Source organism: Nocardioides caeni, assembly GCF_004912195.1.
GTDB classification, from domain to species: domain Bacteria; phylum Actinomycetota; class Actinomycetes; order Propionibacteriales; family Nocardioidaceae; genus Nocardioides; species Nocardioides caeni.
On record NZ_STGW01000015.1, the window covers coordinates 25,928 to 73,755 of the forward strand.

53 protein-coding genes and 1 pseudogene are annotated in these 47,828 nt (G+C 70.2%); 33 read left to right on the forward strand and 21 right to left on the reverse strand.

Going from position 1 to position 47,828, the window contains the following annotated elements; genetic code table 11:
- Positions 1 to 234: 234 nt before the first annotated feature.
- From E9934_RS16735 to E9934_RS16750, 4 genes are all read right to left on the reverse strand, one after another.
- Positions 235 to 954 (reverse strand): sugar transferase, encoded by a 720-nt coding sequence (locus E9934_RS16735; protein WP_158295044.1) that lies wholly within the window; start codon positions 952 to 954, stop codon positions 235 to 237.
- 133 nt (positions 955 to 1,087) lie between these two features.
- Positions 1,088 to 2,290 (reverse strand): glycosyltransferase family 4 protein, encoded by a 1,203-nt coding sequence (locus E9934_RS16740; RefSeq protein WP_136564046.1) that lies wholly within the window; start codon positions 2,288 to 2,290, stop codon positions 1,088 to 1,090.
- Positions 2,291 to 2,337: 47 nt separating this feature from the next.
- Positions 2,338 to 3,321 carry an NAD-dependent epimerase/dehydratase family protein gene (locus tag E9934_RS16745; RefSeq protein WP_136564047.1) on the reverse strand — a complete coding sequence of 328 codons (984 nt, stop codon included), beginning with the start codon at positions 3,319 to 3,321 and terminating at the stop codon, positions 2,338 to 2,340.
- 126 nt (positions 3,322 to 3,447) lie between these two features.
- A complete protein-coding gene (locus E9934_RS16750) occupies positions 3,448 to 4,947 on the reverse strand; it encodes a tyrosine-protein kinase domain-containing protein (protein ID WP_136564048.1) in 1,500 nt (499 codons plus the stop codon).
- Between the two features lie 166 nt (positions 4,948 to 5,113).
- Here E9934_RS16750 and E9934_RS16755 point away from each other — a divergent pair, with 166 nt between their 5' ends.
- The 6 genes from E9934_RS16755 (at position 5,114) to E9934_RS16775 (ending at position 9,453) form a co-directional block, all read left to right on the forward strand.
- Positions 5,114 to 6,868 carry a DUF4012 domain-containing protein gene (locus E9934_RS16755; protein ID WP_158295046.1) on the forward strand — a complete coding sequence of 585 codons (1,755 nt, stop codon included), beginning with the start codon at positions 5,114 to 5,116 and terminating at the stop codon, positions 6,866 to 6,868.
- A 78-nt stretch (positions 6,869 to 6,946) separates the two neighbouring features.
- Complete coding sequence (locus E9934_RS20595) at positions 6,947 to 7,027, forward strand: putative leader peptide (RefSeq protein ID WP_372449664.1); 81 nt, start codon at positions 6,947 to 6,949, stop codon at positions 7,025 to 7,027.
- A 166-nt stretch (positions 7,028 to 7,193) separates the two neighbouring features.
- On the forward strand, positions 7,194 to 8,042 hold the full coding sequence (locus tag E9934_RS16760) for a sulfurtransferase (RefSeq protein WP_136564050.1): 849 nt from the start codon (positions 7,194 to 7,196) through the stop codon (positions 8,040 to 8,042).
- The gene (locus E9934_RS16765) at positions 8,042 to 8,350 is read left to right on the forward strand and encodes a DUF1416 domain-containing protein (RefSeq protein WP_136564051.1); all 309 of its coding nucleotides are present in this window, start codon (positions 8,042 to 8,044) and stop codon (positions 8,348 to 8,350) included. The genes E9934_RS16760 and E9934_RS16765 overlap by 1 nt, the downstream gene beginning before the upstream one ends.
- A 135-nt stretch (positions 8,351 to 8,485) precedes the next feature.
- The gene (locus tag E9934_RS16770) at positions 8,486 to 9,010 is read left to right on the forward strand and encodes a thioredoxin family protein (protein ID WP_136564052.1); all 525 of its coding nucleotides are present in this window, start codon (positions 8,486 to 8,488) and stop codon (positions 9,008 to 9,010) included.
- The gene (locus E9934_RS16775; RefSeq protein WP_136564053.1) at positions 9,007 to 9,453 is read left to right on the forward strand and encodes a DUF4395 domain-containing protein; all 447 of its coding nucleotides are present in this window, start codon (positions 9,007 to 9,009) and stop codon (positions 9,451 to 9,453) included. The genes E9934_RS16770 and E9934_RS16775 overlap by 4 nt, the downstream gene beginning before the upstream one ends.
- A 30-nt stretch (positions 9,454 to 9,483) precedes the next feature.
- Here the strand turns inward: E9934_RS16775 and E9934_RS16780 are convergent, their stop codons facing one another.
- The 4 genes from E9934_RS16780 to E9934_RS16795 form a co-directional block, all read right to left on the reverse strand.
- On the reverse strand, positions 9,484 to 10,527 hold the full coding sequence (locus E9934_RS16780; RefSeq protein ID WP_136564054.1) for a hypothetical protein: 1,044 nt from the start codon (positions 10,525 to 10,527) through the stop codon (positions 9,484 to 9,486).
- Positions 10,528 to 10,658: 131 nt separating this feature from the next.
- Positions 10,659 to 11,513, reverse strand: a complete 855-nt coding sequence (locus E9934_RS16785; protein ID WP_136564055.1) for an SGNH/GDSL hydrolase family protein — start codon at positions 11,511 to 11,513, stop codon at positions 10,659 to 10,661.
- A gap of 37 nt (positions 11,514 to 11,550) precedes the next feature.
- Entirely contained in the window at positions 11,551 to 11,985 is a 435-nt protein-coding gene (gene dtd, locus E9934_RS16790; protein WP_136564056.1) for a D-aminoacyl-tRNA deacylase, read from the reverse strand.
- A complete protein-coding gene (locus tag E9934_RS16795; RefSeq protein WP_136564057.1) occupies positions 11,985 to 12,347 on the reverse strand; it encodes a DsrE family protein in 363 nt (120 codons plus the stop codon). Before E9934_RS16795 ends, dtd begins: the two co-directional genes overlap by 1 nt.
- A 36-nt stretch (positions 12,348 to 12,383) precedes the next feature.
- Between E9934_RS16795 and E9934_RS16800 the strand changes: the two genes are divergently transcribed.
- From E9934_RS16800 to ygfZ, 4 genes are read left to right on the forward strand one after another with little or no spacing between them, the layout of a single operon-like run.
- Positions 12,384 to 12,878, forward strand: a complete 495-nt coding sequence (locus tag E9934_RS16800; protein ID WP_136564058.1) for a heme-binding beta-barrel domain-containing protein — start codon at positions 12,384 to 12,386, stop codon at positions 12,876 to 12,878.
- A complete protein-coding gene (locus tag E9934_RS16805; RefSeq protein ID WP_136564059.1) occupies positions 12,871 to 13,317 on the forward strand; it encodes a Fur family transcriptional regulator in 447 nt (148 codons plus the stop codon). The genes E9934_RS16800 and E9934_RS16805 overlap by 8 nt, the downstream gene beginning before the upstream one ends.
- Positions 13,310 to 13,804, forward strand: a complete 495-nt coding sequence (locus E9934_RS16810) for an adenylyltransferase/cytidyltransferase family protein (protein WP_136564060.1) — start codon at positions 13,310 to 13,312, stop codon at positions 13,802 to 13,804. Before E9934_RS16805 ends, E9934_RS16810 begins: the two co-directional genes overlap by 8 nt.
- Positions 13,801 to 14,832 carry a CAF17-like 4Fe-4S cluster assembly/insertion protein YgfZ gene (ygfZ, locus tag E9934_RS16815; RefSeq protein ID WP_136564061.1) on the forward strand — a complete coding sequence of 344 codons (1,032 nt, stop codon included), beginning with the start codon at positions 13,801 to 13,803 and terminating at the stop codon, positions 14,830 to 14,832. Before E9934_RS16810 ends, ygfZ begins: the two co-directional genes overlap by 4 nt.
- A 178-nt stretch (positions 14,833 to 15,010) precedes the next feature.
- Here ygfZ and E9934_RS16820 read toward each other — a convergent pair whose 3' ends face one another.
- The 5 genes and pseudogenes from E9934_RS16820 to cysD form a co-directional block, all read right to left on the reverse strand.
- Positions 15,011 to 16,453 (reverse strand): IS1380 family transposase, encoded by a 1,443-nt coding sequence (locus E9934_RS16820; protein WP_136564062.1) that lies wholly within the window; start codon positions 16,451 to 16,453, stop codon positions 15,011 to 15,013.
- Positions 16,454 to 17,086: 633 nt separating this feature from the next.
- A pseudogene (locus tag E9934_RS16825) lies at positions 17,087 to 17,511 on the reverse strand (elongation factor 1-alpha C-terminal domain-related protein).
- A gap of 496 nt (positions 17,512 to 18,007) precedes the next feature.
- Positions 18,008 to 18,346, reverse strand: coding sequence for a hypothetical protein (locus E9934_RS16830; RefSeq protein WP_136564063.1), 339 nt, complete (start codon positions 18,344 to 18,346; stop codon positions 18,008 to 18,010).
- A gap of 87 nt (positions 18,347 to 18,433) precedes the next feature.
- Positions 18,434 to 19,693, reverse strand: coding sequence for a sulfate adenylyltransferase subunit CysN (cysN, locus tag E9934_RS16835; RefSeq protein ID WP_136564064.1), 1,260 nt, complete (start codon positions 19,691 to 19,693; stop codon positions 18,434 to 18,436).
- 67 nt (positions 19,694 to 19,760) lie between these two features.
- Positions 19,761 to 20,675 (reverse strand): sulfate adenylyltransferase subunit CysD, encoded by a 915-nt coding sequence (cysD, locus tag E9934_RS16840; protein ID WP_136564065.1) that lies wholly within the window; start codon positions 20,673 to 20,675, stop codon positions 19,761 to 19,763.
- Between the two features lie 136 nt (positions 20,676 to 20,811).
- Here cysD and E9934_RS16845 point away from each other — a divergent pair, with 136 nt between their 5' ends.
- The 3 genes from E9934_RS16845 to E9934_RS16855 all read left to right on the forward strand — a co-directional run bounded on the left by E9934_RS16845 (position 20,812) and on the right by E9934_RS16855 (position 23,509).
- Positions 20,812 to 21,591: a DUF4143 domain-containing protein gene (locus E9934_RS16845; protein ID WP_136564066.1), complete on the forward strand. Its 780-nt coding sequence runs from the start codon at positions 20,812 to 20,814 to the stop codon at positions 21,589 to 21,591.
- Between the two features lie 99 nt (positions 21,592 to 21,690).
- Positions 21,691 to 22,857, forward strand: coding sequence for a nucleotide sugar dehydrogenase (locus E9934_RS16850; RefSeq protein WP_136564067.1), 1,167 nt, complete (start codon positions 21,691 to 21,693; stop codon positions 22,855 to 22,857).
- Positions 22,858 to 22,909: 52 nt separating this feature from the next.
- On the forward strand, positions 22,910 to 23,509 hold the full coding sequence (locus tag E9934_RS16855) for a hypothetical protein (RefSeq protein WP_136564068.1): 600 nt from the start codon (positions 22,910 to 22,912) through the stop codon (positions 23,507 to 23,509).
- A gap of 302 nt (positions 23,510 to 23,811) precedes the next feature.
- Here E9934_RS16855 and E9934_RS16860 read toward each other — a convergent pair whose 3' ends face one another.
- On the reverse strand, positions 23,812 to 24,723 hold the full coding sequence (locus E9934_RS16860) for an alpha/beta hydrolase (RefSeq protein ID WP_136564069.1): 912 nt from the start codon (positions 24,721 to 24,723) through the stop codon (positions 23,812 to 23,814).
- Positions 24,724 to 24,838: 115 nt separating this feature from the next.
- Here E9934_RS16860 and E9934_RS16865 point away from each other — a divergent pair, with 115 nt between their 5' ends.
- The 3 genes from E9934_RS16865 to E9934_RS20505 all read left to right on the forward strand — a co-directional run bounded on the left by E9934_RS16865 (position 24,839) and on the right by E9934_RS20505 (position 26,102).
- The gene (locus E9934_RS16865) at positions 24,839 to 25,384 is read left to right on the forward strand and encodes a TetR/AcrR family transcriptional regulator (RefSeq protein ID WP_202977366.1); all 546 of its coding nucleotides are present in this window, start codon (positions 24,839 to 24,841) and stop codon (positions 25,382 to 25,384) included.
- 132 nt (positions 25,385 to 25,516) lie between these two features.
- A complete protein-coding gene (locus tag E9934_RS16870) occupies positions 25,517 to 25,867 on the forward strand; it encodes a hypothetical protein (RefSeq protein WP_136564070.1) in 351 nt (116 codons plus the stop codon).
- Between the two features lie 109 nt (positions 25,868 to 25,976).
- Positions 25,977 to 26,102, forward strand: coding sequence for a hypothetical protein (locus tag E9934_RS20505; RefSeq protein ID WP_275106646.1), 126 nt, complete (start codon positions 25,977 to 25,979; stop codon positions 26,100 to 26,102).
- Between the two features lie 80 nt (positions 26,103 to 26,182).
- On the opposite strand, the gene E9934_RS16875 is transcribed toward E9934_RS20505, so the two are convergent.
- Complete coding sequence (locus E9934_RS16875; RefSeq protein ID WP_136564071.1) at positions 26,183 to 26,770, reverse strand: transglutaminase domain-containing protein; 588 nt, start codon at positions 26,768 to 26,770, stop codon at positions 26,183 to 26,185.
- A 76-nt stretch (positions 26,771 to 26,846) separates the two neighbouring features.
- Here E9934_RS16875 and E9934_RS16880 point away from each other — a divergent pair, with 76 nt between their 5' ends.
- Complete coding sequence (locus E9934_RS16880; protein ID WP_136564072.1) at positions 26,847 to 28,268, forward strand: HNH endonuclease signature motif containing protein; 1,422 nt, start codon at positions 26,847 to 26,849, stop codon at positions 28,266 to 28,268.
- 173 nt (positions 28,269 to 28,441) lie between these two features.
- On the opposite strand, the gene E9934_RS16885 is transcribed toward E9934_RS16880, so the two are convergent.
- Positions 28,442 to 29,452 carry a sulfite exporter TauE/SafE family protein gene (locus tag E9934_RS16885; protein WP_238695025.1) on the reverse strand — a complete coding sequence of 337 codons (1,011 nt, stop codon included), beginning with the start codon at positions 29,450 to 29,452 and terminating at the stop codon, positions 28,442 to 28,444.
- Entirely contained in the window at positions 29,452 to 31,338 is a 1,887-nt protein-coding gene (cysC, locus tag E9934_RS16890) for an adenylyl-sulfate kinase (protein WP_136564074.1), read from the reverse strand. Before cysC ends, E9934_RS16885 begins: the two co-directional genes overlap by 1 nt.
- Before the next feature lie 147 nt (positions 31,339 to 31,485).
- Here cysC and E9934_RS16895 point away from each other — a divergent pair, with 147 nt between their 5' ends.
- The 3 genes from E9934_RS16895 (at position 31,486) to E9934_RS16905 (ending at position 33,073) form a co-directional block, all read left to right on the forward strand.
- Positions 31,486 to 31,947, forward strand: a complete 462-nt coding sequence (locus E9934_RS16895; RefSeq protein WP_136564075.1) for a helix-turn-helix domain-containing protein — start codon at positions 31,486 to 31,488, stop codon at positions 31,945 to 31,947.
- A 5-nt stretch (positions 31,948 to 31,952) separates the two neighbouring features.
- Positions 31,953 to 32,549 (forward strand): hypothetical protein, encoded by a 597-nt coding sequence (locus E9934_RS16900; protein WP_136564076.1) that lies wholly within the window; start codon positions 31,953 to 31,955, stop codon positions 32,547 to 32,549.
- A 215-nt stretch (positions 32,550 to 32,764) separates the two neighbouring features.
- Positions 32,765 to 33,073 carry a DUF2516 family protein gene (locus tag E9934_RS16905; protein ID WP_136564077.1) on the forward strand — a complete coding sequence of 103 codons (309 nt, stop codon included), beginning with the start codon at positions 32,765 to 32,767 and terminating at the stop codon, positions 33,071 to 33,073.
- 53 nt (positions 33,074 to 33,126) lie between these two features.
- Here the strand turns inward: E9934_RS16905 and manA are convergent, their stop codons facing one another.
- A complete protein-coding gene (gene manA / locus E9934_RS16910) occupies positions 33,127 to 34,305 on the reverse strand; it encodes a mannose-6-phosphate isomerase, class I (RefSeq protein WP_136564078.1) in 1,179 nt (392 codons plus the stop codon).
- Between the two features lie 66 nt (positions 34,306 to 34,371).
- Positions 34,372 to 35,271: a sugar transferase gene (locus E9934_RS16915; protein ID WP_136564079.1), complete on the reverse strand. Its 900-nt coding sequence runs from the start codon at positions 35,269 to 35,271 to the stop codon at positions 34,372 to 34,374.
- A gap of 52 nt (positions 35,272 to 35,323) precedes the next feature.
- Here E9934_RS16915 and galE point away from each other — a divergent pair, with 52 nt between their 5' ends.
- From galE to E9934_RS16975, 12 genes are all read left to right on the forward strand, one after another.
- Positions 35,324 to 36,328 carry a UDP-glucose 4-epimerase GalE gene (gene galE, locus E9934_RS16920; RefSeq protein WP_136564080.1) on the forward strand — a complete coding sequence of 335 codons (1,005 nt, stop codon included), beginning with the start codon at positions 35,324 to 35,326 and terminating at the stop codon, positions 36,326 to 36,328.
- A gap of 92 nt (positions 36,329 to 36,420) precedes the next feature.
- Positions 36,421 to 37,269, forward strand: a complete 849-nt coding sequence (locus E9934_RS16925; RefSeq protein ID WP_238695026.1) for an N-acetylmuramoyl-L-alanine amidase family protein — start codon at positions 36,421 to 36,423, stop codon at positions 37,267 to 37,269.
- Between the two features lie 336 nt (positions 37,270 to 37,605).
- Positions 37,606 to 38,565 carry a glucosyl-3-phosphoglycerate synthase gene (locus E9934_RS16930; protein ID WP_136564081.1) on the forward strand — a complete coding sequence of 320 codons (960 nt, stop codon included), beginning with the start codon at positions 37,606 to 37,608 and terminating at the stop codon, positions 38,563 to 38,565.
- Positions 38,559 to 39,428, forward strand: coding sequence for a dihydropteroate synthase (folP, locus tag E9934_RS16935; RefSeq protein WP_238695027.1), 870 nt, complete (start codon positions 38,559 to 38,561; stop codon positions 39,426 to 39,428). The genes E9934_RS16930 and folP overlap by 7 nt, the downstream gene beginning before the upstream one ends.
- Entirely contained in the window at positions 39,425 to 39,883 is a 459-nt protein-coding gene (locus E9934_RS16940) for a class III extradiol ring-cleavage dioxygenase family protein (RefSeq protein WP_136564082.1), read from the forward strand. Before folP ends, E9934_RS16940 begins: the two co-directional genes overlap by 4 nt.
- A 214-nt stretch (positions 39,884 to 40,097) precedes the next feature.
- Complete coding sequence (locus E9934_RS16945; RefSeq protein WP_136564083.1) at positions 40,098 to 40,682, forward strand: rhomboid family intramembrane serine protease; 585 nt, start codon at positions 40,098 to 40,100, stop codon at positions 40,680 to 40,682.
- Complete coding sequence (locus E9934_RS16950; RefSeq protein ID WP_136564084.1) at positions 40,679 to 41,071, forward strand: VanZ family protein; 393 nt, start codon at positions 40,679 to 40,681, stop codon at positions 41,069 to 41,071. Before E9934_RS16945 ends, E9934_RS16950 begins: the two co-directional genes overlap by 4 nt.
- 73 nt (positions 41,072 to 41,144) lie before the next feature.
- Positions 41,145 to 41,801 carry a SatD family protein gene (locus E9934_RS16955; RefSeq protein ID WP_136564085.1) on the forward strand — a complete coding sequence of 219 codons (657 nt, stop codon included), beginning with the start codon at positions 41,145 to 41,147 and terminating at the stop codon, positions 41,799 to 41,801.
- Positions 41,798 to 42,538, forward strand: coding sequence for a hypothetical protein (locus tag E9934_RS16960; protein WP_202977367.1), 741 nt, complete (start codon positions 41,798 to 41,800; stop codon positions 42,536 to 42,538). The genes E9934_RS16955 and E9934_RS16960 overlap by 4 nt, the downstream gene beginning before the upstream one ends.
- A gap of 33 nt (positions 42,539 to 42,571) precedes the next feature.
- Positions 42,572 to 43,354: an enoyl-CoA hydratase-related protein gene (locus E9934_RS16965; protein WP_136564086.1), complete on the forward strand. Its 783-nt coding sequence runs from the start codon at positions 42,572 to 42,574 to the stop codon at positions 43,352 to 43,354.
- A 29-nt stretch (positions 43,355 to 43,383) separates the two neighbouring features.
- Positions 43,384 to 43,653 carry a DUF2277 domain-containing protein gene (locus E9934_RS16970; protein WP_136564087.1) on the forward strand — a complete coding sequence of 90 codons (270 nt, stop codon included), beginning with the start codon at positions 43,384 to 43,386 and terminating at the stop codon, positions 43,651 to 43,653.
- Positions 43,628 to 44,473, forward strand: coding sequence for a Sir2 family NAD-dependent protein deacetylase (locus E9934_RS16975; protein ID WP_193556921.1), 846 nt, complete (start codon positions 43,628 to 43,630; stop codon positions 44,471 to 44,473). The genes E9934_RS16970 and E9934_RS16975 overlap by 26 nt, the downstream gene beginning before the upstream one ends.
- A 174-nt stretch (positions 44,474 to 44,647) precedes the next feature.
- On the opposite strand, the gene E9934_RS16980 is transcribed toward E9934_RS16975, so the two are convergent.
- Both E9934_RS16980 and E9934_RS16985 read right to left on the reverse strand, forming a co-directional pair.
- On the reverse strand, positions 44,648 to 46,723 hold the full coding sequence (locus tag E9934_RS16980) for a beta-propeller domain-containing protein (protein ID WP_136564089.1): 2,076 nt from the start codon (positions 46,721 to 46,723) through the stop codon (positions 44,648 to 44,650).
- Positions 46,720 to 47,256 (reverse strand): SigE family RNA polymerase sigma factor, encoded by a 537-nt coding sequence (locus tag E9934_RS16985; RefSeq protein ID WP_202977368.1) that lies wholly within the window; start codon positions 47,254 to 47,256, stop codon positions 46,720 to 46,722. The genes E9934_RS16980 and E9934_RS16985 overlap by 4 nt, the downstream gene beginning before the upstream one ends.
- 441 nt (positions 47,257 to 47,697) lie before the next feature.
- On the opposite strand from E9934_RS16985, the gene E9934_RS16990 reads away from it, so the two are divergent.
- The coding region (locus E9934_RS16990; RefSeq protein ID WP_158295048.1) for a GIY-YIG nuclease family protein at positions 47,698 to 47,828 on the forward strand (131 nt) is incomplete at its 3' end.

The following is a 47,828-nucleotide window of genomic DNA, read 5'->3' on the forward strand; positions in this document are numbered from 1 at the left end:
CGGCGCCTGCGGCGCCTCTCGTGGCGTCCCCCGGCGGCGCAGAGCGGGGACCCCGCCCTCGGCCACTCATCTGCGCGGCTGACTCTGGTTGCCAGCCGAGGGCACCCCGATGCGCCGGCGGGGGGTCGCCCCGTCCGGCACCCCAGGCGCAGCCCCTCCGCTGGTTGAGGTGCCGCGAGCGCCAGCGAGTGGCCTCGAAACCTCTGTGCCTCTCAGGCGGGCTGTGGCGGCCTGTCAGGCGACGGCGTCGGTGTCGGCCGTCGCAGCGGCCGTGTAGCCGTGGGCCCGCGCGGTGCGCAGGGTCCGGACCCGGGTACGGCGTCCGCGGACCATGTCGAGCGCGGCCTCGGGGGCCAGCGGCTTCTTCACGCCGAAGGTGATGAGCACCGTGAAGAGCAGGATCTTGAAGTCGGTGCGGATGCTGTAGCCGTCGGCCACCATCCGGGCGTAGGCGGACTCGAGGTCCAGGCGCTGCTGGTCGGTGAGCGCGATGCGGCCGACGAGCTGCGGCAGGCCGGTGAGGCCGGCGGGGGTGCTGTCCCACCGCTCGTCGATCTGTCCGTGCTCCTCGAGGAGCGCGTCGCGCACCGCGTCGGTGAGCGGCCGGGGGCCGACGATGGTCATCTCGCCGCGCAGCACGTGGACGAACTGCGGGATCTCGTTGATCCCGAGCCGGTCCAGGATCCGGCCGACGCCGGTGTAGAGGGGCGAGTCGGGCGGGGTGTTGAGGAAGCGTCCGGCGTCGACGGACTCGAGCACCTTGTTGGCGTGGGGGACCATGACCCGCAGCTTGACCATCTCGATCGCCGCCTTGGGACCTACCCAACGGCGGGAGCGGTAGAAGATCGGCCGGCCGGAGAACACCAGCACGGCAAGGGCAGCCACGGCTACGACCGGCACCCAGGCCACAGCAGCGAGCACGATGACCACGACGTCGAACAAACGCTTGCGCAACTCGTACCTCCTCGCGATGACCAGCCGAGATCCGGTCCCCGGAATGCGGGTGGGGGGGACCCGCAATCACCCCAACGAGCGAGTTGCGAATGAGATACGGACTACTTGTAACCCTTCATTTCGTTGGAGGACATCAACGCCGGTGAGCGCTCAGGATGCCCTCGAACGAGGTCGCGCAGCCGGCCAGGGCGAACTCCTGCTCGGCCAGGTCCCGAGAGGCCTCACCGAGCTCGTCGCGCAGGTCGTCGTCGGCGAGGACCCGGGCCGCCCAGCGGCCGGCCTCGTCGATGGACACGTCGGCGGGCGGCAGGACGAGGCCGCCGGCGCGGTTGACCAGGGCGGCGGCGAGGTTCTCCCCGGGCATCAGGCCCAGGACCGGTCGCCCGGCGCAGAGGTAGGACAGCGTCTTGGACGGCACGGAGAAGGCACCTGCCGCCTGCTCGAGCAGGACGACGAGGACGTCGCCAGTGCCGAGGACCTCGGGGAGCCGCTCGTAGGGCTGGAAGGGGAGCAGCGTGAGCGGGACGTCGAGACGCTCCGCCTCCGCCCGGAGTACGTCGACCGCGGGCCCGGAGTTGACGACGACCAGCCGGACGGGCTGGCCGGCGTCGGCGGTGGCCTTCGCGAGGCGCACCAGCAGCTCGGGGTTGTGCTTGAGGCCCAGCGTGCCGGAGTAGAGGAGGGTGCGGGTGTCGTCGAGCCCGTTCTCGGTCGCCCAGTCGTTCTTGCGGGCGACCGGGACGATCTCGTCGAGCGGCGCCCAGTTGGGGATGACGGTGACCTTGTCCGCCGTACCCCACTTCTCGTGGACGGGCACGAAGGAGGGGGCGATGACCACGACGGCGGCCGCGCGACGTGAGCACCAGCGCTCGGAGATCTCGAAGATCGACGCGACGACGGCGAAGTGGCGGGGGAGCTTGTCGCCGACCATGGAGCGCACGGCGACGGCGTAGACGTCCTGGTGCCACAGCACCCAGGGGCGTCGCAGCACGGCCATCGCGAGCGCGAAGATCACCAGCGTCGGGATCTGCACGTTCGAGACGAGCACGATGTCGGGGTTGACCCGGCGCACGTGCTGGACGAACTCGAAGCCGCGCCGGACCTCGCGCACGAGGCGTCCGAGCAGCGCCTTGCCGCCGAGCTGCTTGTCGACGAGCTTGGCGCCGCCGATCCCCTCGAAGACGACGGTCTCGCCGGGCGCGGCTTCGAGCCGGCCCTTGCCGGAGACGTAGCCCTCCACGTAGGAGTGGGTGACGGTGTGGCCCCGGCGGGCGAGCTCGCGGCTGAGCTCTGCCTGGAAGGGATGGCCGCTGTGGTCGTGGACGAGGATCCGCACGTCAGCTGGTGATGGCGTTGTGAGTGGCGGTGTGGATGCGGGGCCGGTCAGCCCTGCGCACGCTTGACCTGGTCGTAGACCCAGGCGTAGGTCTTCGCGAGGCCGTCGGCGAGGCTGATCGACGGCTCCCAGCCGAAGACCTCGTTGATCATCGTGTTGTCGGAGTTGCGGCCCCGGACGCCCTGCGGCGCGCTGAGGTCGTACTTCCGCTCGCACTTGATCCCGGCGATCTCCTCGACGATCGAGTAGAGCTGGTTGATCGAGACGAGCTCGGCGGAGCCGAGGTTGATGGCGTCCTCGAAGTCGCTGGCGAGGATCATCTGGGATCCCTTGACGCAGTCGTCGATGTACATGAACGACCGGGTCTGCTCGCCGTCGCCCCAGATCTCGAGCTCGTGCTTGCCGGAGATGACCGCCTCGGCGATCTTGCGGCAGACGGCGGCGGGCGCCTTCTCGCGGCCACCGGTCCACGTGCCCTCGGGGCCATAGACGTTATGGTAGCGCGCCATGCGGGTGGTCAGGCCGAAGTCCTCACGGAAGTGGCGGGCCATCCGCTCGGTGAAGAGCTTCTCCCAGCCGTAGCCGTCCTCGGGCATGGCGGGGTAGGCGTCCGACTCCTTGAGCGCGGTCACGCCCGGGTCGGTCTGCTTGTCGGCGGCGTAGACGCACGCGGACGAGGAGTAGAAGTAGCGCTCGACGTCGTACTTCTGCGCGGCCTGGAGCATGTGGGTGCTGGTGAGCACCGTCAGCATGCACAGGGCCTTGTTGTTCTCGATGAAGCCCATGCCACCCATGTCGGCGGCGAGCATGTAGACCTCGCGCGCACCCTGGGTCGCGGCCTCGGCCTGGTCGAGCAGGGACAGGTCGCCCACGCTGTTCTGTGCGTCGGGGTGCACCTGGTACCACTCGTCCATCGGCTTGACGTCCACCGAGCGGACCGTCTTGCCCTGCGCCAGCAGGTCGGCCACGAGGTGGCCTCCGATGAAACCGCCGCCTCCGGCAACCAGAACGTCGACCGTGCCCGAACTCATGCTTCTCTCCTTGATGGCTTGGTGGCCCTGCCCCGATGCAGTGTCCCGATGCGCCCCCCAGCGTGAACCGACCAACGACCATCGGGCCCGGGGGTCACGCCGCCGGCAGGGGCGGGTGAGGCGAAATCAGCCGCTGCGGCGGCGTCCGCCCTTGTCCTTGTTGATCGGACCGCGCGCGGAGGAGCCCTTGGAGGTCGACTCCTCGTAGTAGTAGTAGTAATAGGCGCCCACGGCGCGCTTGGCGACCATGTTGACCACGACGCCATAGAGGCGGCCGCTGATGTGCTGGATGCGGCCGATGGCCTCGCTGACCTGGTCGCGGGTGGTCCGGCCGTGGCGCACCACGAGGATCACGCCGTCGCCGAGGGTGGCGAGGACCGAGGCGTCGGCGACCGGCAGCAGCGGCGGCGCGTCGATGATGACCATGTCGTACGACGCCCGCAGCCGCAGGATCAGGTCGTGGGTGATCTTCGACTGCAGGATCTCGGTCGGGTTCGGCGGCTTGGCGCCGCTGGCGAGCACGTGCAGTCCGCTCGGCTCGTGCACCTGGATCGCGTCGTGGATCTCGGTGCGGCCGACGAGGGCGGTGGTGAGACCGATCGCCGGGTCGAGGCCGAGGGTGCTCGCGACGCGCGGGCGTCGGAGGTCACCGTCGATGATCAGCGTGTTGCGACCGGTCTGGGCGAGCGCGACGGCGAGGTTGGTCGACGTCATCGTCTTGCCCTCGCCGGGCACGGCGCTGGTGATGACCAGGCAGCGGGGCTGGTGGTCGAGGTCGATGAACTGCAGGTTGGTGCGCAGCAGTCGGAAGGCCTCGGTGCGTGCGGCGAAGCCACCGAGGTCGGTGAGCAGCGGCGCGGTCTTGATGTCGCCGTCGAAGCCGATGCTGGCCAGGACCGGCGAGTCGGTGAGCTCGGTGACGTGGGCCGCGGTCTGGATGGTGCGGTCGAGCAGCTCGCGGGTGATGGCCAGGGCGATGCCGGCGAGGATGCCGAGGATCGCGGCGATCGCGAGGTTGAGGATGATCCGGGGACTGACCTGGCCGCGGTTGAGGTTCGCCTCGTTGCTGACCTGGACGACGACGTTGGCCTCGCCGCCGCTGGAGGTCTCGAGCGACTCGACGTAGTTGATGAACTCGTCGGTCGTGACCCGGGCGATCAGCTGGGCGCGCTCGGGGTCGGTGTCCTCGACCCTCAGCTCGATGAGTGAGGTGCTCTCGACGACCTCGGCGCTGATGTTGGAGGAGAGGTCCTCGGGCGTCATCTGCAGGTCGAGGCTCTCGACGACGCGGTCGGCGAGCCCGGTGCTCTGCGCGAGGTTGGCGTAGGACGCGGCCCGGCTCTGGGCGAACAGCAGCGCGGCGTAGGCGTCCGTGGTGTCGCGGACGTCGACGCTGAGGAAGACCTGCGACTTCGACTCGTACTTCGGGGTCGCCGTGAAGGTGATCGCGGAGCTGATGGCCAGGGCGACCAACATTGTCACGACGATCGTGCGCCACTGGCGCCGGAGAACGGCGAGAAACTGTTTGAAGTCCAAGACCTGACCTTGCTTCGAGGTGCACCCGTGTAGGGACGATCGGTTTGTCGCGGGTTGCATGACCGGACGGTCGTTGATCCTAGGGCACATCCCCAGCCCTCGCGGGAGCGTGGCCGAACCCGCGCTGGAACAGTCGTGATCGTGTCCCGGTCGGCGGTCCCGTGCTGCGGTACTGTCGCCCTCGATGTCGCCCGAGGTTCGTCGCCGCAGGAGCCCGGCCTGGAAGCGCCGCTGGCGCCGACTGCGGCGTTCCCCGGTGAGGTTCTGGTCGCTGGTCGGCGGCCTCTCGCTGCTGGGCCTGGCGTTGCTGTGGTGCGCGTGGACCGTGTGGGCCACCGCCCAGGACCTCCGCGAGGTGGAGGAGGAGGCGCAGATCCTCCGCGCCGCCCTGGTCCGCGGCGACGTCGACGGCGCACGCGAGACGCTCGGCCGCTATCGGGAGGCGGCCGACTCCGCCGCCGGTCGTACGTCGGGCCCCACCTGGGCGGTCTTCGAGCACGTGCCCGTCCTCGGCGACGACGCGGAGGCGATCGCGATCGTCTCCGGAGTGCTCTCCGACGTGGGCCGGGACGGGCTGGAGCCGGTCGCCAACGCCGCGCAGAGCGTCACCAGCGACGCCTTCCGGCCCGCGCAGCACCGCTTCCCCATCGACCGGATCGCGGCGCTGGAGGAGCCCGCGGAGGTCAGTCAGGCGGCGTTCGGCGACGCGGCCGCGACGCTCGCGGGGGTCGACAGCTCGCGGCTGATCGGTCCCGTGCAGACGGCCTTCGACCAGCTGCGGGGCCTGGTCGACGACGCGCGGGCGACCCTCGACTCGACGTACCGCGCCTCGCGGCTCATCCCGCGCATGCTCGGTGAGGAGCGTCCGCGCTACTACCTCCTCGTGCTGCAGAACAACGCGGAGATGCGCAGCGGCGGTGGACTGGCCGGCGCCCTGTCGCTGGTGCGGATGCAGTCGGGGTCCATCGACATCGTCGGGCAGGAGGACATGGCCGACGTCGGCCTCGGCTCCGACAGCCTCCCGCTGACCAAGGAGGAGGAGCGGGTGTTCGGCGCCAACCTCACCCGCGCCGGTGGCAACGCGACCCTGACCCCCGACGTCGCCCGCTCCGCCGACCTGATCCGCGCCCGCTGGGAGCAGGCGATGGGGGGCCGCCTCGACGGCGTGGTCTACGTCGACCCGGTGGCGGTGTCCTACCTGCTGCGCGGCGTCGGCTCGGTGCCCGTGCCGGGCGGGGGACCGGTGGACGCCACCAACGTGGTCTCGGCCGTGGAGAACCAGATCTATCGCCTCACCGGCGACCGCAGCCTGCAGAGCGACTACCAGCAGGCCGTGGCCAAGGCCGTGTTCGACGCCTTCGCCGACGGCCGCGGCGACACGGTCGCGGCGATCCAGGGCCTGGTGCAGGCCGTGGGCGAGGGCCGGATCCGGATGCACAGCTTCGACGCCGAGGACCAGGCCGAGATCGCCGGCACCGACATCGCCGGCGACTTCCTGCGCGAGGCGGAGTCGAAGCCGCATGTCGGCATCTATGTCAACGACTCCGGCCCGACCAAGATGCAGTACTACCTGCAGTACGAGGCGACGGTGACGGCCCGCTCGTGCACCGACGACGACCGGCAGGTGATCGCCGGGTCGATCGAGCTCCACAGCAACACCCCGACGGACCTGTCGATGCTCACGCCCGCGATCACCGGCGAGAACTTCCCCGGCGTGCGGGTCGCGCCGGGACACCAGCTGCTGACCATCTATCTGACCTCGCCGGTCGGCGGCGAGATCCAGGAGCTGCGGGTCGACGGCCAGCGCGTGTCCACGCCCGTCGTCGAGCCGTTCGCCAACCGGAGCCTGTCGCGCATCGGCGTCGAGCTCGCGCCGCAGTCGAGCCACGAGATCGAGTTCCTGATGGCGAGCGGGGAGGACCAGCCCGGCGAGATCGACCTCCGGGTGACGCCCGGCGCCTTCCCCTCCAGCTCCAACACGTCGGCGCCGTCGGCCTGCGTCGTCTACTGATCTCAATATTTGGACTCGCGTCTCGCGATGTGGAATCTCGAGTTCGTGATCCTCGGGGCTGCGCCTAGGCTCTTACCCATGTCGACGACTCTGCTGCTGACCAAGCGGCGCGCGGTGGACAACTGCCGCGTCAGCTCGGCGCTGTGTCGACCCTGCTGACGGGTTCCCTCTGAGGCGTCTGCCTCGCGACCCGTCCATCCCGGCCACGTTCGGTGGGGCCAGGAGCACGACGTCCGTCATGCCCTCCGCGCCGACGCGTCGGTCGATCCGCAGCACCGTCGTTTCGCGCACCACCACCCATCCCGCACATCACGAAGGAATCACCATGAGCCGCGAGAACTCGCTCGTCTCCGCCCAGTGGGCCGAGGACAACATCGACACCCCCGGCGTCGTCATCATCGAGGTCGACGAGGACACCACGGCCTACGACAAGGGCCACATCAAGGGCGCCATCAAGCTCGACTGGACCACCGACCTCCAGGACCAGGTCCGCCGCGACTTCGTCAACAAGGAGCAGTTCGAGGCCCTGCTGTCCTCGCGCGGCGTCTCCAACGACGACACCGTCGTGCTCTACGGCGGCAACAACAACTGGTTCGCGGCCTACGCCTACTGGTACTTCAAGCTCTACGGCCACCAGGACGTCAAGCTGATCGACGGCGGCCGCAAGAAGTGGGAGCTGGACAGCCGCGAGCTGACCGACGAGCTGCCCGAGCGTCCCACCACGACGTACGTCGCCCAGGAGCAGGACCGCACGATCCGCGCCTTCCGTGACGACGTCGTCGCCGCGATCGGCACGCAGAACCTCGTCGACGTGCGCAGCCCCGACGAGTACGCCGGCCGCCTCCTCGCCCCGGCCCACCTCCCGCAGGAGCAGTCGCAGCGCGCCGGCCACATCCCGACCTCGGTCAACGTCCCGTGGTCCAAGAACGCCAACGACGACGGCACCTTCAAGTCCGACGCCGACCTGCAGGCCCTATACGAGGAGGTCGGCTTCGACGAGTCCAAGGACACCATCGCGCTGTGCCGCATCGGTGAGCGCTCCTCGCTGACCTGGTTCGTGCTGCAGGAGATCCTCGGCAAGAAGAACGTCAAGAACTACGACGGCTCCTGGACCGAGTACGGCTCGCTCGTCGGCGTCCCGATCGCGCTCGGCGACGAGCCCGGTGACGCCTGATGTGCGGCGCGAAGGTCGGTGGCCTCTCGGTTGAGGGCATCAACACGACCAAGGAGGCCGTGATCCAGGGCCAGGTCCTGCGCGGCACGGGCGACGACGCGACCCCGGTCGCCGGCGCCTACGTCCGGCTGCTCGACAAGTCCGGCGAGTTCACCGCCGAGGTCCCCACCTCGGCCACGGGCCACTTCCGGTTCTTCGCCGGCGACGGCCAGTGGACCCTGCGCACCCTGGCCCCCAAGGCCGACCCGGTCGACCGCGTCGTCCAGGCGCAGACCGGCTCGGTCGCCGAGGTCCAGATCTCGATCTGACCCACCCCCGGTGGTTGAGGTGTGAGGCGCGCCAGCGCCGAGCCTCGAAACCTCCGGACCCTGAGAGGCCCACTGTGATGTACGTCGACGGCGGCTCCCGGAATCCGGGGGCCGCCGTGGTCGTTGGAGGCTGATGTGAACCCCGGACTCGTCGTGCTGCTCGTCGCCCTCGCCGCGGCGACCGCCTTCGGCCTGTGGCGCCGCCGCACCGACGGCCGCTTCGCCGCCCCCGGTCGCCGAGGAGCGAGCGCCCTCCCCGTTCGTCGAGGAGCGAGCGCCAGCGAGCGTCTCGAGACGCCCGCAACCCCCACACCGGACCCAGCCACGCCCATCTCCACCCCGTCCCCCTGGTCCGCCCTCACCGCGGTCCTCCCGTCGGCCACGCTCGGCGAGCGCGCGACGTTCGTGCAGTTCTCCAGCGCCTTCTGCGCCCCCTGCCGCACGACGCGGGTCCTGCTGGCCGACGTCGCCGGCAAGGAGTCCGGCGTCGCGCACGTCGAGATCGACGCCGAGGAGCACCTCGCGCTGGTGCGCGAGCTCGACATCCGCCGTACGCCGACCACGCTGGTCCTCGACGCCACGGGCGCCGAGATCGCGCGGGCGGCCGGCGCACCCCGCCGCGAGCAGGTGCTCGCCGCCCTGCCCCAGGAGGTCCGATGACCACCAACGACGCGGGAGCGGGCATCGACCCGCGCGGTCCCCGCTTCACGGCCTCGGTGACCCTGGTGGTCTTCGCGGTCGCCCTGCTGCTGTCCGACGCCGCCCCGGAGGTCGCCGCGGTGATCACCGCGGTGCAGGGTGTGCTCTTCGCGATCGGCGCCGGTCTCGGCGTACAGATGACGCCGACGGGGCTGTTCTTCCGCAGTGTGATCCGTCCGCGGCTCGCTGCCCCCGACCACCTCGAGGACCCGGCTCCGCCGCGCTTCGCCCAGGCCGTCGGGCTGCTCTTCGCCCTCGGCGCGACCATCGGCTTCGCCACCGGGGCGGTCCTCGTGGGTCAGGTCTTCGCCGGCCTCGCGCTCGTCGCGGCCTTCCTCAACGCCGTCTTCGCCTTCTGCCTCGGCTGCGAGATGTATCTGCTGGGCCTCCGCCTGGCCCGCTGACGGCGTCGTCCCGTGCGGATCTGTCGTCTCTCACGGGATTTTCGGACCGTTCTGCACGGGACGACGGTGTCGGAGCCAGCGTTCGCGTTGCTCCACTGTGAGCGCCCGACGCAGGGCAACCGTCGAGGTGTCGACCCACCAGCCGGGCTGCTCGATGGTCCAGGACCGTGGTCCGGGCCCGCGGCTGCGGGCGTAGGCGCCCTCGAGCCGATGGAGGAAGCGCGCGCGCTCGCCGGCGCCCGACATCATCGTCACGACCTCGATGCCGTGGCGCCGACTGACCTCCTCGCGGCCCAGATCGCGGCTGCGCGCCCGGCCGGACGCGTGAACGTCGCCTTCGTACTCGCCCGCGACTCCGGCCTCGAGGTCGAGCAGGTCAGGGGTGAGGAGGTGGTTGCCCGCGGCGTCGAAGATCGGCTGGTTGCACAGCAGCGGACGCTGGTGGTGCAGCTGCCAGAAGCGTCGCATCACCACCTCCATCGGTGACCAGGCGTTCTCGCTGGCGACCGAGAGCGCGCGTTGGAGCTGGACCTTGCCGGGCCGGGCGACGAGCCGCGCGGTGTAGGCCGCGAGCTCGTCGAGGGAGACCAGGTCGTCGTACGTCGCCATGTCGATGAGGCACGTGGCCGTGATCTCGCTGTCCGCCGTGCGTGCCTCAAAGGTCACGGCACGCGCAGGGATCGTGATGGGCAGGCCGTCGATGACGATGACGTCGTCGTCGAAGAGCCAGTCCTCGGAGACCAGCGTCCCCGCCCGCTGTCGTACGACGTGCCGCTCGCCGACCGCGACCGGGACCGGCAGCTCGCGCCCGTCGGCGTCCAACCCGTTGGACCAGCGGGCTCCGAGCCAGTGGAGGGCCGCCCACCCCGTCGCCGCGCAGCCGTCGGGCAGGGCTCCGACAGCCTCCACGATGCGTTGCTCGGTCGTCGACGGGCTGTCGACGGACTGGTACCACCCGGCGCGGAGGCCCCGCCACCGTGGCCCGCGCGCCTGTCCCGGTGTCGGGCCCGTCTGCCCGGTGGGGTCGACGTGCACCGGCGCGACCAGTCCCGGTCGGGTGAGGTGGAGCTCCATGCGGGAGAGGATGCGCCGATCGTCGTACCTGCGCGCGCGTCCTCCACAGCCCCCTGCGTCGTCCCGTGCGAATCGGTCGAGAATGCTGCCGAAACGCAGCAGATCCGCACGGGACGACGGGCGTCAGAGCCTCAGTCCTTCAGCGCCTCGGTGATGAGGTCGGCGACGAAGTCGGCCTCGGCGAGGTAGGGGTGCCACGGGACGGCGTCGCCGTCGAGCGCTTGGGCGCCGGCCACCCACGGCTCGTCGCCGCAGATGTCGTGGCCCTCGCTGGGGGTGAAGGTGTCGATGTAGGTGATGCCGGTCTGGGCGGCGGCGGACTGGAGCGCGGTGTTGATGTCGATGTTGACCTGGCGCACGAAGTCGAGGTCGCCCTTCGCGATGGGCAGGTTGTCGCAGCCCTCGTCGCCGGCGGGGAAGATCTGCGGATAACCGATGAGGAGGATCCGGGCGTCGGGCGCCTTGGCCTGCACGGCCTCGATGACGCCGACCAGGTTGTCCGGGACGGCCTCGAGCGCGTTGGCGACGTTGTCCTCGGTGGCGGCGTCGAGCTCGGTGCAGGGGCTGCCCTCGGGGTCGGAGACGGCGAGCTGCGGGCAGCCGGCCATCACCCGGGTGGTGAGCGCGAAGTCGTTGAAGCCCAGCCCGATGGTGACGAGCTTGGTCGCCTCGGCGACGGCGTCGAGCTGCGGGGCGACCTCGCCGCCCGAGGGGAGGGTCTGGCGGCCCTGGACGTCCTTGGTCTGCGCACTGGAGCAGCTGACGTCCTTGAGGACCATGTCGGTGGCCTCGGCGACCTGCTGCGGGTAGTTCTCGGAGGAGCGGACACAGCCGTCGGTCACGTCGCGCGGGCCCATGTAGGGGCTGGCCGTGTAGGAGTCGCCGAGCGCGACGTACTCCGCCTGCTTGCCGAGTCCCTTGCAGCCGGTGAGGAGTCCGGCGAGGCAGATCAGGGCGGTCGCGAGAAGGACGGTCTGGCGGCTCACGGCGTCGAGCCTACCGAGCGCGTCCGAGCCGGACGCCTCATCCCGCGGCGGTGTCCAGGAGGACGGTGAAGGGGCCGTCGTTGACGGACGCGACCTGCATGTCGGCGCCGAAGACGCCCCGCGCGACGGGGGTCCCGGCCGCCTCGAGGGCGGCACAGACGGCGTCATAGAGCGGCTCGCTGACGGGGCCGGGGGCGGCGGCGATCCAGGTGGGTCGTCGGCCCTTGCGGGCGTCGCCATAGAGCGTGAACTGGGAGACGACCAGCGCCGGTCCGCCGGTGTCGGCGAGCGACTGCTCGTCGGGGAGGATCCGCAGGTCGCGGATCTTGCGCGCCATCCAGGCGACCTCGGCGGCGCCGTCGTCGTGGGTGACCCCGAGATAGACGAGGAGGCCGGGGGAGTCGATCGCGCCGACGATCTCGCCGGCGACGGTCACCGACGCGGACTGGACCCGCTGCAGCACGGCCCGCATCAGTAGACCAGCGCCTGTACGCCGTCGCGCAGCGCCTCCTCGACGAAGGCGGGCGCCCCGGCGATCCGACAGCCGGGCAGCAGGTCCGCCTCGGTGAGCGAGCGTCGCGCCGCGCACTGGGCGCAGACGGTCACGGTGCCGCCGGCGAGGACGGCGTCGAGCAGGTCGGCGACGGGGGTGGCGAGGGGGAGCTCGAGCTCGGCCGCCCGGCCGGGGACGGCGAGCCAGGCCGCCTCGCCGGTGAGCCAGAGCGAGACGGGGACGCCGGACGCGGCGGCCGCGCCCGCGACGGTGAAGCCCTGGTTGGCCCGCTCGGGGGCGTCGGTGCCACAGGTGACCTTCACGACGAGTGCGCGCGACATGGGCCGAGCCTACGAGCACGCCTAGACTGATCTGTCGTGGCCTTCGAACTCCCCGACAACCTGCACCCGAACTGTGGCCCCATCGCCTGGATGCTCGGCACGTGGCGCGGCAACGGGCACGGTGACTACCCGACGATCGAGAGCTTCCAGTTCGGCCAGGAGCTGATCTTCACCCACGACGGTCGCCCGTTCTTCCACTACATGGCCCGCTCGTGGATCGTCGACGAGCAGGGCGAGAAGGTCCGCGACGCAGCGATCGAGACCGGCTTCATCCGCGCCGTCGGTGAGGGCAACTTCGAGATCCTGCTGACGCACAACACCGGCATCGCCGAGATCTGGCACGGGGAGGCGGCCGACGGGAAGTTCGAGTGGACCACCGACGCTGTCGCCCGCACCGAGACGGCGAAGGAGTACGCCGCCGGCAAGCGCCTCTACGGCAACGTCGAGGGCGATCTCCTCTACGCCTTCGACATGGCTGCCGTGGGACAGCCGCTGCAGCCGCACCTGTGGGCGAGGCTCAAGCGTGTCTGACGCTCCCTCCGCAACCTCCACGCCGGACTGGCGCGCCGCCCTCCGCGCACAGGGCTACCGCCTCACTCCGCAGCGCGAGCTGATCCTCGCGGCCGTCAACGAGCTGGGCCACGCCACCCCCGACGAGGTGCTGGCGAAGGTGCAGGAGACGGCGAGCACGGTCAACGCCTCGACGGTCTATCGCACCCTGGAGGTGCTGGAGCAGCTGGGCCTGATCCGTCACGCGCACCTGAGCGACCGCGCTCCGACGTACCACTCGACGACGGACCACGAGCACTTCCACCTGGTGTGCCGCGGCTGCAAGGGCGTGACCTCGGTGGCGGCGGAAGAGGCAGCCCCCTTCGTGGCGTTGTTGGCAGAGAGGGGCTTCGTCCCGGACCTGGGTCACCTGACGGTCTTCGGCCGGTGCGCGGCCTGTGAAGGAGAGAGCAATGCCTGACGGCAGCAGCAACACGGCGGGTCGCACTGTCCTGACCTACGGGACCTTCGACATCTTCCACATCGGCCACCTGCGCCTCATCGAGCGGCTGGCCGCGATGGGCGACCGTCTGATCGTGGGCGTCTCGACCGACGAGTTCAACGCGGGCAAGGGCAAGCGCTCGGTCGTGTCCTACGACGACCGCGCGGCCATCGTCGCCGCGATCAAGGGCGTCGACCTGGTGGTCCCCGAGGAGTCGTGGGACCAGAAGCGCAAGGACGTCGTGGCGCACGAGGTCGACGTACTCGTCATGGGGGACGACTGGACGGGGAAGTTCGACGACCTCAAGGACGTGTGCGAGGTGACCTATCTGCCGCGCACGGCGGGGGTGTCGAGCACCGAGATCAAGCAGCTCCTGAGTGCGCTGGATCCGCGGCACCTGGAGGAGATGTCGCAGGCGGTCAGCACGTTGACCAACCTGCTCGAGCACTACCGGGACCTGACATGACGGACGCGACCTCTGCGAGCCCCCTGCTGGCCCTGCCCGGCGCGGTCGCCGGCGACGGCGTCGACGCCGGGGTGGCGGCGCACTACGGCAGCCTCTTCGGCGAGCAGCGCGCGCTGGCGGCGGGGGAGGGCTTCGTCGACCTGTCGCACCGCGATGTGCTGCGCGTGGCCGGCCCCGACCGGCTGACCTGGCTGCACTCGTTGACGACGCAGTTCTTCGAGGGCCTCGAGCCGGGCCGCTGGGTGCACGCCCTGGTGTTGAGCCCGCAGGGTCACGTCGAGCACGCGTTCGCCGGCGTCGACGACGGCGAGGCGTTCACCGCCCACACCGAGCCCGGCCGCGGCGCGGCGCTGATCGCCTACCTGGAGCGGATGAAGTTCTGGTCCGAGGTCGAGGTCAGCGACGTCACCGCCGAGATCGCCGTCGCCTGGCGGCCCGGCCGCTACGACCTCGTCCCCCGCGCTCAGCTCCAGCAGTACGCCGAGGCGGCCGGCCCCGCCGCGGGGCTGTGGGCCTTCGAGGCGCTGCGGATCGAGCGGGGCGAGCCCCGCTTCGGCATCGACACCGACGAGCGGACGATCCCCAACGAGGTCGGCTGGCTCGAGGCGGGGCAGCCGTGGGCCGCCGTACATCTGGACAAGGGGTGCTATCGCGGCCAGGAGACGGTGGCGCGGGTCAACAACCTGGGCCGCCCGCCGCGTCGCCTGACCCTGCTGCACCTCGACGGCTCCGAGAACCGTCTCCCCGCCCAGGGCTCCCCGGTCGTCGAGGACGCCGCGTCCCTTCGTTCGTCGAGTAGCCCGCGAGGAACGAGCGGGCGTATCGAGACGCCTGAAGCCCGCCCTCCCAAGCCCCTCGGCGTCGTCGGCTCGTCGGCGCGTCACCACGAGTTGGGCCCGATCGCGTTGGCGCTGGTGAAGCGCAACCTGGATGTTTCGGCGCCGTTGCTGGCCGGTGACCTGCCGGCGGCGCAGGAGCCGATCGTCGACCCGGAGGTCGGACTGCACTTCCGTCGCGACCGCAATTGAGAGTCAGGTCACGTGGGAGCACCCATTCTTTAACCCCGGATCCACCGATGAGCTTGGTGGTAATCGCGTGATCCGGATCGCCGTGGGGTGAGCGGCTGTGGGCGTGGGGATCTGCCGGACCTTGCTGTCCGGGTCGTCCTTTGGTCCTCGGGTCGCGCAGCGGTGGCTGCTGGGTGGGTCAGGCCGCGAGGCCGGGCGGCGGGTCGCTGACCCGGTCGAACAGGGCGGTCCAGGCGTTCTCCCAGGGCCAGGCTTGGGGCAGGTGCAGGGTGATCCGGCGCGCTGAGGTCGCTACCCTCGCGGGCACGGTGATCAGCTTGCGTCGGATCGTCGCGGTGCTCGCCCGTGCCAGGTCTGGTGCGGCGAGGGTGCCTGCGGCGCGGGTGAGGTTGAACGCGATAGCGGCGAGCACCAGCCAGGCGGCGTTGGCGGTGAACACTCCGGACGGCAGGTGGGCCAGCGCGGATCCTTTGAGGTCGGCGTGGACCTGCTCGATGACGGCGTGATGGCGGTGGGTCTTGTCCGCCGCGACGGTGTCCAGGAGCACGGGGTCGGCGGTGGTGAAGAACGCGTGGAAGCGCCACACGTCGAACAGGGTGTCCTGGCCGGCTGCCTTGTTCTTCTCGGCGTTGAAGTCGGGGATCCGACGCACCACCAGCCGCCCGGGCACCTGCTCGGACTTCTTCTGCGCGGCGAAGGCGGTGAAGGGAATCTCGGCGACCTCGGCGCGAGAGATCCACTTCTGCGAGGTTTCGTCGAAGACGGCGTCGGTGTACTCGATGGTGGTCCACGCTTCGTGGCCGATTGTGGCGATCGCTTTCTTGACGGCCTTGTCCATCCGCACCGTGACCGACACATCGGCGCCGCCGACCAGGGCGGCGTGGACTGGTCCGCGGCCGTAGAACGCCGAGTCCATCCGGACCAAGACCAGCTGACCCGTGCCGAGCAGTCGCCGGGCGGTCCTCACCGCGTCGCCGACCAGCCGCTTCGCGCCGCGTGGCGCCCCCGCCGCGCCCTTGCGGAGCCGCTGGGCCACGATCACCGGCGCCGTCGTCGCGGTCGTGAGCGTGGCCAGCAGTGCGTTGAGCCCGCGCACACCGGAGTAGCCGAACCCGGCGCCCTGCTTGGAGTGGCCGTGGACCTCGATGATCGTGTCGTCGACGTCGAGCAACGCGTACCCGGCACCGGCTCCTGACTCCTCGGTGCCGGCGCCAAGACCGGTCCCGGCGCCCAGGAGCCGGGTGAGTCCGGCCACCGCGATCAGGAACCTCGATGCGACTGCGTCGAGCTGACGAACGTGGCCGAAGGTGAACGCTCGCAGGAACGAGCCCAACGTCGAGGGCGCGTAGGCGCGGGCGAAAACCCGGCCCATCCCGCCGTGCCGCAGCAGCGCCATGTCATCGATCGAGTCCGCGCCGGCGACCATCCCACCGACGAGCGAGGCGACCTTCAATCCGGCGTTCGCGCCCTTGTGCGTGGGCACCGTGAGGTGGGTATCAGCCAGATCCCGCAGCCCACCACGGTCGGCCAACGCGAGCACCGGGACCAGGCCGCCAGTCGACACGAGATTCGGATCATCGAAGGCTGCCGACGTCGCTCGAACCGTGTGAGAGAGTTTCATCCCAGAGATGCCCTTGCTGCCGGTGTGAATCTTTGCCTGAAGAACTCAGATTCTCCTGCCCTGCAAGGGCATTCTCGTTCTACGCCACGCTCACGTCACCAAACTCATCGGTGGATCCGGGATTAGCCAACAGCAGGATGCCGCCAGCGCGAGGATGTACGAATGAGTGAAACTCCTGCAACGAACGCCGCAGCTCGAACGCAGATGGAGCACGCGTCGAGACTCGTCGAGTGGCAGACGAGGTCCCTGCTGACCGGGACTGGATTGCTGGTCGCACCGGCAGCTGTCGGATTCGGATGGACGATCAGCAACGGCGACGAGCCCGCACTCTTCGTTTGTTCGTTCCTCGGCTTGTTCGCCTTCATCTTCCACCGGCTGTGGATCAGGGCGCCACGGCCCGAGTGAACGCTGGTCCGTCGCGCAGTCACGACAAGAGGCCGCCCCGCCCTGACGGGCGAGACGGCCTCTGGAGGGCTGGAGAGTCAGCCGTTGATCATGCCCGCGCCGACGCGGCACGCAGTTCGACACCCGCGTCTCGTTGCCCAGCCGTCAGGTTCCCGTGGCACCGCAATGACGAACGGCGCCCGCTCCGAGCGGAGTGGGCGCCGTTCGTCGTACAGCTGGCCGAGCTGGTCAGCCGTTGCTCATGCCCGCGCCTACGGTGACGTCGGTGGCCTCGTCGATGAGGATGAAGGAGCCGGTGGTCCGGTTCTTCGAGTAGGGGTCGACGAGCAGCGGGACCGGGTGCGCAACGTGACGCGGCCGATCTCGTTGACGCCGAGCTCCTTGGTCTCCTGGTCGCGGTGGAGCGTGCTGAGGTCCAGGCGGTAGGCGATGTCCTTGACGAGCGCGCGACCGTTGCGGGTGGTGTGCTTGATCGCCAGCTTTTGCCGTGGCTGCAGGGGAGCGGTGGTCATCCAGGAGACGATCGCGTCGATGTCCTGGCTCGGCGTCGGAGCGTTGTTGACCCGGGCGATCATGTCGCCGCGGAAGACGTCGACGTCGTCCACGAGGCGGACCGGGAGAGCGCTACCCATTTCGGCTGGTGGGTCGTGCATTCGGTCGACCCCGCCGCGGGTCAGGTGCTCGATCCGGCTCGATAGGGAGACGAGGAACGGCACCTTGGCGCGCAGGGGTGACGCGGCCAATCTCGTTGCTGCCGAGGTCCTCGGTCTTCTAGATCCCGCGAACGAGACTCAAGACGCCCAGTACCGCTAGGACCGCAACGACAAGGAGGACCATCCCGACCACCAAACACGTGCGGAGGCATGAGCGAAGAGACGGGAGGCCGGTGTTCGATTCGATGCCGACGGGCTCTGCACTTGCCACCCAGTCTCGGACGTGGTGCCAACCGCAGAACCTGAGGCGTGCCGCGAGCCCGCCCTCTGCCGCGTTTTCCACCACGAGCTGGAACGGCGTTCCATGCTCGCGCCACCAGCGTCCGCAGACGGCGCACCTATCCCCGTCTGGGTCGTTCCCGCTCACTAGCTCACTCAAGTCCGATCCTGTTGACGGTGTTCCGTAATCGCCAGCCTCCGTCCGGGCTGCAGTGACCTAGCGATCTGGGCCGAGGTTCTTCAGCGACGCTGACCCCGGCGAAGGCGGCTCGTCATTGGCATCGAGCAAGTCCAGGACGGCGTCAGATGGAAACGGCGCCGTGGTTCTCGGTAGCCACACCAGCAAGATGATGATGCTCAGGACCACGCCGAGGCCGGCCCCCGCCGCGGCGCCCCCGCCATCGGCGTCGATGATCCCGCCCACGATGCCCAGCGCCACGGGAGTGAGGACGAGAACCGCAAGCACGTTGCCAGCGGTCCGCACCAACCACGTGAACAGCTGCGTCTGGTGGATCATTTGCGCCAGCGCTGGCGATCCAGTCTCCTCGTTTGCCACGAGCTGCATCCTGCCAGGCTTGGCCAGGCAGCACAGAGGCCGTCTCGCCCGATCCGGCGAGACGGCCTCTGCAGGTGGCTGAAGCGGTCAGCCGTTGATCATGCCCGCACCGACGGTGACGCCGGTGGCCTCGTCGATGAGGATGAAGGAGCCGGTGGTCCGGTTCTTCGAATAGGGGTCGACGAGCAGCGGGACCGTGGTGCGCAGGGTGACGCGGCCGATCTCGTTGACGGCGAGCTCCTTGGTGTCCTGGTCGCGGTGCAGCGTGTTGACGTCCAGGCGGTAGGCGATGTCCTTGACCAGCGCGCGACCCGTGCGGGTGGTGTGCTTGATCGCCAGCTTCTGCCGCGGCTGCAGGGGAGCGGTGGTCATCCAGCAGACCATCGCGTCGATGTCCTGGCTCGGCGTCGGCGCGTTGTTGACCCGGGCGATCATGTCGCCGCGGGAGACGTCGACGTCGTCCTCCAGGTGCACCGTCACGCTCATCGGCGGGAACGCCTCGGTGATCTCCTTGTCGAAGAGGTCGATCTTCGAGATCTTCGACGTCATGCCGGAGGGAAGGACGACGACCTCGTCACCGGGCTTGAGGACGCCACCGGCGACCTGGCCGGCGTAGCCGCGGTAGTCGTGGAACTCGTCCGACTTGGGGCGCACGACGTACTGCACGGGGAAGCGGGCGTCGATCAGATCGCGGTCCGAGGCGACGTGGACGTGCTCAAGATGGTGCATGAGCGTGGGACCGGAGTACCACGGCATGTTGTCCGAGCGCGTCACGACGTTGTCGCCCTGGAGCGCCGAGATCGGGATGACCTCGAGGTCCGGGACGTTGAGCTTCGTCGCGAACTGCGTGAAGTCACGGTGGATCTTGTCGAAGACCTCCTGGTCGAAGTCGACCAGGTCCATCTTGTTGACCGCGAGCACGAGGTGCGGGACGCGGAGCAGCGACAGGATCACCGCGTGACGGCGCGACTGCTCGGTGAGGCCCTGGCGGGCGTCGACGAGCACCAGGCCTAGGTCGGCGGTCGAGGCGCCGGTGACCATGTTGCGGGTGTACTGCACGTGGCCCGGGGTGTCCGCGATGATGAACTTGCGGTTCGGGGTCGCGAAGTAGCGGTAGGCGACGTCGATCGTGATGCCCTGCTCGCGCTCGGAGCGCAGACCGTCGGTCAGCAGGGCGAGGTCGGTGTAGTCGTAGCCCTTGGCCTCCGACGTCGCCTCGACGGCCTCGAGCTGGTCCTCGAAGATCGCCTTCGAGTCGAGCAGCAGACGACCGATGAGCGTCGACTTGCCGTCGTCGACCGAGCCGGCGGTGGCGAAGCGGAGCAGGTCCATGTCAGTGGTAGCCATCAGAGGTTTCCTTCCGTGGTCTCGTGACGGCCGCGGGCGGCCTCCTCGACCTCCTGGTGAATCGCCATCAGAAGTAGCCCTCCTTCTTGCGGTCCTCCATGGCAGCCTCGGAGAACCGGTCGTCGCCGCGGGTCGCGCCGCGCTCGGTCTTGCGGGCCACGGCGACCTCTTCGATGATCTCGTCGATCGTCGACGCGGTGCTCTCGACGCAGCCGGTGAGCGTGATGTCGCCGCAGGTGCGGAAGCGGACGGTGCGCTCCTCGACGACCTCGCCGTCGCGGGTCGGGTTGAGCGGGGTCTCGCTCATCAGCATGCCGTCGCGTACGAAGACGCGGCGCTGGTGGCTGAAGTAGATGCTGGGGATCTCGATGCCCTCGCGGCCGATGTAGTCCCAGACGTCCAGCTCGGTCCAGTTCGAGATCGGGAAGATCCGCATGTGCTCGCCCTCGTGGAGGCGACCGTTGTAGAGGCTCCACAGCTCGGGACGCTGGTTCTTCGGGTCCCACTGGCCGAACTCGTCGCGGTGGGAATAGACGCGCTCCTTGGCGCGAGCCTTCTCCTCGTCGCGGCGACCGCCACCGAAGGCGGCGGTGAAGCCGTTCTCCTCGATCGCGTTGAGCAGCGTCGGGATCTGCAGGCGGTTGCGGCTGATCTTCGCGGCGTCCGGGATGATCCCGTTCTTGATCGCGTCGTCGATGCTCGCCACCACGAGGTTGATGCCGAGGCGCTCGACCCAGCGGTCGCGGGTCTCCATGACCTCGGGGAAGTCGAGACCGGTGTCGACCTGGAGGATCGAGAACGGGATCTTCGCGGGATAGAAGGCCTTCTCCGCCAGGCGGAGCATGACGATCGAGTCCTTGCCGCCCGAGAACATCAGCACGGGCTTCTCGAACTCGGCCGCGACCTCGCGGAAGATGTGGATCGACTCCGCCTCCAGCTGGTCCAGCTGGCTCAGGCGGTAGTCGCTGTGGGTCTGGGTCATCTGCCCGCGCGTCCTTTCGTTCGCTGCAAGTGCAAGCCCGGTCATCGTGCCATGCCTGGCCTGTCAGTGGCGTATTCACGCGAGCGGCGTAGACAAATCTGCGAGTTTGAGCGTGAGTGCACCTACGATCGGTGTCGTGACCGTCGACTTCGTCGCCCGACTGGGCTCCCGGGGGTCGGTCCCGGGCGAGGTCCGGTCGGCCGGCTCGGTCCATGAGTACGTCGACCTGATGAGCCCCCGCGCCGGCCTCGACGCCGAGCTCCGGCGGGTCGCCCGCCGCGCCCGATCCGTGCGGCGCACCGACCCCGACCGGCTGCTCGCGGTGCTGCGGGCGGTGGCCGAGCCACCGGCGACCGAGCTCAACAAGGCGCGGGTAGCGGAAGCTGCGGGCATCCCGGCCACCACGCTGACGCCCTACCTCGACATGCTCGAGACGCTCGGGCTCATCAGGCTGCTCCCCGGATGTCGCTCGCCGGTTGCGAAGCGGCCGATCGGTCGGCCGATCGTCGTGCTGCCCGACCCTGTCCTGGCGCTGCACCTCGCCGGCAGCGCGCCGGGAGACCTGCTCGCCTTCAGCGGCCGGGCGCGCCTGGCGCCGCTGCTCCGGGGCGTGGTTGCGGGAGAACTGCTCCGGCAGCAGCAGGTCAGTGCCGTCCCGCACCGGGTGAGCCATCTGCGCGAGCGCAACGGCCTGCAGGTCGACATCGTGATCGAGATGCCCGACGGCAGCGTCTATGGCGTCGAGGTCCGGACCGCTGCTGCGTTGCGCCCCCACCAGTTCTCACGTCTGGAGGCCCTGGCTGCCCGCGCCGGCTCCGCCTTCCGTGGGGGAGTGGTGCTCAACACCGCGTCCTCCGGCCACCAATACCGGCCGGGCCTGTGGGGCCTGCCGATCTCAGCGCTGTGGGAGTGGTGAAACGCCAGGCGGCCGCAGTTCAAGGGATTCATGAACACCCCCTGAAGGCTTTGCCGATGCCAGGCAAAGCGCCTTTTTTCGCGCCTACGCTCGGGAAACGTGAAGATCGCAGTAGTGGGAACCGGCTATGTCGGGTTGTCGAACTCGGTGATCCTGGCGCGGTCCCACGAGGTGTGGGCGCTCGACGTCGACCCTGACCGAGTCGGCCTCGTGAATGCCCGGAAGTCTCCGATCATTGACGCCGAGCTCGAGGAGTACCTCTCCACTCAGGCGCTCAACCTCACGGCCACACTTGACCGGGAGGCGGCCTACTCGAACGCCGACTTTGTCGTCGTTGCGACCCCGACCGACTATGACGAGGAGTCGAACTACTTCGACACCACCACGGTCGAGACGGTCACGGCAGAGGCGCTCGCTATCAACCCCGGCGCGTCCATCGTCATCAAGTCGACGGTCCCGGTGGGCTTCACCGACAGGCTTCGCAAGAAGCACCCGGGCGCGTCGATCATGTTCAGCCCCGAGTTCCTCCGCGAGGGTCGCGCCCTCCACGACAACCTTCATCCGTCGCGCATCATCGTGGGCTCGGAGACCGCCGAGGGAAAGGCGTTCGCCTCCCTGCTCGCGGAGGGTTCACACGACCGCGAGGTTCCCGTCCTGTTGACCGGATCGACCGAGGCCGAGGCGATCAAGCTCTTCGCCAACACCTACCTGGCGCTGCGCGTCGCGTACTTCAACGAGCTCGACACCTATGCGGCCACGCTCGGCCTCGACTCGCGCCAGATCATCGAGGGCGTCGGGCTCGACCCACGGATTGGGACGCACTACAACAACCCGTCCTTCGGCTACGGCGGCTACTGCCTGCCCAAGGACACCAAGCAGCTGCAAGCCAACTACTTCTCCGTCCCGCAGAACCTGATCAGCGCCATCGTCGACGCCAACACCACCCGCAAGGACTTCGTCGCCCACGACATCGTCAAGCGCGAGCCCGAGGTCGTCGGCGTCTATCGCCTCATCATGAAGGCCGGCTCGGACAACTTCCGGATGTCGTCGATCCAGGGCGTGATGAAGCGGATCAAGGCCAAGGGCATCCCGGTGATCATCTATGAGTCGGAGCTGGAGGAGGACACCTTCTTCCACTCCGAGGTGGTCCGCGACCTCGACGAGTTCAAGCGTCGCGCCGACGTCATCATCGCCAATCGGCGCACCGACGTGCTCGCCGACGTCGAGGACAAGGTCTATACCCGCGACATCTACGGACGTGACTGACCGCACGCCGGATCCGTCGCGCCGACGCGGCCAGCTGTGCAACCCTCGGGCCATGACGACGCAGCGGATGGCAGCCCTCGCTGCGCTCACCCTCCTAGCCCTGCCCCTGACCGCATGCAGCGGTGACGATGAGTCGCCCGACGCGGACAAGGGCGTCGACGGACCCTGCGCCGCCCTGGACGAGGGCGAGTTCGCTCCCGCGTCGACGTACGGCGACTACGTGATCGGCTCCTTCGCGATCCAGTACGAGCTCTCCGACGGGTCGTCGGAGTGCGTCGTCATCGACGAGGCGGCCGCCGTCGGCAGCTATGAGGTCGCCGGCAAGGACACCCAGATCTACGTCGACCTCGGGGACGTCGACCTCGGCCTGACCGTCGACATCGCCTCCTACGTCGAGGAGGGCGACGAGCCCCTCGCGCTCGGAGCGGTGCCCGGCGGCATCGGCCTCCAGATCGAGCAGCGCTACTACTCCGCCCCCGACCCGTCCGCCTGCACCGTGACCCTCGCCGAGCTCACGGCCGAGACCTTCGCCGGCTCCTTCACCTGCGACAACGTGCCCGGCTACGCCGACTTCGTCGGCCCGTTCGGTGGAGAGAAGACCGACGCCAGCGTAGTGAGCGCCGCGGGCTGGTGGCGGGCGTCCGCCGCCTGACCTGACGGCAGCGCCGTGGCGCGGTGTGAGGTCCGAACGGCTTACTGACGCCACTCGACCGCCAGCGGCGGCGTGACGGGAGTCCGCACGGCTCGGCGGTGGGAAACGATGGCCTTTCGCCCATTTAGGGGCGCCGAGCTCGGCGCGAGTGCGTCAGAGGCTAGGCCAAGGGGTTGAGTTCCCGTCCGAGCACGTACTGGGCTCTGAGCGGGAGGGGACGGGTCACACCTGCGAGAGCCTTGTTGAGTGGCTTGGTTCGTCATCGGTCGTCCCTTGGTGGTCCTGGTGGCGAGGAGGGTCGGTCAGCACTGAGCCGGCGGCACATGCGTCGCCAAGAACTCGATCTGGTGGGCGATCACGGTGTCGAAGTAGGGGTCGAGGTAGGGCTCGAAGTGCTGGCAGTCGTAGGTCCGGACCTCACCTCGGGGCAGCCGCTTGGCGGCCTTCAACGCGACCTGAAAAGGCGTGACGGTGTCGCGCTCGGCGATCTGGACGAGGGTGGGCGCGATGACCCGCGGGGTACGGCGGCCCGGGGAGTAGAACGGCACCCGCAGCGCAATGCGCGCGGCGACGTCGTTCTGGTCGAGCAGCTCCTCGTAGCGGTCCCCGGCTAGGCGGATGGCCATCGGCGCCGCGTCGGGGGAGGTCATCATGGCGACCTCGCCCGGGTACCCAGCCGCGGGGACCCTGTAGGGCTGCCGCCCGGTGATCGCGCGAAGCTGGTCGCGCGCGCCGGCGGCGACGAGTCGCGCAACGAGGCTCGGCGGCTGTGAGAACGCGGACGCCGGACCACTGATGTGCGGAACCTGCGCGATGACCGCCGCCACGGCGTGATCCGCGGACGCCAGGTGCAGCGCGTGGCCGCCGCCGAAGGACGTGCCCCACAGCACGACCTTGGCGGTGTTCACACCTTCGAGGCTGCGGGCGTGGGCGACGGCGGCGCGCCAGTCCTGGTGCTGGGCGCGGATGTTGAGCACCCGCCGCGGCTCGCCCTCGCTGTCGCCCCACCCGCGGTAGTCGAAGACGAGCACCGCGTAGCCGGCTTCGGCGAACTTCTCAGCGTAGGCGTCGAGACGGAGCGCCCGGATCGCCGCGAAGCCGTGGGCCATCACGATGATCGGCGGGTTCTCCGCGCCGGTCGGACGGTACAACCATGCCGCGCAGGCCGTTCCGTGCGAGTCGATCTTGACGTCCTCGCGTGTATAGCCGCTCAAGGGCGTTCTCCCTGCTCCTTAGTTGAATGCCGATCAAGACGACACGGTAGCAGCGCCTTGAATCACGATCAACAGTCTTCTAGAACTTCGTTCAAGAGATCGGTAGGCTCTCCACGTGCCGGCGACGAGACATCATCAGGAGCGTGAGGAGAAGCGCGCCGACCTGATCGCTGTCGCTCGACGCCTCTTCGTGGAGCAGGGCTACGAGGACACCTCGATGGCGAGTCTCGCGAAGGCGGCAGGTGTGGCCGGCAACACCATCTACTGGTACTTCGACGACAAGGACGCGATCCTCCTTGCCGTCCTCGACGCCGTGTTCGGGGAGGCTCTCGCCGATTACGAGCAGGTCGCTGCCAACCCTCTCGAGGAGCAGCTGAACTGGGTGGTGCAACGACTCCAGCAGATGCATCGGCTGGTGACGACCGTCCACAGCCGGGCCGCACACTCGCCGGCCATCTACGAGTGGCACACCAACTTTCATGCCGTCACCGAAGGCATGTTCCGCGCCGTCCTCGAGCAGAGCGGCATTGACCGCGAAGGAATCGAAGCCGAGGTCCGGATCGGCGTCTTCGCTGTCGAAGGCCTGCTCACCCACGGCCTCGACGAGGCGCAGCAGCGCGCCATCTGCAAGCGCCTCGCCGAGCAGTGGACCCGCATCTGATCAACCGGCGGGGTTGCGGGTCGTCATCTCGGGGCGGACCCTTGGCGGGCGGTCGCCGCCTGAGCCCTCCCTGCGGGGGACATCGGATCTGCTGGCGGACGTGGAAGGCGGTCGTCTGCCAGCATCACGGCTATGCGCTCGTCCGTCACGGTGGCTCTCCTGCTGATCGCCCTCGCCTCGTCGTCCTGCGGCGACGACGCCCGTGAGGCCGATGATGATCGGGCGTCAACGAACGACGACAGGTCATCGATCAGCGACAAGTTCGATGGCTCGGACGACGATCCCGGCAGCGAGGAGGACTGCCTCGTGGAGGAGAGCACCGTCGCGACTGCCGCTGAGGCGTACTACGCAGCCAACGGGAGCTACCCGTCGTCGCTCGAGGCGTTGGACGGCGAATACCTCACGGACGTCGACAAGTTGACGTACGTCGTCGACATCGACGATGACGGCTCCCCGGTCCTGGTCGACGACGCCCCGTGCTGAGGGCACGCATCCGTCCTGCAGCGCCGCTCCTCTCCTGACTCGTTCGAACTATGGAGAACGGTCTCATCGTCGGAGGTATTGAGTTGCCGGTTCGGCGTACCGTCGAACCATGGAGATCCTCTTCAGCCTCGGCGCCGCCTGGGTGGCCGCTGCCGCTGCCGTGACCTTCGGTCTCGCGCACGCGGCGACGCACACCCAGCCGTTCGCCATCGAGCGCGGACCGCGCCGCATCTGACTAGGTCAGGCACGCGATGTCCGAGGACATCGGTGCCGGCGGCCGCGCTCTGACGCGCCGCAACGGGCGTCGCAGCGGCCTCAGAGCTCGGCAGGAAGCCCGCGCAGGTAGAGGTCCGTGAGGTCGGCGGCGTTCCTCAATGCGTCGATGACCCGAGGGTTCGCCTCCGGGAAGACCTCGGGATAGTCCTGCTCGCCGAGCTCGACACGCACGGGCCAGGCGAGCTGCTCCGTGTCCAGACGGAATTGGGCGTCGACGCCCGGCTTGTTGCCGCGCGGGTCCTGGCGATGCCACGAGCCCTCGAGGTGGATGGCCACCAGGCCGTGGAGCATGAAGGTGGACTCGTCGTCGGTCAGCAGCTGATAGCAGAGCCCCGTCGGGATGCCATCGGCCCGCAGCAGTGCGGCCAGGAGATGTGCCTTGGGGTAGCAGAGGCCCGTGCCCTGCTCCAGGGCCTCCGACGCGCTGACGGTGATGCGGGGGTCCTCGGCATCCCAGGAGTGGGACACCTCGTCCCGCACGTGCTCGAACGCCGCCCGCCCGAAGCCGACGTCGTCCGGGTACGCGCCGCGTAGCTCGCGTGCGAGGTCACGGATGGCGGGGTGGGAGTGATCGACGATCTCGTCCTCGCCGAGGTAGTCCGCGGGATCGCCGGCGATGAGCTGCACGGGCTCAAGGTAGTGGACGGAGAACCGGGTGACCTAGGTATTGCATTCGAACACCAGTTCTATTAATATCCATCGTATGGACTCCCCGATCGCCCACGACGACCCGCCCGCCGGGTCGTTGCGCGCGGCCGGAGTCGCGGCTGCCGCGGGCGAGCTGGTCGCCACCGACTGGTCGGCGGTCCCGAGCGACGACCTGCCGGCGATGGTCGCCGACATCGCGCGGGCGCAGGCCATGCTCGGTGCGTCCCTGCTGGCCGTCGCCGATCGTCTCGGCGAGTGTGATGCCGTCCAGGAGCTCGGCTGGGCCTCGGTCAAGGACTTCCTCACCCACATGACGGGTGGGCACAAGGGATCCGGCAGCGGGATCATCCGGACGGCAGGTCGGCTTCGCCACCTTCCGGCGGTGAAGGAGGCGCTCGAGGAGGGCCGGATCTCGATGGACCAGACACGAGCCATCGCCACCCAGGTCTCCCGGTTTCCGCTGGAGCAGGAGATCCGCAGCGACATCGCCGGCATCCTGGTCGAGAAGGCCACCCAGGGGCTGGACGCGAGCGATCTCGTCACGAGCGTCCCTGCCGCGGTTCGTGAATACGACCCCGACGGGTCGATCCTGTCGCTGGAGGCGGACCGGGCGCGCAACGAGCGCAACGCCCATGCCAACCGGTTCCTCTCGTTCACCAACGACATCCACGGCGGCGTCAGCGTGCGGGGCTACGCCACGATCGAGGACGTCGAGCGCATCAAGACGGTCCTCATGCCGCTGTCTGCGCCGGTCGCGAGCGAGCCAGGGGCCTGCGGCGGGGTGCCCCACGTGCCGGGCGCGCCGATCCTCGACGACGACGGCCAGCCGATCGCTCGTTCGTCCTGCCCCGAGCCGGGATGCGCCCACGACGGCAGCGACCCCCGCGAGCACGGAGTCCGACTCTGGGACGCCCTCGTCGAGCTCGCCGAGCGGGCCCGTGCCACCGACGACCTCCCGCACGACCACGGCGCCCGGCCCCGGATCGTCGTGACTATCGACCACGAGCGGCTGCGCCGCGACCTCGCCGACACCAACTTCGTCCCGATCGACGACCAGGGTCGTCTCGGCTCGGGCCAGCTCCTCAGCGCGGGCGTCGTACGCCGGCTCGCCTGCGACGCCGAGATCCTGCCCGTCGTCCTCGGCTCCGAGAGCGAGGTGCTCGACGTCGGCCGCAGCCACCGCCTCGTGACACCCGCCCTCTGGAACGCGCTGGTCCTCCGCGACCGCCACTGCGCCTTCCCCGGCTGCAGCCGACTCCCGCTCGCCTGCGACGCCCACCACATCGTCCACTGGGCAGACGGCGGAGTCACCAGTCTCGCCAACCTCATCATGCTCTGCCGACATCACCACACGACCATCCATCGAAGTCCATGGACGGTCGCCATCGACCCGGCGACCGGACGCCCCGTGTGGACCAGACCACCCGGGGCCCGGATCGCACGCCTCGGGCCCATGCCGGCACCGCACGCGGCCTGACCTCCGGGCAACCCCGCAGGTTCCCATCCGAGCTGCCGATCACTCCGAATGACACCCGGAGCGGCAGGAAGGATCGACGATGGACAGCGCCCTGATGATCGCGGTGGCCGGATGGCTCGCCGTCCAGCTGCCGCTCGCCGTCCTCGTCGGACGAGGCCTCGCCCGCGCCGAGGCTACGAGCTGACGCCCTTGCGGGCGCTGCTCGGCGTCCGCTTGCCGTAGTCCTCGATCTCCGCGACGTACGGCGCCCCGAAAGCCGGCAGCCCGTGTCGCTTGCGCAACATCCCCCACACCAGCGGCACCAGGACCAGCATCGCCACGCCGACCGCCGCGACCGTCACGGCCTCGAGCGTGTCGTGCCCCTCGCCGTAGGGGTGCAGCCCGGCCTTGAACAGCAGCGCCACCCCCGACATCGTCAACACGATCACGATGCCCCGCCGGATCACCGACTGCGGCACCCGCGGCGCCAGCCGGGCGCCCAGCAGCGTGCCCGGCACCGAGCCCACGATCAGCGGGATCACCAGCTCCCAGTCCAGGCCGTGGATCGCGATGTTGGCGATCGCCGCGCTCAGCACCAGCGGCACCGCCTGCACCAGGTCGGTGCCGACCAGCTTCACCGCGGACAGGCCCGGATAGAGCATCAGCAGCGCGATCATGATGACCGAGCCCGAGCCGACGCTCGTCACGCCCACCAGCAGCCCGCCCAGCATCCCGACGAGCAGCGTCGGGACCGGCCGGATGCGCGGGTTGTCGTCGGGCTCCGCGCCGCCACGACGTACGCGGATCAGGTTGATGTAGAGCCGCAGCGCATAGGTCGACGCAGCGAACAGCAGCGCGATGCCGATACACAGCTTGAGGGCCGACTCCAGCTGGTCCGGATCGTCGGTCAGCCACTTCACCAGCCACGGACCGGCGAACGCCATCGGCACCGATCCCGCGATCAGCCACCCCGCCAACCGCAGGTTGGGCGAGCCCTCGCGGGCGTGGGTGATCGCCCCGCCCGTCTTGTAGACCGCGGCCGCGGTCAGGTCCGCCGTCACGATCGCCGCCGTGTGGCCCACGCCCAGGAAGATCAGGGCCGGCGTCATCAGCGCGCCGCCGCCCATCCCGGTCAGACCGACCACGATGCCGACGAAGAAGCCCGCGGCGGCGATCGAGAGCGCCGTCCAGGTCAGGAGATCCATCAGTCGTCCGCCTCGGGTCCGGTCAGGCGCCCGAGCACGGCATCGAAGAGAGCATCGATCTGGTCCGCCGATGCGTCCGCGGCGGTCCGTCCCCGACGGAACGGGTCGCGGATGTCATGGTGGTCGCTGGCGCCGGCCCGGCGGTGACCCACCGCGGTCACCAGCGCGCGACCGTTGAGGTCCGCGTCCACCCGCGCCACCGACTCGGCGAACTGGCCGAGGGTGAAGACCTTGCGGAAGGCGTTGGGGACCTCCTCCAGCACGTACTCCCGGTGCGAGGCCTCCGCCGTCAGCACCAGGTCGGCGCCGGCGATCAGCTCGCGGGTCAGGCGCTGGCTGGCGAACGAGTCGATCAGCTCGGTGCTCACCCCCCGCGCGCGCAGCGACTCCGCCATCGTCTCGTCGACCGCGTGGGCCCGGAAGCCGTGCGTGCCGGCGCTGATGAACTCGATCCGGTCGTTCGCGCCGGTCAGTGCCCGCGCCCGCAGCTCCATGTAGGGCGAGCGGCAGATGTTGGCGGTGCAGATGAAGAGGACGCGGAGGGGGGAAGGCGGGCTGGGAGCGGCCGCTGCGGGCGTCTCGATACGCCCGCTCGTTCCTCGCGGGCTACTCGACGAACGAACAGGAGAGGTGGCTGCGGGCGTCTCGTGACGCTCGCTGGCGCTCGCTCCTCGACGAACTGGGGAGTCGACGTCGATCAGGCCCTCGGTGCGCAGCGCGGCGATCACGTCCTCGAGGGCGTCGTCGATCGTGCGGCCGGTGGTGTCGACGCGGACGTCGGCGTCCTCGGGCTCCTCATAGGGGGAGGAGATGCCGGTGAACTCGGGGATCTCGCCGCGACGGGCCTTCGCATAGAGGCCCTTGCGGTCGCGGCGTTCGCACTCCTCCAACGGCGTGGCCACGTGGACGAGGAAGAAGCGGCCGCCGGCGCTCTCCACCATCTCCCGCACCTGCTGGCGGGTCTCGTCGAAGGGCGCGATCGGGCTGCAGACCGCGAGCCCGCCGTGCCGAGCGATCTCCGCGGCGACCCAGCCGATCCGGCGGATGTTGGTCTCGCGGTCCTCCTTGGAGAAGGTCAGTCCCGCCGACAGGTTCCGTCGTACGACGTCTCCGTCGAGGCTCGTCAACGATCGCTGGCCCTGCTCGAGGATGCGGTCCATCAGGGCTCGCGCCAGCGTCGACTTCCCGCTGCCGGACAGACCGGTGAAGAAGAGGACCAAGCCCTGGTCGGCGGGCTCCGGGTGCTCCTGCGCGGCGATGTCGGCCAGCTCAGGGATCACGGAGCCGCCCTGCACGAGCTCGACGATCGGGTCGGCGCCGGCATACCAGGCCAGGACCGAGGAGCGGAGCTTCTCGTCCTCGGGGCGGCCGTGGTCGGTGAGCGGGATCGCGACGACCTCCGCGTCGATCAGCGACGCGACGCGCTGGGCTGACCGCAGCAGGCCGACGGGGGAGACCGCCGGACGGCCGACGCCGACGAGGGCGGCCAGCAGCACCGGTCCCAGGCCACGGAGCTGGGCGAGCTGGGCGTCGGTGATCAGGTCGGTGACCGGGACGACGACGCGGCCGCCGTATTGCTGGCGGGCGACGTCGGGCGCCAGGTGCAGGCGCCGGAACGGGCCGAACTGGGCGTGCGTCAGCGGCTCGACGCTCAACCCCCGCAGGGTCTCTCGGATCAGCGCCAGCGGCAGACCCTCCGGGTCGACGATCTCCACGGGGTGGCCCTCGTCGAGGTGGGCGACGATCGCGTCCGGGAGCGCCAGCGTGATCGGGCTGCCCGGCTCGTTGAACCCGACGATGGGACCGGCCGCGCCGGAGGTCAGCAGCTCGAGGTCGTCCAGCTCCCGAGGCGTCGGGCAGTGCTGGGGAACGGGCGGAGTCGACACGTGCGTGATCGTACAGAGTCGAGTGAGTTGATCTGCTTTTGCAGATTGATCGGCGGAGCCTGTCGCTGCGGTCCTCGCACCTCGTGTGAAGGACCTCACGTGCTGCCTGCTTGCAGTTTGCTAACTATTGCAAGCATCATGGTGGACATGGCAATGGGCAAGGTCGGCAAGACCGTCGAGTCACTGGGCGACTACCTCAAGGAGCAGCGGGTCTCGTCCCGTCTGTCCCTGCGGCAGCTCGCCGAGCAGGCCGGCGTCTCGAACCCGTACCTCAGCCAGATCGAGCGTGGACTCCGCAAGCCGTCGGCCGAGGTGCTCCAGCAGATCGCCAAGGCCCTGCGGATCTCCGCAGAGCAGCTCTATGTCCGGGCCGGGATCCTCAGCCCGGACGACGGCGTGGGGGGATCGGTCGAGCTCGCGATTCTGGGCGACACCGGTCTGACCGAGCGGCAGAAGCAGTCGCTCCTCGATGTCTATGCATCGTTCCTCGCGCTCAACGCGGCCGAGGCGGAGGACTCCGAGGAGTCCACCGACGCGACCGAGGAAGAGCTGGCGCACGAGGACGCGCCGATCACCACCGAGACGAACACCGTCACCAACGAAGGATGAATTCCATGCCGAAGCTCGAGCTCCCCAAGATCGAGATCCCCAAGGTCGAGATCCCCAAGATCGACCTCAAGAAGATCGACCTCCCCGACGTCCCCGAGGTCGCCGCGAAGCCCGTCTACGCCACCGTCGGCGCGACCGACCTGGCCGTCGAGAAGGTCCGCGGCTACGTCGCCGACGTGCAGTCCAAGGTGACCGCCAAGGTGACCGAGGTCCGCAAGGACGTCACCGACCGCGTCGAGGCCGTCCAGGCCAAGGCCAAGGGCTTCGAGCTCCCCGAGCCGAAGTCGCTGCAGGACAAGGCCACCGCGACCATCGCCGACTTCCAGGCTGACGCCAAGGCCCTGCCGACCAAGGTCCAGACCTCCGCGAAGGCCGCCTACGACGAGAACCTCGACAAGGCCACCGCGCTCTACGCCGACCTCGCCAAGCGCGGCGAGGGCGTCGTCGTGAAGTTCCGCTCCGGCGAGACCCCGGCCCCCGCCCCGGCCAAGAAGGCGCCCGCCGCCAAGAAGGCCCCGGCGAAGAAGGCTCCCGCCAAGAAGGCTCCGGCCAAGAAGGCTGCTGCGAAGAAGGCTCCGGCCAAGAAGGCTGCCGCCAAGTGAGCTGACGCTCTCCGCCGTCCCTGAGACGGCCACGCCACGACCCCGGGGTATGAGCCCGGGGTCGTGGTGTTTTTGCACAGGTCATCGAGAAGCGAGCGCCAGCGAGCGTCACGAGATGTCTGTGGTCACCTCGACGAGGTCCGCACTGGGGTCTCGTGACGCCCGCTCGTTCCTCGCGGGCTCCTCGACCACCGGAGGCCGGTAGGCTGTGCGGCATGGGTGGGGGATTCGTGCCGGCAGTCAGCAATGCCGAGCTGTGGATCAACTTCGGCGTCGCCTACGCCCTGCTGATCATCAAGATCGTTGCCCTCGTCAGCGCCCTCGTCTTCTCCGCCGAGTCCTACGTCGCGGCCGACAAGCTCACCAAGACCACCTGGTCGGCGATCCTCGGCGCCGGTGTCGGCCTGCAGCTCGCGCTATGGCTGGGCATCGACTTCTCGATCATCAACCTCGCCGCCACCGTCGCGGCCTGCGTCTACCTCGCTGACGTGCGCCCCGCTCTGTCGGGGCTGCGCCGCCGCTGAGCGTCTCTTCGGTCGTCGAGACGGTCGCTGCGCAACCTCCTCGACCACCGGGATCAGATGAGGTCGTCGAGGCGGCCGGCGGCGCCGTCCGGGCTGTAGGCCTGGGCGACCTCACCGGTGCCGATGACCCGGATCTCGCCGTCGCCGGCGTCGGCATAGCCGGCGTCGCCGCGGCGGAGGTGGATCATCTCCTCGCGCTCGTTGATGAGCGCGACCTCGCCGCCGGTGCAGACGAGGAGGCGCTGCCCGCTCGCGGGGAGTACGACGCCACCCGGGTCGGCCTGCGAGCTCTGGGTCACCGACAGGGCGAAGTCGCGGCCCGGGGCGAAGACGTCGGTCGACGTACCGAACAGCTGCGGGGTGACCCGCGCGACGCGGGACATGCCCTCCTCGAGGCACTGCACGAGGCCGGCCGGGTCGACGTGCTTGCTGGTGAGGCCCGCGCGCAGCACGTTGTCGGAGGAGACCATCACCTCCAGGCACATGCCGGAGAGGTGGGCGTGGATGATGCCGCTGCCGAGATAGGCGGCCTCGCCCGGCTGCAGGGTGAGCCGGTTGAGGAGCAGGGAGACGACGACGCCGACGTCGCCGGGGTAGTAGTCGGCGATCTCCAGCGCGGTCGCGTAGGCGCGCTTGATGTCGATGCCCTCGCTGAGCGCGCGACGGCAGCCCTCGACCACCTCGGCGACCGCGTCGGCGCTCGGCGGGTCGAGGAGCAGGCCCTCGACGAGCTTGACGATGCCGGCGAAGCCGGGGTTGCCGCGTAGCTCCTTGGCCAGCGCGTTGGTGACCGGGTGCTGGATCGGCAGGAGCAGGCGCAGGATCTCGGCGGTGGGGCGGAAGCCGACGAGTGAGTCGAAGGTGGAGAGGGCGTAGACCATCTCCGGCTTCGGATAGGGGTCCTTGTAGACCCGCTCGGGGGCGTCGATCGCGACGCCGGCGGCCTCCTCGGCCGCGAAGCCGGCGCGTGCCTGCGCCGAGTTGGGGTGCACCTGGATCGAGAGCGGCTGGTTGGCCGCCAGCACCTTGAGCATCAGGCCCAGCTCGCCCGAGACCTCCGTCAGCGGCTCGCCCGAGTGGGAGGGGCCGAGGATCGTCGCGGTGCCCAGCGGGTGCGTGCCGACCCACACCTCGGCGACCGGCTTGCCGTCGCCCTCGCGGCGCTGGAAGCCGGGAATGTCGTCGATCGAGCCCCAGTCGTAGGACTGGGTCGGACAGCTGAGGACGAGCATGGAACCTCCGGTCGGGGGAGCCGACACGTTATCGGATCCGAGGGTGCCAGCGGCACCATGGCCGGGTCAGTACGCGCCGCGGGAGCTCGCGACGGCGGTGATGGTGCGGGCGAGGATGCTGAGGTCCTGCACCATCGACCAGTTGTCGACGTAGTAGACGTCGAGCCGCATGGCCTCCTCGGCCGTCAGGTCGCTGCGCCCCGACACCTGCCACAGGCCGGTCATGCCGGGACGGACCAACAGGCGGCGCGACATGCCGCCCTCATAGAGGTCGACCTCGCGCTGGACCTGCGGACGCGGGCCCACCAGGCTCATGTCGCCGCGCAGCACGTTGAAGAGCTGCGGCAGCTCGTCGAGGGAGAAGCGACGCAGCCACTTGCCGGGCTTGGTGATCCGCGGGTCGTCCTTCATCTTGAAGAGCAGGACGTTGCCGCTCTCCTCCTGCAGCGCCGCGAGCCGGTCCTCGGCGTCGGTGACCATCGTGCGGAACTTCAGGCAGTCGAACGTCTCGCCGTTGCGGCCCACGCGCGGCTGGCGGAACATCAGCGGGCCACGGTCGAAGATCCAGACCCGCGCCGCGATGAAGAGGAGGATCGGCGAGAGCATCGCGATCAGGGTCGCGGAGCCGACCATGTCGAACGCCCGCTTGCTGATCCGGCCGGCCTGCGCCCACCGCGGGTGGTCGACGTGGATGAGCGGGAGCCCGCCGACGGGGCGGACCCGCATCCGGTCCTGCGAGATGTCGGTCAGGCTCGGTGCGATCACCAGGTTGATCCGGTGCTGCTCGAGCTCCCAGCCGAGCTCCTTCATGTCCTCCGCGGACGCGGTCACACCGCCGGTGAGGAAGATGGTGTCGGCGCCCTGCGAGCGGGCCAGCGTGACGAGGTCGCTCGTCGGGCCCAGCACGGGGATCCCGGCGTCGGTCTCCTCCCGCAGCTGCTCGACGGGGAGCGCGGCGCCGATGATGCGGCCAAAGAACGCGAATCCTTAACTGTTCGGGCCCCGTAGTCTTGGTCACATGAAGGTCCTCGTCACCGGCGGAGCCGGCTACCTCGGCTCGATCACCGCGAAGGCACTGGAGGAGGCCGGCCACGTCCCGGTCATCCTCGACTCCCTGCTCAGCGGCCCGCGGCAGTACGTCGGCGACCGCATCTTCTATGAGGGCGACATCGCCGACCGGGAGCTGCTCGCCCGGGTCGTCGCCGAGCATCCCGACATCGAGGCGACCATCCACATGGCCGCCCGGATCGTCGTACCGGAGTCGGTGGAGCAGCCCTACATCTACTACCGCGACAACGTCGGCAAGTCGCTGGAGATGTTCGACGCGCTGACCGGGCTCGGCAAGCCCCGCATCCTGTTCTCGTCCACCGCCTCGCTCTATGCGCTCACCCCGGAGTTCGAGGTGACCGAGGAGGACGCGGTCGACCCGACCTCGCCGTATGCCCGGACCAAGCGGATGATGGAGATGGTCCTCGAGGACCTGTCGCGGGCGAGCGACCTGCGCGCGATCATCCTGCGCTACTTCAACCCGATCGGCGCCGACCCGGACCTCGACACCGGCTATCACCTCAAGGACGCGACGCACGTCGTGCCGCTGATGGCGCAGACCGCGCTCGGCTACCGCGACACCTTCACCATCACCGGCACCGACCACCCCACCCGCGACGGCACGGGGATCCGCGACTACATCCACGTCTGGGACCTCGCGAAGGCACACGTGCGGGCCATCGAGGAGTTCGACCACGTCCTGGAGCAGGTCGACGCGCCCTTCGCCTACATCAACCTCGGCGCCGGCGACGGCGTCACCGTCCGTGAGCTGCTCGCCGCCGTCGAGCGGGTCGTCGGCCGCCCCGTCCCCGTGACCGAGGCGCCGCCGCGCCCCGGCGACGCTGCCGGCGCCTTCGCCAACGCCGACAAGGCCCACGAGCTGTTGGGCTGGAAGACCGAGCAGTCGCTCGACGACGCCATCTCCTCCGCGCTCGCGTGGGGGGAGAAGCGCAAGGACGTGCTGGGCTACGAATGACCCCCTCGGTGGTGGTCGAGGAGCCCGCGAGGAACGAGCGGGCGTCACGAGACCCTCTGTGGTCGCCTCCGCCAGGTCCGCACAGGCATCTCGTGACGCTCGCTGGCGCTCGCTCCTCGATGACCGGGCTCCTCGTCGGGCTGCTCCTCCTGGCCGGCTGTGCGACGGACACCGACCCGGGAGGTACGTCGCCCGCGTCACCGTCTGCGACGTCGTCGGCGTCCGCGCGGGGCGTCGAGCTCTCGCCGGCCGTCCCGGCACGGCCGCTCACCGGCATGGTGGTCGTCCTCGACCCCGGTCACCAGCTCGGCAACGGGCATCACGGGGGCGAGATCAACGACCCGGTCGACGCGGGCGGTTTCGAGAAGGCCTGCAACACCACGGGCACCGCGACCGACGCGGGCTTCCCGGAGGCGACCTTCACCTGGGAGGTCGCGACCCGGATGCGGTCGATGCTGCGACGGCTCGGTGCCCGGGTCGTGATGACCCGCGACGGCAACAGTGACGAGGAGTGGGGGCCCTGTGTCGACGTGCGGGGCTCGATCGGCAATCCCGGTGAGGGGCGCCCGGTCGGTGACGTGCGGATCAGCATCCATGCCGACGGGGTTCGGGGCGACGCCGCCACCGGCTTCCACGTCATCCGTCCCGGTGGGCTCGACGGCTGGACCGACGACATCGAGGCGGACTCTGCCGTCCTCGCCGACGACGTGCGCGATGCCCTCGTCGCCGGAGGGTGGCACCCGTCGACGTACCGCGGCGTCGACGGCGTCGACGTCAGGACGGACCTGGGCACCCTCAACCGCTCCGACATCCCTGCAGTGATGGTGGAGCTGGGCAACATGCGCGACGCCGGGGAGGGCGCCGTGATGGCGACCTCGGCCGGGCAGGGTCGCTACGCCCGCGCCCTGGTCGCGGGCGTGCGCGCGTGGCTCACGCGATGATCGAGCCCCGGCCCGGATCCGGGTGACGGACGGCCCCGGCCGGTGGCACGACCGGGAGCGCATGTCGGAGCAGCGGTGGCCCGTCGGGCTCGTCGACGTGCCGGTGATGAGCCGGTGACGTTCGTCGACGCGAGTGCCGCTCGATGTGAGGGCACCGGCGCGGGCCGTACTTGAACAGGCAACGCATCTTGCGCTGCATCCTGCGGATGGTCATGTCGAGACTCCAGGGGGGAGGGAGCGCCCACGGACTTTCCCGAGAAGCTTCGACATTAACACCGTCGGAGGCGCCGTGGGACCGCTCGGGGCCATTGATTCCCGGCCGGTAGGTTGGCGACCATGTCGACCCGGGCGATCCGCGCAGCCCACTGGGACGACTGGTCCCTGGCGGGGCTGTTGGGAGCCAAGGGACAGCAGGGATCGACCGTCAGTCTCGTGGTCCCCGCCCGCAACGAGGCGGCCACCGTCGGCGCCGTCGTCAGCCGCGTGCGCGAGGCGCTGATGGAGACCGTGGACCTCGTCGACGAGGTCGTCGTCATCGACAGCGACTCCGACGACGACACCTTCGCGATCGCCGCCGAGGCGGGCGCGCGGGTGCACCGCTCCGCCGAGATCCGGCCCGACCTCGGCACCCACCCCGGCAAGGGCGAGGCGATGTGGAAGTCGCTCTTCGTGACCACCGGCGACCTGATCGTCTTCATGGACGCCGACCTCCACGACTGGGACACCCACTTCGTGCCGGGCCTGCTCGGTCCGCTGCTGACCGACCCCGACGTCCAGCTGGTCAAGGGCTTCTACGAGCGCCCCGGCGCCGACGGCCCGCTCGAGGGAGGCCGGGTCACCGAGCTCGTCGCGCGCCCCCTGATCGCGCTGCTGTTTCCCGAGCTCGGCGACCTCGTGCAGCCCCTGGCGGGGGAGTGGGCCATCCGCCGGGACTGGTTCGCCGGGCTGTCGGTCCCCACCGGCTATGCCGTGGAGCTGGCCGCCCTCGTCGACACCGTCCGCGCCGCCGGCCCCGAGGCGATCGCCCAGGTCGACCTCGGCGTCCGCGCCCACCGGCACCAGGCGCTGCGCGACCTCGGGGGGATGGCCACCCAGATCATGGCGGCCGCCCTGGCGCGGGTGGCTGGTGCGGTTCACCAACCGAATTTGTCGTCAGATGGTGCCCAAGAGGACAAATTCGGTTGGTGCGCGGCGAGCCAGGCGCCGGTGCTGCGGCAGTACGGTCGCGGGCTCACGCCGATCGAGGCCGTCGTACCGCTCGAGGAGCGACCTGCCGCGAGGGAGTACCTGTGCTGAAGCTCGGACGCCACACGTTCGCCGACGACCAGCCGTTGATGATGGCGATCGTCAACCGGACCCCGGACTCGTTCTTCGACAAGGGCGCCACCTGGGCCGAGGACGCCGCCTTCGCGCGCGTCGCCGAGGTCGTCGGTCAGGGCGCCGAGATCGTCGACATCGGCGGCATCAAGGCCGCGCCGGGCGTCGAGATCGGCCCGGCGGAGGAGAAGGCCCGCGTCGTCGACTTCGTCGCCCGGGTCCGGGAGACCTGGCCCGACCTGGTCATCTCGGTCGACACGTGGCGGGCCGAGGTCGGCGACGCCGTGTGCGCCGCCGGGGCCGACGTCCTCAACGACGCCTGGGGTGGCGCGGACCCCGAGCTGGTCGACGTCGCCGCCCAGTGGCGCGCGGCCCTCATCTGCACCCACACCGGCGGTGTCACGCCGCGGACCCGCCCCTATCGGATCGAGTACGACGGGCCGGGCGGCGTCGTGGCCGCGGCCATCGCCGATACGGTCGCCTACGCGGAGCGGGCGCTGGCCGCCGGGGTCGAGCGGGACTCGCTCGTCATCGACCCGGCCCACGACTTCGGCAAGAACACCTTCCACTCCCTCGAGCTGACCCGACGGCTCGACGAGATGGTCGCGACCGGATGGCCGGTGCTGGTGTCGCTGTCCAACAAGGACTTCGTGGGGGAGACCCTGGGCCTCGAGGTCGGCGAGCGGCTCATCGGCACCCTCGCCGCGACCTCGGTCTGCGCGCTCGCCGGGGCCCGCATCTATCGGGTCCACCAGGTCCTCGAGACCCGGCAGACCGTCGACATGGTCTGGTCGATCGCCGGCCGACGCCCGCCGCTGCGCGCGATCCGGGGGCTGCAGTGAGGACCGTGCTCGTGCCGGGCGTCCCGGCCCTGTTGAAGCGTCACGCCTCGCTGGAGGACCCGGTGGCCGAGCTGCGCGCGGCCTGCGCGACCGCGATCGGCCGGCTCGGTCCCCGCGTCCGCGTCCTCGCCTCCGGACCGTCGGCCGAGCGGGTCGGCAGCCAGCTGGTCTGGCAGGCCGGCGGGCTGGTCGTCGAGGACGACGAGACCGGCCTGCTGGTGGTCGGCAACGGCTCGGCGAAGCGCACCGAGAAGGCGCCCGGCCACTTCGACCCGCGAGCGGAGGCCTTCGACGAGGGCCTGCGCACGTCGTTCGCCGGGATCGACCCGGCCCTCGCCGACGAGCTGTGGGCCGACACCGGGATGCTCGGCATCCTGCCCGCCCTGACCGACGCCGAGGTCCTCTACGACGACGCGCCCTTCGGCGTGCAGTACTGGGTCGCCTTCTGGGGCTGATGTTCGGTCATCGAGGAGCGAGCGCAGGACCATCGGTCATCGAGGAGTGTGCGCAGGACCATCGGTCATCGAGGAGCGAGCGCCAGCGAGCGTCACGAGATGCCTGTGCGGACCTTGCGGAGGTGACCACCGGGGTCTCGTGACGCCCGCTCGTTCCTCGCGGGCTCCTCGACCACCAGCGGTGAGGGACCAGGGGTGCGCCACACTGTCCGCCATGGGTACGACGACGCGCAGCCGCCCCGAGTGGCAGGTGGCCGGTGTGGTGACGGCGGGATTCGTCGTGGTGCTGTGGGCGATCGAGGTCGTCGACGTCCTCGCCTCCCACCGGCTCGACGGCTGGGGGATCGAGCCCCGGTCGGCGGAGGGCCTCCTCGGGATCGTCGCCGCGCCGCTGCTGCACGGCGGGTGGGGGCACCTGATCGCCAACACCGTGCCGGCGCTGGTGCTCGGCTTCCTCGTCCTCGCCTCCGGTCTGCGCCGCGGGCTGATCGCGACCGCCGTCATCTGGCTGCTCGGCGGGCTGGCGGTGTGGCTGGTCGCCGGCGGCAACTCCGTGCACATCGGGGCCTCCGGCCTGGTCTTCGGCTGGCTGACCTATCTGATCGTGCAGGGCTTCGTGGACCACAAGCCGGGCGAGATCGCGATCGGCGTCGTCGTCTTCCTCGTCTACGGCGGCGTGCTGTGGGGCGTGCTCCCCGGTCAGCCGGGCGTCTCGTGGCAGGGCCACCTCTTCGGTGCCGTCGCCGGCGTGGTCGCGGCCGTGCTCGTCAGCGAGCGTCGCGGCGCGGCCCAGCGGTGAAGGACCTGCGCTGGCCGCTGGTGTGGCTCGGGGCGTGGCTGCTCCTGATCGGCGTCGTCGCGTGGCTGTCGCTCTCCGCACCGCCGCCGGCCCCCGACGTACCGCAGAGCGACAAGTGGCAGCACCTGCTCGTCTATGGCGCGCTGGCGCTCGTCGCGGTCCAGGTCTTCCGGGCCGGTCGCCCGCTGCTGCTCGCGCTGGCAGCGCTGGTCGCGGTCGGCGTCGTGCTCGAGGTGGCGCAGGGCACGCTGACGAGCGACCGGGTGATGGACGTGCGTGACGCGGTGGCCAACACGCTCGGCGTCGCGCTCGGCGGGCTGAGTGTGCGAACGCCGGCGCGCGACCTGCTGCGCGCCTGGGTGGGACCCCCGCCGGTGGCCGTGGAGTGAAGCCGAGGGCTTCAGATCGCCGAGATTCAGCGTCAGACTTAACATCGATCTACTTCAGTCATAGACTGAAGCGGTGTTCACCGTGATCGGCGACCTCGTCGACTCCCGTCGCCTGCCCGACCGGGCGGCCGCCCAGGAGCGCCTCGGCGACGTGCTCGTCAGCGTCAACGACGACCTCGCCGAGCACCCGCTTCATCCACCGATGAGCCAACCGCTGCACGCCACCATCGGCGACGAGTTCCAGGGCGGGGCCGACGACCTCGCGACCGCCCTCCTCGCCGGGCTCCTCGTCCGCCTGCGGCTGCTGCCCGCGATCGACGTGCGCTGCGGTTTCGGCCACGGCGAGATCACCGTGCACGACGCCACCCGCCGCCCCCTCCTCCAGGACGGACCCGGCTGGTGGGCGGCCCGCGCGGCCGTCGAGGAGCTGGGACGGCGCCGGACGGCGCGCAGCTGGTACGACGCCGGAGAGCCGTCGGGGACCTCTGATCCCGTCGCCGCCGGGCAGGTCGGGCAGATCAATGCCTTCCTCCTCGCCCGCGACGGTCTCGTGGACCGGCTCAACGATCGCGGTCGGCGACTGCTGGACGGCCTGCTGTGCGGCCTCACCCAGCGCGAGCTCGCCCGTCGTGAGGGCATCAGCGAGGGCGCGGTCTCGCAGCAGGTCGCCCGCGGCGTCGGCGCCGTGCGAGAGGCTCATCGCATGCTGTCGTCAGGAGCGCCCCGATGAGCCTGATGGTCCTCGGCGCCTTCCTCGCCGCGGTGGGCCTCGGCGACCTCGGCCGCGCCGACCACGGCCCGGTCAGCGGCCGTCGCCAGCTCGCCGTGGTCGCGACGGGAGCCGTCCTCCTCGGGACCTTCCTGCTGTGGGCGGGCGACTCCGGGCTCGGCGCGATCGCGCTGCTGGTGGGGCTCGTCGCCGCCCACACCGGCTGGGTCGTCGCGACGTCCGCGGCCCTCGCCGTCGGTGGCCCGGCCGCCCGCGGCTGGCGTACGGCGGCCTTCGCCTCCCTCGGCGTCGGCGCGGCGATCAGCCTGCTCGGGGTCGGTGCCCTCGAGCCGTGGGTCGAGTGGCCGACGTGGCTGCGCGACACGGCCCTCGGCCACTGGCCGGCTGCCGACGTCATGGTCTCGGCGGGCGCCGTCCTGCTCCAGCTCGCAACCGGCAACCTGCTGGTGCGCCTCGTCCTCGACGCGGTCGGGGTGCCCGCGGTCACCAACGAGAAGCGGCTCAAGGGCGGACGCCTGCTCGGACCGATGGAGCGGATCTTCATCGTCGGTCTCGGCCACATCGGTGAGGTCACCGCCGCAGCGATCGTCGTGGCCGCCAAGGGACTGCTCCGGTTCCCGGAGATCCAGGCGGGGGTGAAGGAGGGGCCGAGCGACGTGACGGAGTACTTCCTCATCGGCAGCTTCACCAGCTGGCTGATCGGCCTCGCCGGGGTGGCCCTCATCTACCTCGCGTGAAGCCCGAGGCTCGGCGTCACTGCGCTTCGGCGGGTGAGTGCTGACGACCTGCTGATCGACCGCGACCGGCTGGGTGCCGGTGTGCTCGAGGTGACCTTCAACCGCCCCGAGCGCCGCAACGCGTTCACCAAGGACATGTATCTGCGGCTGCGGGACCTGTGGGACGTCACGGCCCGCGACCGGGGCATGCGGGTCGTGGTGCTCCGGGGCGCGGGCGGCAAGGCATTCGCTGCAGGCAACGAGATCAGCGACTTCCTCGAGGCCGACGCCGTCGACTACGAGAACTGGATCCGGGAGATGTTCGACCGGCTCTGGGCGCTGCCGCAGGTGACCATCGCTGCGGTCGACGGGGTCTGCGTCGGCGGCGGTCTCGCCGTCGCCACCCACTGCGACCTGCGGGTCGCGACCTCTGCGTCGAGGTTCGGCTATCCGATCGCCCGGACGCTGGGCAACGCCCTGTCGGGGACGGTGCTCTATCGCTGCCAGGCCATCTTCGGCGAGTCCCTCACCCGCGAGATGCTCCTCGCCTCCCGGCTCGTCGCGGCCGAGCGCGCCTACAACGCCGGCGCCCTGACCGCCGTCGTCGACGACGCCACCGCGCTCGACGCCGAGATCGCCGCGCTCGCCGACGGCATCGCGCAGGCGTCCCGGGTGACGATCGAGACCACCAAGCACCAGCTCATCTCCCGCGCCCGCCCCGCCGAGTCCTCCATCGCCGGCGAGGAGGACCTGCTGCGCGAGGTCTATGGCGGCGCCGACTTCGCCGAGGGCGTGCGCGCCTTCCTCGCCAAGGAGCGACCGGCGTTCAAGGGCTGAGGGTCGCCGCAGCGGCGTACGGTTGAGCCATGTGCCGCAACATCCGCCCGCTCAACAACTTCGAGCCGCCGGCCACCAACGACGAGGTGACGGCGGCGGCGCTGCAGTTCGTGCGCAAGGTGTCGGGGACGACCAAGCCGAGCCAGGCCAACCAGGAGGCGTTCGACCAGGCCGTCGCGGAGATCGCCCACATCACCCGTCACCTCATCGACGACCTCGTCACCACGGCCCCGCCGAAGGATCGTGAGACCGAGGCGGCCAAGGCGCGCGAACGTGCCCGACTCCGCTACGGCGCCTGATCTCGTCGGCGCCGCGCTCGAGCGGTGCGCCGCCGGCCCGCTGGTCGTGCTGACCGGCGCCGGGCTGTCCACGGACTCCGGCATCCCTGACTACCGCGGCCCGCAGGCACCCGCGCGGATGCCGATGACCTACCAGGAGTTCGTGTCGGGTCCGCTCGCGCAGCAGCGCTACTGGGCGCGCAGCCACCTCGGGTGGAGCCGGATGCGTCGCGCGGATCCCAACCCGGGACACCGCGCCGTCGCGGCCCTCGGCGCCGACCTGGTCATCACCCAGAACGTCGACGGCCTGCACGAAGCGGTCGGCACACCCGGCCTGGTCGCCCTGCACGGACGGATCGCCGACGTCGTCTGCCTCGCCTGCCGTCGTACGACGCCGCGCACCGCGCTGCAACAGCGCCTCGAGGACGCCAACCCGGGCTGGGCCGGTCGGCACGCGGACGTCGAGGTGCGACCCGACGGCGACGTCGACCTGGACGACACGACGGGATTCGTGGTGCCCGCCTGCACCGACTGCGGCGGACCGCTGAAGCCGGACGTCGTGTTCTTCGGCGAGAACGTCCCGAAGCCGCGCGTCGAGCGGTGCTTCGCCGCCGTCGAGGCGCTGGCCGACCGCGACGGCACCCTGCTCGTCGCCGGCTCCAGCCTCACCGTGATGAGCGGCCTGCGCTTCGTGCGCCGCGCCGCCCAGCGCGGCATCCCGGTCGTGATCGTCAACCGCGGCGCGACCCGTGGGGACGACCTGGCGACCCACCGCGTCGAGGCCGGCACCAGCGAGTGGCTGCCCGCCCTCGCCGCCGCGCGCCCTTCGTTCGTCGAGTAGCAGGCGAGCGCCAGCGAGCCGCGTATCGAGACGACCGCAGCCCGCACACCGGACCGGGCCGGTCCCGGCACCGCCGCGCCGCGTCTCGATACGCCCGCTCGTTCCTCGCGGGCTACTCGACGACCGACGGGTGGCTTGACGACCGACGGGCTACTCGACGACGGAGGTGCGGGGTCAGAGCTCGAAGAACTCCGCGTCCTCGCCGGTGACCACCACGACCCGGCCGTCGGGCATGGGGACGGCGCGGACGTGGTCGACGTCGTTGCCGTACTCCACCTGCACCAAGCGCTCGAGCAGCTTGCCCTCGCGGACCTTGACCTCCGACACGTAGCCGACGCGGCGGCCGCCGGTCCAGCGCTCGACGACGGTCAGGATGATCCGCTGGTCGGGCAGCCAGGTGAAGGCGCGCGGGTCGACGGCGGCGCGGGCCTCGGAGCCGCGCGGGTAGTGGTGGACGTTCATCTGCCGCACGTTGGTGACGTCGCGGACGTTGAACAGCGCGATCTGCGCGCCCCAGCCGCGGCCGTCGGGGTTCGGGCCCTCGCCGACGCCGACCATGCGCAGCTCGCCGAGCGGGTTCAGGTAGGAGGAGAAGCCGGGGATCTTCAGCTTGCCGAGCAGTCGCGGCGTCGCGGTGTCGGTGAGGTCGATCGCATAGAGCGGGTCGATCCGGCGGAAGGTGACGACGATGGCGAGGTCGTCGAACCAGCGCACCGACTTGATGTCCTCGTTGACGCCGAGGTTGTCGAGCCGGCCGTGCTCGACGAGGCGCTGGCCGCTGCGCTCGAGGGTGACGACGGAGTTGAAGTTTCCGGTCTCGCTGGTGGGACCGACGGCCACGCGCAGGATGCCGTCGGCCTCGTCGATCGACCAGCGGTCGCGGATCGAGCCCTCGACCTTCCCCGAGGCGACGTGGGTCGCGGTGATGCCGTCGAGCTCGAAGTCGAAGACGTGGGAGACGCCGCTGGGGGAGTGGTCGAGGGTGGGGGAGCCCATGTCGCACCAGTCGATGCAGCGGGGCCACATCGTCGAGCCCCAGCCGCCGTCGGTGGCGAGGTAGAGGTGGTCCGCGGACTCGTAGGCGATGCCGATCTCGCCGGCCAGGCCGATCGCGTCGACCGTCCCGGTGGTGCCGGCATCGAAGCCGACCACGCTGGTCGTGCCGACGAACAGGTCGTCCGACGGGATCGCGACCTCGGTGCAGTCGAGCAGCTGCGCGGCCGTGCCGGCCTCGTCCGGGGTGCCGGCGGTGATGGTCGGCAGCCAGTCCTCGATGGTCGAGTCCTCCACCAGCGTGCGGTTGTCACGCTGGGCCTTCGCGGGGCTGACCTTGTCGCCCGGCGCCACGAAGTCGAGGTCGGGCAGGCCCGAGGAGAGGACGAGCCGCAGGTCGGCGCCGTGCTGACGGGCGGAGACCAGCGCGGCGTCGTACTGCACGTCGGAGGTGATCTCCGGCTCTGCCGGGTCCGCGATCGAGATGCCGAGGACGCGGGTGCCGCTCGCGTCCGCGCCGGTGTCGTCGACGCCGATCGCGACCACGGTGTCGCCGCTCAGCACGATCTCCGCGTCGGCGATGCCGGGCAGGGCGAGCGAGGAGAGCTGCTCGGTGGAGTCGCCCGTGACGTCGTACGTCGCCAGCTCGTCGTCGCGCACCGTCAGCAGCAGCTCGCCGTTGGTCTTGACCGTGTCGGGCTCGTCGACCGCCGCCTCCTGCACGTTGGTGCCGGTGTCGCTGTTGACCTGGCGGTCGGTCTGGGGGGTGGGGGCGCGGTAGCTGCTTTTCAGTGCCGTGCCATCGGCCGCTTCGGACTGCGCAGCGGTCGCCAGATCGCGAAGGAACACGTCACCGGTGAGGTGGAGCCTGTCATAGACCCCGTTGCCCCAGCCCCAGGCCGACACCAGCGGCAGCGCCCGCTCGACGTAGGTCTCGAGCAGGTCGTCGCACGACTTCGCCGGGGCCAGGTCGGCCTGGAAGGCAACCCGCTGCGGGAGGTCGCCGCTGCCGGGACCGCCGTCGCCACCGGGGCCGTCGCCGCCGGCGACCAGCGTGCCCGTGACGAATGCGCCGACGAGCGCGGTCGCCGCGGCGGCGGTGAGGACCGGTCGGGTCACCAGGCGGCGTCGGGCGCTGCCCGCGCCGCCGGCGCTGCCCGAGCCGCCAGCGCTGCCTGCGCCGGCCTTCGCGAGGATCGCGTCGACAGGGGGCTTGCCGGCGGGGTAGTCGTCCCACATCTTCTCGAGGTCGCTCATGACTTTCCTCCGGACAGGTCGATGAGATGGTCGTTGGCGGCCAGGTGGGCCAGGGCGCGCGACAGCCGGCTCTTCACGGTGCCGGCGGGGACGCCGAGCACGTCGGCGGTCTGCCGCTCACTGAGCTGGACGAAGTAGCGCAGCACCACCACGTCGCGGTTGGGCTTGGTCAGGGAGCCGAGGGCGCGGTGCACCGCGTCGGCGATCGCGATCCGCTCGGCGGCGTCGCCGGCGTGACCGGAGCGCGTGGCCCGGGGCTGGTCCTCGAGCGGCGAGGCGTCGTACTGCCGGTCCTTCCACCAGCGGGTGCGTCGCACGTCGCGCAGCCCGTTGAGCAGCATCCGGTAGACGTAGGCCTCCCGGTTGTCGGCCGACGACACCCGGTCCCACCCGGTGTAGCAGCGCACGAGTGTCGTCTGCGCCAGGTCCTCGGCCTCGTGCGGTCGCGCGCCGAGGAAGACCGCGGCGCGGACCAGTGACGGCCAGGCCTGGGCGACGTAATCGGCGTACGCCGCTTCGTTGTCTGGGTCCACGAGCTCTCCTGATCGGGGTGTGCTGAACCTACGACGGCCCCACCCGCCCCGAAGGTTCCATCCGCCGACCACCGATTTCTCGCTGGTGGTCGAGGAGCCCGCGAGGGACGAGCGGGCGTCACGAGACCTGTGTGGGACCCTGGCGGAGGTGGGCACAGGCATCTCGTGACGCTCGCTGGCGCTCGCTCCTCGATGACCTGTGGTCCTGCCCGTGCCTCGATGGCCGGGATGCCTTCTGGTGGTCGAGGAGCCCGCGAGGGACGAGCGGGCGTCACGAGACCTCTGTGGGGACCTGGCGGAGGTGGGCACGGGCATCTCGTGACGCTCGCTGGAGCTCGCTCCTCGATGACCATGGAACGTCTGCGCACCGAGATCACGCGGTGATCCCCAGGCTCGGGGGCGTCGGGTTTCCGCGAAGAACGACGCGGTGAGCGTCGGGTCATGGCGTGGACCTACATCCTCGAGTGTGCTGACGGCAGCTTCTATGTCGGCAGCACAACCGATCTGACTCTCCGGATCGAACAGCACAACTCCGGCTACGGTTCGGCTTACACCCGTCGCCCGGGACGCAG

Bases quoted from the DNA above. Each gene is read 5' to 3' on its own strand.
- E9934_RS16765 (WP_136564051.1), top strand. From the start codon at position 8,042: ATGTGCGGCGCGAAGGTCGGTGGCCTCTCGGTTGAGGGCATCAACACG.
- cysN (WP_136564064.1), bottom strand. From the start codon at position 19,693: ATGGCTACCACTGACATGGACCTGCTCCGCTTCGCCACCGCCGGCTCG.
- E9934_RS16855 (WP_136564068.1), top strand. From the start codon at position 22,910: ATGACGACGCAGCGGATGGCAGCCCTCGCTGCGCTCACCCTCCTAGCC.
- E9934_RS16895 (WP_136564075.1), top strand. From the start codon at position 31,486: ATGGCAATGGGCAAGGTCGGCAAGACCGTCGAGTCACTGGGCGACTAC.
- E9934_RS16870 (WP_136564070.1), top strand. From the start codon at position 25,517: ATGCGCTCGTCCGTCACGGTGGCTCTCCTGCTGATCGCCCTCGCCTCG.
- E9934_RS16945 (WP_136564083.1), top strand. From the start codon at position 40,098: ATGGGTACGACGACGCGCAGCCGCCCCGAGTGGCAGGTGGCCGGTGTG.
- E9934_RS16810 (WP_136564060.1), top strand. From the start codon at position 13,310: ATGCCTGACGGCAGCAGCAACACGGCGGGTCGCACTGTCCTGACCTAC.
- E9934_RS16750 (WP_136564048.1), bottom strand. From the start codon at position 4,947: ATGTGCCCTAGGATCAACGACCGTCCGGTCATGCAACCCGCGACAAAC.
- E9934_RS16900 (WP_136564076.1), top strand. From the start codon at position 31,953: ATGCCGAAGCTCGAGCTCCCCAAGATCGAGATCCCCAAGGTCGAGATC.
- ygfZ (WP_136564061.1), top strand. From the start codon at position 13,801: ATGACGGACGCGACCTCTGCGAGCCCCCTGCTGGCCCTGCCCGGCGCG.
- E9934_RS16885 (WP_238695025.1), bottom strand. From the start codon at position 29,452: ATGGATCTCCTGACCTGGACGGCGCTCTCGATCGCCGCCGCGGGCTTC.
- E9934_RS16960 (WP_202977367.1), top strand. From the start codon at position 41,798: ATGAGCCTGATGGTCCTCGGCGCCTTCCTCGCCGCGGTGGGCCTCGGC.
- galE (WP_136564080.1), top strand. From the start codon at position 35,324: ATGAAGGTCCTCGTCACCGGCGGAGCCGGCTACCTCGGCTCGATCACC.
- E9934_RS20595 (WP_372449664.1), top strand. From the start codon at position 6,947: ATGTCGACGACTCTGCTGCTGACCAAGCGGCGCGCGGTGGACAACTGC.
- E9934_RS16745 (WP_136564047.1), bottom strand. From the start codon at position 3,321: ATGAGTTCGGGCACGGTCGACGTTCTGGTTGCCGGAGGCGGCGGTTTC.
- E9934_RS20505 (WP_275106646.1), top strand. From the start codon at position 25,977: ATGGAGATCCTCTTCAGCCTCGGCGCCGCCTGGGTGGCCGCTGCCGCT.
- E9934_RS16980 (WP_136564089.1), bottom strand. From the start codon at position 46,723: ATGAGCGACCTCGAGAAGATGTGGGACGACTACCCCGCCGGCAAGCCC.
- E9934_RS16780 (WP_136564054.1), bottom strand. From the start codon at position 10,527: ATGGAGCTCCACCTCACCCGACCGGGACTGGTCGCGCCGGTGCACGTC.
- E9934_RS16820 (WP_136564062.1), bottom strand. From the start codon at position 16,453: ATGAAACTCTCTCACACGGTTCGAGCGACGTCGGCAGCCTTCGATGAT.
- E9934_RS16930 (WP_136564081.1), top strand. From the start codon at position 37,606: ATGTCGACCCGGGCGATCCGCGCAGCCCACTGGGACGACTGGTCCCTG.
- E9934_RS16795 (WP_136564057.1), bottom strand. From the start codon at position 12,347: ATGTCGCGCGCACTCGTCGTGAAGGTCACCTGTGGCACCGACGCCCCC.
- E9934_RS16880 (WP_136564072.1), top strand. From the start codon at position 26,847: ATGGACTCCCCGATCGCCCACGACGACCCGCCCGCCGGGTCGTTGCGC.
- E9934_RS16760 (WP_136564050.1), top strand. From the start codon at position 7,194: ATGAGCCGCGAGAACTCGCTCGTCTCCGCCCAGTGGGCCGAGGACAAC.
- E9934_RS16905 (WP_136564077.1), top strand. From the start codon at position 32,765: ATGGGTGGGGGATTCGTGCCGGCAGTCAGCAATGCCGAGCTGTGGATC.
- dtd (WP_136564056.1), bottom strand. From the start codon at position 11,985: ATGCGGGCCGTGCTGCAGCGGGTCCAGTCCGCGTCGGTGACCGTCGCC.
- manA (WP_136564078.1), bottom strand. From the start codon at position 34,305: ATGCTCGTCCTCAGCTGTCCGACCCAGTCCTACGACTGGGGCTCGATC.
- E9934_RS16775 (WP_136564053.1), top strand. From the start codon at position 9,007: ATGACCACCAACGACGCGGGAGCGGGCATCGACCCGCGCGGTCCCCGC.
- cysD (WP_136564065.1), bottom strand. From the start codon at position 20,675: ATGACCCAGACCCACAGCGACTACCGCCTGAGCCAGCTGGACCAGCTG.
- E9934_RS16970 (WP_136564087.1), top strand. From the start codon at position 43,384: ATGTGCCGCAACATCCGCCCGCTCAACAACTTCGAGCCGCCGGCCACC.